The organism is Faecalibacterium sp. OF04-11AC (genome assembly GCF_003460645.1).
Classification (GTDB): Bacteria; Bacillota; Clostridia; order Oscillospirales; family Ruminococcaceae; genus Faecalibacterium; species Faecalibacterium prausnitzii_I.
Genome location: NZ_QTVP01000019.1, coordinates 1 through 44,723, shown reverse-complemented (window position 1 = coordinate 44,723; position 44,723 = coordinate 1). Strand labels below are relative to the sequence as shown.

Here is a 44,723-nt window from a genome sequence, read left to right as displayed (position 1 = left end):
TAAAGGATATAAATTAAATCGTAAATATTTTATTTTAACGATAAGCATTATTTTGGCGGGGATAACTTACAATATTCAATTTGATTGGGTGTTATTTATGGAATTCTTGTTATTCTTGACAATCAAATTTAAGGTCGATTTGTTTGAAGCAGGCAAATAAGGGTGAATAATATAGTATGAAACAATTAACGATGCTTGTTGTAACGCATAAACAAGTTGCGATTCCTACAATTAAAGATTATCAGCCAATTGTTGTTGGCAATGGGCGTGTTTCTTATAATGATATGTATAGAGATAATATCGGAGATAACATATCTGACAAGAATGCAAATTATTGTGAACTTACGGCGCTGTATTGGGCATGGAAGAATTTAAAAGACGTCGAGTATATTGGACTATCCCATTATCGAAGATTTTTTACAACGTCATGGGTGAAATGTACGGAGAATCATATACTTTCAAGTGAAAAGGCAATTTCTTTATTGAATGAATATGACGTTATTTTGCCATATCCAAAGGGATGGTTTGACACAACTGTAAAAGAATGGTTTTTATGCACAGATGGTAAGGAAGAAGCATTAGAGAAATTAAGGTTGTGCATAGCTGACTTATATCCAGATTACTTGTATGACTATGATGAAGTTATGAATGGATATATGGCTTCATATTTTAATATGTTTGTTATGCCCAAAAGCCTCATGGACAAATATTGTGAATGGTTGTTTTCAATACTGTTTCAATTAGAAGAACAAATTGATTTATCGGACTACACTCCATTACAGGCACGCATCTATGGCTTCTTAAGCGAGAGATTGCTAAATGTTTGGGTTCAGCATAATAAATTGAAAATTAAATATATGTTTGTAGACGAAACAGAAAAAAGTGATGGCTTGAAATCAAATGTTAAGGATATTTTGAAATATAATGCGGTGTCAAAGAAGTACTTGAATTGGATGATGACGTTTACATGGGGAGATATGAAAAAGTGATTTATGATGTGAAGGGTCGATAAAGCACTTAAAGAACAGAAAGATATGGAAAATAGAGAGGCTTAAATGCAAATGGAATATGATTATTTAGTAGTAGGTTCTGGCTTATATGGAGCAGTCTTTGCCCACGAAGCCAAAGACAGAGGAAAGTCTGTGTTGGTTGTGGACAAACGCCCCTATATAGCGGGCAATATCTACACTGAGAACATCGAGGGCATCAACGTCCACAAGTACGGTGCCCATATTTTTCATACTAATAATAAAAATGTTTGGAACTATATTACACGGTTTGCGGAGTTCAACCGTTTTACGAACTCACCTGTGGCTAACTACAAGGGTGAGTTGTATTCTCTTCCGTTCAATATGTACACCTTTAACAAGATGTGGGGTGTTGTGACGCCGGAGGAGGCTGCTGTCAAGATCGAGGAGCAACGCAAGGAAATCACCCATGAGCCACAGAATCTGGAAGAACAGGCTATCTCCCTCGTTGGCCATGACATCTACGAGAAACTCATCAAGGGTTATACCGAGAAACAGTGGGGGCGCGACTGCAAGGATTTGCCCTCCTTCATCATCAAGCGTCTGCCCGTGCGCCTGACCTTTGACAACAACTACTTCAACGCCCTATACCAGGGCATTCCCGTCGGCGGCTATACAAAGATGATTGCAAACCTGCTGGACGGCATCGAGGTTCGACTGAACACCGACTACTTGGAAAACAAGGCGGAACTGGACGCTCTGGCGAACAAGATTGTCTACACCGGCCCCATTGATGCCTACTTTGACTACAAGCTGGGGACGCTAGAGTACCGTTCTGTTCGCTTTGAAAACGAGTTGTTGGACAAGCCCAATTTTCAGGGGAACGCTGCTGTCAACTACACTGACCGGGAGACACCATGGACTCGCATCATTGAGCATAAGTGGTTCGAGTTCGGCAAAGATGAGAACGGTAATGACCTCCCCAGGACCATCATCAGCCGTGAGTATTCTTCTGAGTGGAAGCCCGGAGACGAGCCGTATTATCCTGTAAACGATGCCAAGAATAGTGCACTCTATGCCGAGTACAAGAAGCTTGCCGATGCCGAACCGAAGGTTATTTTCGGTGGACGTTTGGGCGAGTATAAGTACTATGATATGGATACGACTATTGAAGCAGCATTAAGGATGAGCAGAAATGAATTATACGATGGAAAAGAATTTTAATACTTCTGGCAGAACAGTGCGACTGCCTTACATGGATGTCGCAAAAGGAATGGGAATTCTATGTGTCATAATTGGGCATATGGGAAATGAAACCATGGAATGTTTTTCAGTGGCTGGGGAAAAAATCCCTGACGATTTTGTGCTTGCATTTAATAGAGCTAAATACGATGCCCTGGGAAAGGATACTTTGGCAATTTAATGTTACGAAACATCTCTTTATCCCAGTTGTACTGCTGAAAATTATGTGGTCAGTTGGAGGAACATTCCTGATTGAAAAATATAAAGTAATCTATAAGGAAATTGCAAATGAAAGAACCAAGCATAAAGAAAAATTTCGTATATAGTACAGCGTACCAAATACTGAATGTTATTACGCCCTTTATTACAGCACCTTATGTCTCAAGAGTTCTTGGTGCTGAGGGAATTGGCATCCAAAGTTATACAGCATCCGTGCAGTACATTTTTTTGCTAATTGCATCATTAGGAACACTTTCTTATGGCTCACGAGAAATCTCAATGCATCGTGATGATGTAAATGAGCGCAGTAAGCTGTTTTGGGAAATTGAATTGATGGTGATTTGCACTACAGGAATTGCGCTATTTGGCTGGGTATTTTTGTGCTTGTTCAGTCCGAGATACAAAATTTTCTACTGTGTGCTATCAATTGGAATTTTTGCAAATATGTTTGATATTACATGGTTCTTTAACGGAATTGAACAATTCAAGCTGACAGTTATTAGAAATTCTGCATTTAAGATTATCGGAATAGTTCTTCTGTTTATATTTATCAAATCTAAGGATGATTTGCTTTTATACATTTTTATCACGGCGTTCACTTCATTGCTATCAAATGTTTCTTTGTGGCCTTATATGAAACGCTACGTTGTTAAAGTTGATTTCAGGAAATTGTCGTTCAAAAGGCATTTTAAGGAAACACTGGTGTACTTCATTCCAACGATTGCTACATCAGTTTATACCGTTTTGGATAAGACTCTTTTGGGATTGATCACCAGTGATGTTGCGCAAAATGGTTATTACCAACAGGCTGAGAAAATTATTAATCTGGCAAAAAGTGTTGTATTTACTGCAATTAATTCTGTTGTTGGTGTTAGAAATGCATATCTTTTTGCTGAAAAAAGATTTGATGAGATTCACAAGAAAATTGCGATTTCATTCAACTACATTTTCTTTATGGGATTTGGTTGTTGCTTCGGAATTATGGGCGTTGCAAAAACGTTCGTTCCGTTCTTCTTTGGACCGGGATACGATCAAGTGGTTGGATTGCTATATCTCTTTTCGCCCATCATTGTTATTATCGGCATTAGTAATTGCTTGGGTTCGCAGTACTACACGCCATGCGGAAAGCGAAAAGAGAGTACAAACTACTTAATTGCAGGATCTGTAGTAAACCTGATTTTGAACTTATTAATGATTCCACGTTTTGGAGCGGAAGGAGCTGCGATTGCATCTGTTATTGCGGAAACGGTTGTGTCTGTTCTGTATGTGAAATTTAGTTGTGGATATGGGAATATTTCTGTATTGCTGAAAACAGGTGGAAAAAAGATGCTGGCAGGCATTTTTATGTTCTGTATAGTGTTTTATCTGAATCGACTGCAGATGAATTCGCTATTGCTTCTTGCAATACAGGTAGCAGTTGGATGCAGCGTATATGTAGCATTTCTCCTTGTGACACGGGATGTGTGGACTCAGAGTATGTTTGAAAAAGTATGGAGGAAAGTTAAACATGGTTGATCTTAAACTTCAACTGCCGGATGGATTTTTGAATGAAGAAGTTCGGTGCGGATACACTGTTACCAAACAAAGGAAAGAAGTATGGGCAGTAGAACTGGATCTGTTGCAAGAATTTATGCGCGTCTGTAATAAATATGGGCTGAAATATTGTGCAGACGGAGGAACGTTACTCGGCGCAATTCGTCATCATGGATTCATCCCTTGGGATGATGACTTGGATATCGCTATGTTAAGGAGTGATTTTGAAAAGTTAAATGAGGTTGCACCAGCTGAATTTAAAAAGCCATATTTTTGGCAGACAGAAGAAACAGACAAGGGCTCTGCTAGAGGTCATGCCCAGTTAAGAAATTCGGATACGACAGGCATTATTAAAACCGAGTATGAGCGTCAAAGAAATAACAACTTTAATCAGGGGATTTTCATTGATATATTTCCGTTTGATACAGTTGTAGATGATGAAGAAAAACTAGCAGAACAAGATTTGAAACGAATGGAGTTGCTTACAAAGTATAGGGAAATATTAGATTCTGGTGATTACTTTTACTATAAGCCATGGGTCGATGAAGTTGGCAAAAGACACTTCAATCTAAAAAAAGCATGTAGGCATTTTAAGCATAAGTTATTAAGAGACTCTTATGTGCCAATCTATAATCAATTTATAAAAGAAATTACGAGGTATAACGATATTGATAATTCTAAATATGTTGCAGATTTGTGTATGCCATTGCCGATAAAACGTATTAGGAGATTCCGGGCGGATTTTGATAATTTGAAAGAGGTTGATTTTGAATTTCTTGAAATTCCTGTTTTTGCAAACTATGACCGGAATTTGAAAATGTTATATGGCAATGATTACATGACACCAATTAATACAAATAGTGAACATGGTGGATTGATTTTGGATACTAATAAGTCATATAAGTGGTATCTTGAGAAACGTAGATAATGGGAGAAAAAAATGAACATTGCAGTTTTAACAGCTGGTGGCATTGGGAGCAGGACGCACCAAGATCTACCGAAACAGTTTTTGACGGTTGAAAATAAACCGATTATTATTTATACGTTAGAAGCATTTCAGCAACATCCAAGCATTGATGAAATATATGTATCTTGCTTAGAGGGATGGAGTGCTGTACTTGAAGCATATGCAAAACAGTTTAATATTACAAAACTCAAGAGAATTATTACTGGCGGTGCGACAGGTCAGGAATCAATTTATAATGGACTGAAAGCGATTAAAGAAGATAATGAAGAAACCAAAGATATTGTAGTAGTAATCCATGACGGTAATAGACCTATGCTGCCGCAGGATGTAATTACAGATAATCTTGTGAAGCAAAAATTGTTTGGATCTGCTGTTACAGTGATTCCGACTACTGAAGTTGTGTTCGTTTCAAAAGATGGCGTAGAATCTAATGCGGCGTTGAATAGAGAAGAACTTTGGAGAACACAGACACCACATTCGTATAGATTTGACGAATTATGGACAGTTCACAATCAAGCGATTAAAGATGGTGTTACAAATATGGCTGCATCGTGCTCTCTAATGCAGAAATATGGATATACTACTTATTTTTCCAAAGGCTCAGAAAAAAACATCAAGATTACAACGGTAGAGGACATCGAAATTTTTAAAGCCTTGCTAAGTGCGAAGAATGATGAGTGGATAAAAAAATGACGAATTTGAAAAAAGAAGAAATAAAAGTAATAGCCGAGCTTCCATATAATTGGGAAAAAATCAAAGATAAAACAGTTTTAATATCCGGGGGAACGGGTTTTATTGGCACGGCGTTTATTGATATTATAAAGTGTCGAAACCAAAAATATGGCGAGAACACAAAAGTGATTTCACTTTCGAGGAGAGGTGGAAAATCAAGCGAAGATCTTGAGTGTATAAAGGCAAATGTTGAGCAGCCAGTGCAATACGATGGGAAAATAGATTATATTATACATTTGGCTTCTAATACTCATCCAAAGCAATACGCGGAAGATCCTGTTGGAACAATAATGACAAATATATGCGGATGCGATAACTTGTTAAAATTGGCGGTAGAGAAAAAGGCACGGTTCCTTCTAGCATCTAGTGTGGAAATTTATGGACAAGGTACAGAAGTCCCCATGGATGAAAAATATTGTGGATATATTGACTGTAATCTTGCGAGGTCTGGATATAATGAAGCCAAAAGAACTTGTGAGGCGCTAACGCAGTCTTATCGAAATGCCTTTGGGGTTGATGCAGTAATTGCAAGATTTGCGAGAGTCTTTGGGGCAGACAAAAAGCACGATACAAAGGCAATGAGCCAATTTATGGATAAAGCAGTACTTGGAGAAGATATTATTCTGAAAAGTAAAGGTCAACAAAGGTATTCGTACTGCTATATTGCAGATGCTGTTAGCGGCCTTTTCAAATTGCTGCTGGATGGACAAGATGGCGAAGCATATAATATTTCTGATGATGATGAAGGACTAACGTTAGGTGAATATGCAGAGTATATTGCATCACTGGCTAATTTAAAAGTGCGCTATGAAATTGAGAACAATGAAAGTGTATCTAAAGCAACCTATGCACTTTTGGATACTCGAAAAATTAAAAATATCGGATGGGAACCTCAATACAGTGTTAAGGATGGACTGAAACGAACCTATACAATCAAGAAAGAAACATTAGGCTCAATGTAGCCGCAATGATGACAATGATCCGTTATCATTGATATTAATATTCTGCTGAATTTTTCTGGTCAAATATTGAAACGACATTATTAGAGTGCTATACTAAAAATACTATAATTTTCTGGAGGTTTTATTATGCCCAGAACTAAAGGTAGCAAGAATAAGCCCAAAACTGTGACTGCTGATTTCACAACGCAGATTGCAGAAAAGCAGTCCGCAAAGGATGCGCTCACAGCGGAAATCGCATCTATCACCGCTAACATGGATTCTCTGAAAGCTGACCTGAAAGAGAAGAAAGCATCGCTGAAAGCTATCGACAAGGAAATTGTCAAGCTGGAAGCAAAAAAGGCGAAGGCAGATGCCAAAGCTGCAGAAGAAGCAAAAAAGACAGAAGCAGAGTCCGTTCTGAAAAAGCTGCTGGCTGAAGGCATGAGTGCCGATGAAATCCTCGCTAAACTGAAATAACAGGAAAACCCGTGATGGACGGTGCATAACGCACCGTTCATTACGGGTTTTAGGGTTATAAGAACATAAGTTTATCCGACGGCAACATCAAACTGAAAATGTGCCGGAAGATGGAACTGTTTGATAAACGCATGGTGCTGGGCGTGATAGTGTTGTAGATCGTATCCCAGATGATGCAGTTCCAGCAGCTTCACCAGCACCAGATTGAGGTGGATTCCCTTGGCAGCGGCAATCTGAGCAGCGTCCAACCCACGTTTCGTCATTTGATAGACTTCATCACTGTCCAGCATCAGGTGGGATGTGAAAGCGTTATGCTCGTAAAGAAGGATGTGCTTGTCCTTAATGGTCAGAAACTTGTCCAGGGTATGCAAGTCCATAAGCAACTGATGCTCCAGATAATGCCCCAGCGCATAGCCGCACACCATCTGCTTCGTCTGTTTGTCCAGCTGGCGATTGATAAGGATCGAAGGCTTATCAAAATAGAGTGAAAGCAACCCTAACATATCTTTAATGCGGGATGTTTCACTGATGTCCAGACTGCAACTGCGCGCGATCTGTTTGATGTTGCGAGTTCCGGCATTTTGGACAAGTTCGTTGGCAGCTCGGTAGATAAATGCAGAATCCATAATGTGATCTCCTTCCGGGGATGGCATAGTGAATGGAACAGTGATTTACAGGTTCATGATTCGTTCCTTTTCTCGCTTTTGTTCTCGGTACTTAAAATAGGCTTTGTGCATTTCATACATGATGCCGTCCATATCCTGCGGGGTCAAATCTCCGCTTGCAAATAGCTCAGTAAGCTCAAATGCGAGATGCTGGGCTTCTATTTTGCCCTTTTTTCCGTAGGCTTCGGCGGCACGTTCGATAAATAAAGACTGATCCGGCTGTAAATAGGTCAGAGGTACATGGAATATATCAGCCATCTTTTCAAGCATTTCAATGCTGCGAGGGTAGCGGCCATCCCGCTCCCATCCGATGATCGTTCTTTTGTTGATACCCAGACATTGTGCCAATTCGTCCTGTGTTAAAGAATGCTTCTTTCGTAGATCGCGAACTTTCTCTCCAAATTTCATGTTTGCAACCTTTCTATGACGTAGTTATCGTGCTGTAACAATGTACAAAGGAATTTGTAAATATTCAATCTGAAAGATGCAACGAATTTTCACATTTTCCTCTTGACACGGCGACATGACTTGCTTATAATATATGCTATATTCTATCATCTTTTGGATTGTTATACCGTAAAAAACGTAAATATGCAAGCTAAAAAGGTGAAAAAAGAGCGGAAGTTCAAAAGGTGAAATTGAATAGAAGAAAAAAGAAACTTAAACCAACACAAAGGAGGCCGTGAGAAGATGAGCAACGGAGAACATGAAATCCGCACCCCAAAGGGGCTGCGGATCGGGAATCGCAGCGTCGTTGATGGAAAGAATATGCTTCAGATCAAGCGTGGTGGCTGTGAAGATTATATTTCTGCTGAATCCCTGGTGGAGTGTATTCACGGCCTTCCCGTGAAGAGTATCGAATTTTTCACAGCAGAGAACCAACGGAAAGAAGCCTGAAGCAGAGTGCTTCATCGGACACTGAAAGCGCAGAGGTGGAATCTTAGGCGGCACCTGGTTAGCCGACCAGCTCCACCAGACGTTCTTTTGGGTCTACAATATAATATCTGTTTGTTAGAGCGATACCGTAGCAATATGTGATATAGGCCGGAACAGAATGAGCGAATGCAGCGCAGTAGTGCGCCTGCAAGTAGTTCATCCTGTTCCGGCTTTTTCTTTTTGTATTTTCTTGAAAATCTGTATTCCCAGGTGGCTCTACGGATTCATGTTAGTATAGGGACTTCAAAAAAATAGGAAGCAGCAAGAGGAATCTTAGATTCCCGTTCAAAAAAACGGGTGAATCTGAGACGATTTTTGCTGCTTTTTTCAGTTCACCCGAAGCCGGAAGGCAGAAAGGTGGATAAAATGCTTACATTGAAAAAGGTCAAGGAAATGGTAAAAGCACCTGTACATACCAAGCGCGTACCCTCTCCAAAGGTGCTTTTGGAAGATGGGCGGATTCTTCTGCGTAAAGAATTTGAGCATGACAGTCACCTGACGCTTTATCACAGCGGCTATGTTTGGTTTTCTGCTGGAAAGCGCAATACTGTGTTCCATATCCATGACTGCCGTGGGGACTATGCCTACGGTGCATCAAAGGGAAAGGGCGAAGTGATCAAGGAAGAATACTTTGAAAACTGCGAGTGGCATATTCGTGCACTGTTTGAGGGCGAACAGAGAGTGGAGGAATCACAGCTGAAGTGCGAGGGCGTAGGTCAGACCAAAGTGAGTGTGTCATATCATGCCGTGGCGGAAGATTGGGGAGAGATGGCAGACTCTGAAATGGAGTTATGAGCAATGTACGCTTTGATGAACTGGAATTGATGCTGATGGCGATGTTTGAGCAGCCGACACTCAAAGATACGATTCAGGTGTTGACGGAGGTTCAGCCGCTTGTGGCAGAGGATGCAGAGATGTCTGCGCTTGTCCAGCAGACTATCCCAAAGATGCAGCGGTTGAATGAGCAGCAGTTCAAGGGGCTGGAACTGGAATGGTATAAGCCAGATGAACCAAATAAGAAAACAGAGGTGGCGGAGAAGTAATGACAACAGATATGTTTGTGATTTACCAAATCAATGATGCTGAGAAAAATCGGGAATACCGCTGCCGCAGTTATGCGTATCAGATCGAACACGGCTTTATGATAACAACGGACAATTATGAAATCAGCTATTGCGCTAAAGCATCGCAAGGTCTGTTCCCGGCGAAAATTCGTGAAAACATGGAAAGCCTGAATCCAGACAAATTCAAAATCAGAAAATTTGGTGTCAGTGACGTTATTGCAATCACGGCGGCAGGAAAGACCGCATTTTACTATGTGGACAAAGAAGCACTGGTAAAGTTCAATGGCTTTCTGGCACCAAAAGCTGAGGGCAGCTACCTGATTTTGAATGAGGGTGGCTATCAGATAGAAGGCCAAACAGATACATGGAAAGTCATTGACGAAAAGAATGTTCAGGAGCAGAGATTTGTGCAGCTTGTCTGTGAACAGACAAAAAAGCAAAGGCCGGATATTATTCTTCATGACAACGGAGTTTTGGTGGCGCAGACGATTTACGGATTTGATAGTTCGGTTATGAAGAAAATCGAGAAGTTTCTTCGAGAACAAAAGCCGGAACTGCTGCATTACCAGAAATTTTTGGAGAATGGCACCGCAGAACGTGCCAAGGAATCTGGCACAGAGCAGAATTACAACATGATTGATGGCTGTGTCAACAATAATCCGAAGAAACCGCGTATCATCGGAAATCGGATTTCGGTCCTTGACCGCCTGCACATCAAGTTGGAAGAGCGAAAACAGAAAAGTCAGCCCCAACAGCAACAGCAGCAGGAAAGAAGCCGGAAAAATTAAAAATCCGATGCAGTGCAGAGTGGTGGTTCCATAAAAAGAGCCACCACTCTTATTTGTAACCGAAACGGAAACAAAATGTTGTGAAACCAAAAAATAGTTTCCAAATGATTGATATTCTTGGCGAGAGAGCGTATAATATAAGTACAAGAATAGGAGGCGATTATATGCTGGATGTAAATATGATAATTGCAAACAACATTCAGGATGAACTGAAAAAAGAAAACAAAAAGCAAGTTGATCTGGCAGAAGGAATTGGAGTCTCCAGGCAGACAATGAGCAAAATCATGAATGGTGCAAGAGCAATCAACGCGATTGAACTTCATAAGATTTCTGAATATCTTCATGTGTCGATGGATTCTCTGATGAAGATGCCGGAAAAGCCGATGGACACGAATGTGATCCATGCGTTTATGGGGCGTGTTAAAACTGAGGAAGCAAGAAAGGGAATCCGGCTTGCGGATGAACTGTCCGATATGATTCTGTTCCATACTAGGGTGTGCGAGAATGGCAAAAGGATGGAGCAGCCATGGGAGGATAAGTGATGAGCAATGTTCTGGAAGATAGCCTCTTTGTAAGCCAAAACAAGAAATTTGATGAAATCCAATCCATCGTCAGACAGTTCTCGGCAGAGTATGTCGGCAATTCTATTATCAAGGACAATATCTTTGCTGTCATACAGAACTATGCCAGGAAGAAAGAAATCGCGCTGGAAATGCTTCGTTACCCGATCCATGATGATGAATTATGGGCATTGACCTTTTTGAAGCAGGATACGATTTTTGTGTGCGTAAATACAGCACTTCCGCTTTGTAAGCAGTTTTTTGCTGCGGCGCATGAGCTGTATCATATCTACTGCTATGTGGAAAATGCAGACCAGAGCTATATAAAAAATGGTTCTATGCTGGATTCGGCAACAGGTGATGAAACAGGAAGAACGCAGGAGGACTTGGAAGCGAACGCCTTTGCAGGGCTTCTTCTGATGCCGGATCAACTGCTCCATGAGCAGATTCTGCTGTATGGGCTTGATAAAGATTTGGTTACGGTAGATTCTGCCCTGATGCTTATGGATATGTTTGCAATGCCCTATAAGGCAGTTGTACTGCGTTTGTTTGAAAGCGGAAACATATCTCATCAGCAGGCTGAAAAGCTGCTGGAGGTAGGCTCTGCGGACGTAATGAAAAGAGTATCGCTGACAGGTAAAGCAAAACGCTGGCAGCTCGATGGAAAAGGAACAGAATCTTTTGGCACACTCCTTGAGAAAGTTGAGTACAACAGACAGCATGAGTATCTGACGGAATCCAGAGAAAAAGAAGATGTGGCCTATCTTGCTCAATTGAAAAAAGAGTACGGCTTGGATTGAGGGAGGTCAGATCGAAGTGAAAAGATACGCACTGCTGGATACTGACTTCATTTCCAAAACGTACTCTGTTCAAGATGATGGCGGCAATCATTTGATTGATCGGGTCATGGAATTGCCGGAGTATGAGTTCTTTTGTCATGCGCAAATTGTAACGGAACTCAATCGGTATAATGCTGATACGCCAATCTGGTTGAGCGAGAAGATTGGAGCGCAAAAGATAAAAAGCTACACGGATCAGGAAATCCTTGAAAGCCTGTCACTTGTGCGAGGGCCACTGGCGTGTGCGACTTATACGCAGATGTTAAAATTGGCCTGCGATGCCTTTTCTAAGGATTACTTTTCGGAACATTATCGGGCATTGGAAGAGGCTGATTACACGGTAATATCGAGAGAGGACTATTTGAAAAAGCTTGAACGACTCGATATAGAAGTTGGTAAGAAAAACAATCTTGGAGAAATCAAGTCGTTTGTGCTATTACAGGTTTTGTCTGTGATGCTTGGCGAGCAGATCTATGTGTTCTGCTCCGATGACAAAAATGCTCGGAATGGAGCCACAAATTTTGAAGATGTTCGGTGCATCAGTCTGGTATCAGTATTCTCACGCTTAAAAGAAGAATCAAACTGGACACTTGCCGATGCCGAGCCGTACATTGAATCACTCATTGCGTTTTATCAGGATCATCACCAGACTACTTTCCGCGTAATGGAAGCGTCTGAGGTCAGAAGATTACAACGGATACCATGCAGGCAGGTGTTGCAGGAAATCTTTGACGGAAAATTTATTGAACTAAAAAATGGTATGCTGCGGTACAAGCAGTAAGTGAAACGAATAGCCAGCGTATTGTGTGGAATGAACCACATGATACGCTGGCTGTTTTTGCTTTTGGGTGACTTTGAAAACTGGTTAGAGGGACGGTTCGTATTTTCGCGTGTGCTGCTGTTCGTGCTGCTGCACTTCTTGTTCTGCGCCGAGGATGCTGTCCACATTGGCACACACGGTCTGGAGTTCTTTGTGATAATCCTTGAAATAACGGTAAGTATCGTATTGAGCGTCCTTCTGAATCGTAAGCTGCTCTTTTTCTGCTCGAAGGTCTTTCATGGTAGGAAACTTCCCATCAAGCGAGTGCTGCTTCAGAATTTGAAGCGCTTCCTCATATTGGGCAAGTTCGTCCGAGTGAGCTTGACGGAAAATCTTCTTATTCGGGGCTTTTAGAAATTCTCCGTAAATGGATTTTGTGGAGAGATATTGACCAAGATAATGAATCTGCTCGTTTGTTTTTCGCAGCTTGCTTTCAGTGAGCTTTGCATCGCCGCGCGCTTTTGCCATTTTGGTATAGATGGCATCCGCAGTTTCGGAAAGATTCTCACGAGAATCATATCCGTGCTCCTGCACATAGGCAACGGTCCGGGCCATCTGCTGCAGATTGGAAATTTTTACTTTCTGCGCATAAGCGCGGCTCTGCTGGGCTTTTACACAGGTCTGCAAGTCAACCACAAGGCGCAGATCGGACTTGATGAACAGTATGGCCATAGGATCATCTGCCGTCCAATGAGGGGTGTTCTGCGTTGCTGTCCGTGCGTTTTCTGCAAAAATGCGGAGAAGCCTGTCGCGGTCATAATTGGAACCAAGCGCACGGGCAGAGATATACTTCTGTCGGTCAGCAGGCAGATAGCTGAATCGTCCGCGGTGGTCTTTTACTGAAATTCCGTATTCCGCTTTCAGCAGTCTTTGAAATTCTTCAAAAGACGTAGCACGTTCCGCAATGTCCGAAATGGCGTTGCGGATTTTTTCTTTGCCCGTTTCAAAAGTGGTGTGCATGGGAGTGATGCCCTCGATCATAAGCTCTATGTTGGCAATGTCCAGATTCTGCTGACCGCGCTGTTTGGCGTAATACTCCTGTGGTGAGATTCTGTCCGCTGCAGGGGAGAGCAGATCGACCTGATGCAGTCCCTCCCGTTGGCAAATATCCATCAAGGATTTCTGAAGGTGCTTCAAATAGTCTTTGGTAAGGTGGTGCTTGTAGCCAGTCTTGCAGTCGATAGGCCGTTCGGTGAATGGCTGCGGGTCAACATCAAATTTGCGCAGGCTGTTGATTATGATGTGGGTGTGAATGTTGCCTGTGCCGTTTTTACCATCGGTGTGGGTACAGACCAAAGCCTGATGCCCCGGAAAATTGGCCTTTGCATATTCCATGCCGATGGCCTGCGCCCACTCACCAGTCAGGTTGTGGTCAGTGTTGTCTTTCGGATCGTGGCTGATGATGTAGTGGTGGCTTTTTATTTCATCGTAAGTGTTGTTCTTGTTATACTCCTGGTTCAACAGCTCGCATTCAAGGTCATAGGTTTCGGGATCACAGTTCAATCCCTCAAGGTAAAATTCATCCCGGAGCATCATATTCCCGTTTTCATCAAGGACAGGAACCAAATGAAATTCATCATGCTGGTATTTCAGATAGTCGATGGCACTCCCATAATTGGCATTTTTACTTGCGATGTGTTTTAGAATTGCCACGATATACACCTCCAAGCTGAACGATTTCCTGCCGCAGTTCACGGATTTCCGCAATACACTTTTTCAGTTCTTCCAACATTCCGCGCGATGCCAGACCACCGCCGTGGAAATAGCGGGCAATCTGGTTAAGATTATTTCCGATGCCTGCGGCCTGAGCAGTCAAATTCTGAATTTCGCCAATATCGGCAACAATGTTGTAGTTGACAGTCACTTTTTCAGATAGAGCCTGCTTGCGCACAAAAGTGGAGATGGGATAACCGGAATCTTTTGCATATCCGGCCACCAGTTCATATTCAATGCTGCTGAAACGAACCATTACATTGCTTGTGCGTCTGATGCTTTCTGACTTTTTTGGTCGTGCCATAGTGTGATCCTCCTGCGTTTTTATAGTTGCAAAGCAACTCCCGATAAGCCGTAGGCGTTCGGCTGCGAACACATTCATGTGGAGCCAGATAGCCAAAATCCAAGATTTTGTGCGTACCGTGGGGATGGGGAACGGAATCCCCATCAAGATTGCCGGGAATGAAAAATCACGAAAGTGAGTTTTGAGTTACCATAGGCGAATCTTGCTCTAAGACAGAAAAAGACCTGTCTTTTATCGTATGCCGTAGACCTATCAAAAGAAGTCCTTCTATAAATAGGAATCCGCAGCCCCTATTTGGAATACACTTTTCAATTTTTTTTGAAATTTTTTCAAAAACTGTATTCCAAAATGCCCTTCTGGATTCCTATTAGTAAAGGGGGATTGATTTCTATGAAGCAGAAAGAACGATTTGATGAAAAGCCTAAACAGGAACATACGGAGCCTGTGCATCACAGAAAAGCCATCATCAAGGGCATCACCGTATATGAATCGTTCCGGCCGGAGGGCAGCGAACTGTGGGATTGCCTGCTGCAGAGTATGGGGAAGCACTGAAAAATAAATTTTGAAAAATGTGCGCAGCAGCTTGATTTTTGTGTCACAGCTTGGTAGAATACAGACGGGTTAAGTGAATAGTGCAATCAAAAGCCATTAACTTTCTGGATTTTACCATGCAATTTGCGTGGAGACAGGAGGTTTAATGGCTTTGTTTTTTTACAAGGAAAAGAATAAAGACATACGGGCAGCGGCCTATCTGAGATTGTCCATCGAGGATGGCGACAAGGCTGAGAGCAACAGCATCGGCAATCAGAGAGAACTGATTCGGGATTTTGCTGCAGAACGGTCAGGACTGTATTTGGTCGAAGAGTACGCTGACGATGGCTACACAGGAACCAACTTTGAACGTCCGGGCTTTAAGCGGATGATGGAGGATATTAAATCCGGCAAAATCAACTGCATCATCGTCAAGGACTTATCCCGCCTTGGTCGTAATTACATCGAAATGGGAAAATATCTGGAACAGATTTTTCCCATGATGGGGATTCGCTTCATCGCCATCAATGACAACTATGATAATGCGAACACTGAGAGCAGCGATTCGGACAACATTGTGGTTCCATTTAAGAATTTGCTGAACGATTCTTACTGCCGGGATATTTCCATCAAGGTGCGCAGCCAGCTGGACACGAAACGGCGCAAGGGTGAGTTCATCGGTGGCTACGCAATCTATGGTTACTGTAAAGACAAACGGAACAAAAACCGTCTGGTGGTAGACGAGTATGCAGCAGATATTGTCCGCTCTATCTACCGCAGAAAACTGGAAGGCATGAGCGCACAGGTGATTGCCGAACAGCTGAACAGTGAGAATGTGCTAGCCCCCAGCGAGTACAAACGGCTGTGCGGTTTGAATTACCATAGTGGGTTCAAAGCTGGCACTCATGCGAAGTGGCAGGCAATTCAGGTGCTTCGGATTCTGAAAAATGAAGTTTACACTGGAACGATGGTGCAGGGCAGGCGGCAGAAGATCAATTACAAAATCAAAAAAATTCGGGATGTGGAAGAATCCGGCTGGATCAGAGTTCCCAATATGCACGAAGCAATCATTCCGCAAAAGCTGTTCGATACCGTGCAGGAAGTCTTGAAACTGGACACTTGTGCATCGAAAGGACAGCAGACCGTAAATCTGTTTTCGGGCATCGTTCGCTGCGGTAGCTGTGGGCAGAACATGGTGCGGCGTACCGTATCAAAAAACGGAAAGAAATATATTTATCTGCACTGCGTCACAAACCACAATGGTTTAGGCTGCTCCTCACATCTTATCAGCGAAAGTAAGCTGGCCGAAGTGGTGCTGGCCGCATTGCAGGGAAAAGTTCAGCAGATCAGTGGACTGGAACATCGACTGGATGAAATCAATGAGATCCCCAAGAATGAGCGCAGACTGAAATCTGTGGAAGAACATCTGAAAATGCTGGAGCAGGAAGAACAGAAATACCAGACCTTGCGCCGACAGCTTTATGAAGATATGAGCAGCGGTATTGTCAGCAAGGAAGAGTATAAGGAATTCAGCCATTCCTTTAATGAAAAGGTTGAAACCATCCGCAAGGCCAAAGCAGAAATGAACCGCCAGAGGGATTGCCTGAACAATCTGGATGTGGAACATCTGCCATGGATCGAAGATTTCAAGTCCTACCAAAACCTGACAAGTCTGAACCGCCGCGTTCTGGTGGAACTGGTAGAGAGCATCACCGTCTATGATAAGGAACATATTCATATTCAGTATCGGTTCGATCAGGAAATTCGCAATGTGCTGGAATATTGCAGTAGTGTTCCGGCAGCAGAAACGGAGGAAAGTGCAGTATGAAGTGTGTAAGCTATACCCGGACACTTCCTTGGAAGAACCATCAAGGTGAACTGGCGATTGCCGAGCAGAATCAGCGTATTGCGGCATATCTGGCGGAACATAAAGAACTAGATTTGCTGAAAAAGTATTCTGACCGCAAGAACGATGAAAAGGCGCGTACCGCGTTTGACCAAATGACCGATAATGGCGTAGAGCGAAAATTTGATTGCATTATTGTGGCATCCATGTACTACTGCGGGCCGGATTTCCCGGCGGCACGACAGGCAATCAAGGAAACGCTCTATGCGACGGGCATCGACCTGATCGTGCTGGATGAGGGCTTGGACACCAGAACAGCCAGCCGAAAAGAAGTCGAGGACTATTTTGAAGCAAAACGCTGTGAGATGCACGCAGAAATCATGTTTGCATGGAGAAGGAAACAAGGCGCAGGATTCCGGTTGACAAGTTCTGTTCCATTTGGCTATATCCGCAGGATGGCGAAAGCAACATGATAAAGGATGAAGAAGTTGCTCCTTATTTAAGCGAGGCTTTTTCCAGATATGCGTCCGGTCAGAAAATGCGTGACATTGCAAAGTGGTTAAATGAGCAGGGTGTTGAACCCCCAATGAGACACAAAAAGAGAATTTTGGGAAAGCCTTATGATGCAGAATCCGACCAGTGGACAACTGATATGCTGCGCTGCTTGTTCCGAAATCCTACTTATACAGGTGCGGCGACAAATGGAAGCCGCCAGATCATTGCGGAAAACTGTCATGAACTGTACATCACAAAAGAACAGTTTCATGCGTTCCCGTGCAATATGCGCGAGGGCGAAAACAAAATCTCCATTCGGAAAAGCTACAAAAAGCCGAATCCGCTGGCAAAGCACATTGTCTGTATCTGTGGACGCGCACTTTGCTGGCACAAGGATAAGAAAACAGGGGAGGAACTTTTCTATTGCCGCCATTGCCGCGCACATAAGGAAAACGGAAAGAATTTGAAAGTTCCGGCAGCTACCATTTATAAAAAGGTGATGGATGCTCTGGAATTGGAACATCTGGAAGAAGAAAAGCTGGCTGCAGCGATTCAGCAGGGAGCAGGCAGGAAAGTGATTGAAGCAGTCCGAGCTGAAAAGTCGGTGCAGATGAAGTCCGTTCTGGCCGAACTGAATATGGAACAGTTTCGCCGTGTGCCGCTGTATGAGAGTTATATGGCCGATGAAATCACCAAAGAACAATATCGTGCCGAACTGCTGGACTACGAAGAAGCACATCGGAAATTGAATGAACAGCTTACAACAATTATGGAAGATACGCTGGTATGGGAACGAGCGTTGAGCCTGCGCAATCCATGGATTCAGCAGATGGCACAGTATAAGACCCCGGAGGAACTTGACCGCAATTTTGTGAAGAAATACATCGAACAGGTCACAGTTACATTACTGGGCGATGGTCAGGCAGAAATCAGCCTGACCATGAAACGGATGAATGGAAACAGATGCTTAGTCGGATAGAAGTGGAGGGTACAGACAGTGGCACGAAAGAGTAGAAAAAATCTCCCGCAGCCGGAACAGGCGGCAGTTTCTGTGCTGCTCCCGGAACTGGAAGAAGCGAAGATACCGGCGGCAATCTATGGGCGGCTCTCTGTTGAGGATGAAGAAAAAGAAGAAAGTATGGAAACGCAGATCGCGCTGGTGCAGGACTATATCAGCCGCAGCAGGGAACTGAGTTATGTGGACACCTACTTCGACAATGGATTTACGGGAACAAATTTTAAGCGGCCTGCATTTACCCGCCTGATGAACGATGTGCGGCAGAAGAAAATCAAGTGCATTGTGGTGAAAGACCTTTCACGCTTTGGTCGTAACTATTTGGAAGCGGGGTATTATATCGAAACAGTGTTCCCGTTTCTGGGGGTCCGGCTGATTGCTGTTACAGATAATTTTGACAGTACGCGCAAAGAGGACATGGAAAGTCTGGCTCTCCCGATTCGGAATATGGTCAACGCAATGTACGCGAAAGACATATCCAAAAAGATATGGACTTCTTTGCAGCGTAAGAAAGAAGCAGGCTATGCAGTCGGAAACGATGCTCCGTATGGCTATATTCGGAACCCCATGACAAAGCGTAATGAAATTGACCCGGAAGCTGCATTTTATGTGCAGTTGATTTTCCAGTGGGAACTGATGGGTGTACCAATTTTTGAAATCGCCCGACGAATGACGTTGCTGCAGGTTCCGACTCCACGAGAGTGGCATAGAAAAATGGTTGAGGGGAAAGAAGTGCTTACCTGTAAAAAGTGGGGCGTAACCACGATCCGGCACATCTTGGAAAATCAAACCTATGTGGGCGATACCATCAACAATAAAAGTACACAGAAGTTATTCGCAGGACAGAACAAGCACGACCTTCCCAAAGAACAGTGGTATGTGGCAAAGAACACACATCCGGCCATCATCGCAAGGGATGATTTTGAAAAGGTGCAAAAAGTCTTGAACAAGAATCGAGAAGTATTCCAGACAGTAAGAGCAAAGTCGGAGCAGATTCGGGCAGAATATCAGAATGACCTTGCAGGAATGGTGTTTTGCGCAGACTGCGGCAGACAGATGGAGTTTGAACGACTGCCGCATGGAGCGGAGGAAAGTAAAAAGGTCTGCTATTACATCTGCAAGGCAAGGCAGGCCGACGATAAGTGCATCGGCCACCAGATTCCAGAAAAACTGCTGAAAGCCTTGATAATGGATCAGCTGCATTTGTTCATTGTCCAGCTGAGCGATAAACGGAAGGTTCTGGAAGAATTGCAGAAAATCGAGGATGTGCAGAATCCCGTCTACCGTGCAAAGGGCGAAATTATGAGCCTGACCGATAAAGTTAGCCAGATGGCCAAGAAGCGGGAACAGCTTTATGCGGACTATGTGGCTGGTGTGGTGGATTCCGAAGATTACCAACTGATTCGGGAGGATTATTCCAGACAATACAATAGCCTGCGAGCTGCGCTGCAGGAAGCAGAGAACAAAAAAGTGCAGGTGGAACAGCAAATCAAAGAATATCTGAATATGGCTTCTAATTTAGAAGAACATCTGGACAACTTTGAATTTGATATTCAGTTAGTAAAATCCATTGTGCAGAGAATCGAAGTGAGCGCGGACAAGCGGATTCGGATCATTTTCGGATTTCGGGATATATTTGCAGAGGTAGAAAAGGAGAGTGCAGAAAAATGATTGCAGCGTATCAGCGCATTTCAAGGGCTGATGGCGACCTGGGTAAAGATGGCAAAGATAAGAGCAACAGCATTGAAAACCAGAAAGAACTGATCCGGCGGTATATTGCCTGCAAAGAAAGTCTGCAAAATGTGCCTGTGATGGATTTTGTAGATGATGGCTACACAGGCAGCAATTTTGACAGACCGGGATTCCAGCAGATGATGGATGGTGTTCGCAATGGCAAGATTGATACCATCATTGTAAAAGACCTCTCTCGCTTTGGCCGTGATTATATCGGTGTGGGTGAGTACATGGAGCAGATTTTTCCTTTGCTGGGGGTAAGGCTCATTGCCATCAATGACAACTATGACAGCAATAATTATAAAGGCACAACGCTGGGCATGGATGTGGTGGTCAGCAATCTGGTGAACACGATGTACTGCCGGGACGCAGGGAAGAAGCTGCGGACTGCCAATCAGGTCAAGTGGCGAAAAGGCATTACAACGGCATCCGCTGCGCCGTTCGGCTATCAGTTTGACCCAGACAAAAAGGGCGCATTTATCATCGACCCGTCAGCGGCAAAAATCGTGCGGCGTATTTTCGATCTTGCGATTCTGGGGTTAGGTACAAGAGAGATAGCAATGATGCTCAATGACGAAAATGTTCCTGTGCCGAGCGTATATAACAAAGAAAATAAGGCGTATGGCAAGGAAACGACCTATACCATCGCCCCAGTGATTCTTTGGGATAGTACTCGCGTTTGGAAAATCCTCACGGCGTATGTGTACACCGGGGCAATGGTTCTGGGCAAAACCAAAACGCTGATTTCCGGCAAAAGCATTGTCAGAACGGTTCCCAAAGGACAGCAGTTTATTACGGAGGGAACCCATGAAGCAATCGTAAGTCGTGAAGAATTTGAAAAAGCGCAGCTTGTCATAAAGAGCAACAGCCATAAAGTGCTGATGGGCAGCGTGGACTTTCCATTGAAAGGCAAAGTTCGCTGCGGAAATTGCAGGCGAGTGATGGCGCACAATTTCAAACAGGTTGTGCCGACATTCTGGTGCAGAGAGGGCTTGGAACTGGTTGGGCAGACCCAATGCACATCTGAGATATTTCAGGTCAGTGATATTGAAAATGCTGTCTTTCAGGCACTGAAAAAGGAACTTTTTTTGCTGGATTCCCTCTACGGCGATATTCAAAAAGAAGAACAGGATTTGAAAGAAGCCACAAAAAGGCAAACCGCCGAAAAACTCTGATGGAACAGGAATTAAAAATCTAAAGGGAGAGAAGATGCGGATGTATGAAGAATATGCAGCAGGAACACTCCCATTGGATACCTACAAGCAGAAAAAGCAGGAGTGTGACAGACGAATTTCAGAGGTGCAAGAGCAAATTGAACAATCCCAAGCGGAAGAATCCGCTGAGAGCGTTGTGCCGGGAACGGTACGCGCAGCAGCGGAGCAGGCAGAAAATTTCCTGCACGGGACGAGGCTCACAGCGGGTATGGTGTCGGCCTTTATCGAAAATGTCTTTGTGCATGATGGAGGGCGCATCGTGGTACGGTTCAAATATGAGCGGAGCATACAGGATACTGTAAAAGCACTGCACACAAACTAAATTTGAGAGAGGACTGGGTTGCCCATGTTGGAACATCAGAGAGTGTGCTATAACATGGGCAACAGACCAGCCAGAAAGAGGACATTATGAAAGCAATTCGATGGCTGTTAAAATTGATGCTGGTGATGATAACCCTCCCGCTGATCCTTGCGGTGTGGCTGGCGAAGTGGTTTGTGGTATTTCTGCATCATTGTTCGGCATGGATTTTCTATCTGCTGGGCAGTGTGCTACTGGCAACGACGGCCCTTTCGTTCTTGATGCAACAGTCGCAAGGAGTGGAAGCACTTCAAATGCTGATCGGTGGATTTGTGATTTTTATGGTCCCGCAGGTGGTCGGCAGCGTAGTTGTACTTCTGGAACTGGCGGTAGTAATGCTTCGGCAGGTATGGTACATATAAGATGTCCGCCCCGGATAGCCTGCCTTTGGAACTGCACGAAAAAACAACGCCCGTCTGGGTGAGGGGATTTGTGAATCTTCTCGACCAGGCGGGTGTTTCATTCCGCAGGAATGTGATAGTTATAGAATGAGCGTTTCTACCTATATATAATGGAATGCCGCCACAGCCACCGACTATACGGTACTATGACGGCATTATTTTTTATCGTCTGGAATGAACTGCACGACATCATTTGGAGTGCAATCGAGCATCTGACAGAGTTTTTCCAATGTGGATAGTGTAATATTCCGATTCTTTTTCAGAGTGTCCAGCGTTTTGTTGTCCAAGCCGTTTTTGAGAAGCTGGTACTGTGTTACCTGCTTGCGGCGCATAGTTTCCCACAGAGGAGTAAAATCAATCAAAGCTGTCACCACTTTTGCTTGTAAAAAATTGTTCTTTACGTTTCATTATACGGGGTGGGTATGCAAATGGATATTGTGGAGATACCCACAATGCGGTATAATAAGTAAGATAGAGAGTCTGCAAATAGTGTTTGCCCATGTTATGACATTAATGATAATGCTATAACATGGGCAACTTTGTAATAGGAAGAAAAAGTGGAAGGAGGGAGAAATGTGGCAAGCGATAGTCATGCTAAAAGGCCAATTGTGGTAGAACGACGTAAGGAAAAGGGAAGAAAAAAGACCCCTCGCCTGACAAAGACCTATGATGTGAAAATAATTCCTGCAACAGTGGGTGTCGTGGCGGAAACAGAAGAACCACCTAAAAAGCGTGTCGCTGCATACTGTCGTGTCAGCACGGATCAGGAGGCGCAGGAAACCAGTCTGGAAGAGCAAATGGCACATTTCAACACTGTTATAGCGGAGCATCCAGACTGGGAGCTGGCAGGAATTTATGCGGATGAGGGAATCTCTGGTACACAAGTTAAGCATCGAGTGCAGTTTCAGCAGATGATAGAGGATGCAAAGGCTAAGAAAATTGATCTGATTCTTACGAAGTCTATCAGTCGTTTTGCTCGTAATGTGGTGGACTGCCTGACTAATATTCGATTGCTGCGGAACCTCCGGCCACCTGTCAGTGTGTATTTTGATAAGGAACGCTTGGATAGTCTGGATGAAAAGGCAGAAGTATTTCTGACGATGCTGGCTTCCTTCGCACAGGAGGAATCCCGAAGCATCTCCACTAATATCAAGTGGACAACTCGAAGCCGGATGAAAGCCGGAACGCAAAAAATCAGTACGACGAGTCTGCTGGGCTATGATACGGACGATGATGGCGAAATGGTGATTGTGACCAACGAAGCTGAAATTGTTCGTACCATCTATATGAGCTTTGATAAGGGAATGCACCCGGCAGAAATTGCAGAAAAGCTCAATGCGTTGGAAATCAGAACAATCAAAAATAACCCATGGACAGGTGAATCGGTCAAGAATATCCTGCGGAATGAAAAATACTGCGGCGACGTTCTGATGCAGAAAACCTATACGGTAGATTGTTTGACCCACAAGACCAAGAAAAATGAGGCGAGGTGGAGCAGTATTTTATACCAGACCATCACCCTGCAATCGTAGAGCGAGAGGTCTGGGATAAGGCACAGGTAAGGCTGGAACAGATTGCAGGCAAGCGGAGGCGTATTCGCCCAAAGCAGCAAAGGCTGATTCCTTTACGAAAAGGCGTGCTGTTAGGATTCGTTCCCATTAGACCTACATGGAAGGCTGTTTCCTTCAAGAGGTTGGAAACGGCAACAGAAAAGGTGATGGCACTGGTTGATGCAAAGCCAGAGCAGGAACACATAGAATATGAAAGCGAGGAATGTGAAATGGAAATTTTGAAGGGATTTGAGGTAATCAATCTAAAGCAACCGAAAGGCGAGTCTGTTATGACGGTGACTTCAAACAGCCTGAAATTTAATAAGGCAACGGCTGTAGAGTTGAACTATGCACCGTACATCAGGGTGCTGCTCAACGCAAAGACTAGGCAGATTGCGATTCAGCCTTGTTCAGAAAAAGATCCGAATGCGATTAAGTTCAGTAACGAGGAAAGCAAGCAGACGTATGCGATCAGCATTAAGGTGCCGGCTATCCAGGTAGAGTTTCGGAGAATGCTGCCTTTCGAGGATGAAAACGGTGGTAAACTTAGTTATACCTTGAATGGAACTTTGTACCCGGATGAGCAAGTTGTCATTTATGATATTGGAGATGTGAAACCGGAAGCAGAAAAGAAACGCCGGGGTAGAAGAAAAAAATCTGAAATTGAAGCAGAACAAAAAGAAAACTAAGAATAATATTTGAAGATTTGGTAGTGGCTCCCACTTGTGATTCAAAGGAAACTTTGAGTTGCAGGTGGGAGCTTTTTTATTGTGAAAAAGGCTATCTTCCTGACAAACCAGATGAATCTTTGCCGGACTTTTAACGAATGTCTATTTTTTAACAAAGAACATGATGGAGAGGGAAAAGTGTATCACTTGCTCGAAAATTAAAAATCTTAGTCTTTTTTAACAAAAATCTCAGGGCATTTTTGACACCTATCTTTCCGGGCTGTTGATGGCATGTTGGATCGAATTTCTGCTTTTGATGGAAAAACCAGAGATAAGCAGGATTTTTGGAAAAGATTGATATGGAATCCTGTAAAGATATGGCGCAGCACAGAAAAAGATTAAACGAGGATTCTTTTATGATTGAAAAATGTGAAGAATCTAGATCATCAGCGGTAAAAATGAAGATTAGGGCAAAAAAATAGACCGCCAAAGAGAAAAATGGCGGAATATCAAGGAAAATCAAGGATTTGCGGCGGGGTGTGGAAGCACTTCTAAAATAGAAATTTGTGAAAAATGTTGTCCAAGACTTGACATCGGGCGGTGGAAATTGCTTTTGAAATAATACTAAGCAATTGTTGGCAAAGTTTAGGAATCATAGTTAAATTCAAAAGATCGCCTACGATGAAACGTATCGAAAAATCAGAGAAAATCCACGAGAAGACTGGCGGATGGTGCCGGACAGCCATCCGGCGATTATCAGCTGGGAACTGTTTGATGAAGTTTCCGCAGTGCGAGAAACTGAGCAAGCGATTAGGGATGAGCGGAAAAAGTGGTGCAGACAGCGCAGAGAGAATAATCCGAACATCTTCAAAGGCCGGATATTTTGCAAAGAGTGCGGAGAAAAGCTGGTTTGCCATTGGCAAAGGGATGGCTCGCTGTATTTTTACTGTAAATTCTGCCATGTTTCCATCTCAGAGAAAGACCTCTGGAACGGCATCCATAAGGAACTGTACCAGCGGATGGAAGAACATAAGAATTTGAAAAAGCTGATACAGAAGAATTCGGAAAATAGCAACCTTGAAACAAAGAAAATTGCATTGAGCCGTGAAATGGAACAGGTGTCGGGCAATATCGTTCGGCTGGAATCGCAGAAGCGCAGCGGCTATGAGCAGTATGTCCTCGGAAAACTTTCAAAAGAGAAATTCTTGGAATTAAAGCAGAACTTGGAAAATGAAATCGTAGAACAAAAACAGGAAAAAACCAAAAAAGAGAAAGAGCTTGCGTTGATTCAAGAAGAATTGCGGCAGAAAAAGCAGGTCGCAGGAAACACCGAAGTCCTTTTGACGGTAGATAATCTGCTGCAGTATGTAAAGAAAATTGAAGTGGACCGCAGGAAAATAACTTATACGGAATTTGTGTTTTAACGAAAAAGGAGAACAGACAATGAAAGAGAAAATCTATGATGCCCGGACAGGAATGGAATATGTTTTGGTGGGTGATTATTACCTGCCAGCCTTGAAGCTGCTACAGACTCGTCCGGTTGACCGCTGGGGGATGCTGCACAAGGCATACCTGAAACTGCGAAAACCAGCCTATTACCAAAGCTTGCTGCTGAGCGGAAAACTGGATACTGTTTTAGCAAATGTGGAAGAGCAGGCTGCAGAGCGGTATAAGGTCTTGATCGAGCAGATGAGCCAGCGGGAGGACGTATCGGAAAAACTGAAAGAAAAAAATCAGATGGAGTGGGTACGCCGCATGAACAATCTGGAAAATCGTGCAGCAGAAATCGTAAAGGCAGAATTGATCTACACGTTTGAAAGGCGGTGAGCAGCAGATGATCGGAACCTATTACCGGCTTTCTCTTGCGGACGAGGATGTGGGTGCTGATAAGGCTGAGAGCAACAGCATTCAGGGCCAGCGCGGACTGGTAGAGGGGTACATCATGGCCCGCCCCGAACTGGCTGCAGAGCCGCGTCAGGAGTACGTTGACGATGGCTATTCCGGCACCTCCACAAGCCGCCCAGCGTTCCAGCGGCTGATTAAGGACGCGCAGGACGGAAAGGTGAAAACGATTATCGTAAAGGACTTTTCCCGGTTCGCCCGTGACTATATTGAAGCAGGCGATTATATGGAACGAATCTTCCCGTTGCTGGGCGTTCGCTTCATCTCCGTCAACGATGGTTACGACAGTGGAATACAGATCAGAAACGATGTATGTGGACTGGAAGTAGCCATTAAGAACATCATCAACGCATCCTACAGCCGGGACCTCTCCGCTAAAATCGCAGCAGCAGACCATGTGATGCAGAAAAAAGGAATGTATCTCGGAGGATACCGCCCGTTTGGATTCCTACCGGACCCGAACGACTGCCATAAGCTGATCCTCGACCCGGTAGCCAGTCGATATGTGTGCCTGATTTTTGAACTGGCATTGCAGGGCAACAGAACAGGCACCATCGCAAAAATCCTGAATGAAAAGCAGATTCCAACTCCGGCAGCGTATCATGTGGCGGAAAACCATGTGTACAGTGATCAGAAAGCATGGGATTTGCAGCGCAGTCATTGGACGAGCGGAACGGTTTACCATATTTTGAAAAATGAGAAGTATAAGGGAACCTATGTGGGCGCGAAATTCATTATGCCTGTTCCCTGTAAGCATCGGGTCCTGCGCGCTCCCTTGGAACAGCAGGTACGAATTGAGGACAGCCATGCCGCCATTGTGAACCCGGAGGAATTTGAACAGGCGCAAAAGGTCATTATGCTGCAAAACGGGAACTACCAGTCCGGGAACTACACAAAACACCAGTATCCGCTGAAAGGCAAGGTCTACTGCGGTTACTGCCAGAAGCTGATGAAATATCGTGTTCTCAAGAAACTCGGACCATCTTTTAACTGCAGATTTTCGGCCACAGCGGTGGACAGTCCCTGCAAGCGAATCCCAATCTCTGAGGAGATTCTGGAACATATCGTCCGAAATGCGCTGACAGAACAGATAAAGCAGGCGGAGCATATATTGGGGATCCTGCACGAGCGGGAACGCAAAGCCTTGGTTTGCTTCTCCGCACTAGAACGGCAGGAAGAAAAGCTCAGTGTAGAAAAGGCAGAGATTGTAAAACAGCGCGTCGCATTGTATGAGCAGTATGCGGATGAAAACATGAGCAAGGAAGAATTTATCAGGCAGAGAGATGCCTACAGAGTGCAGGAAGATGATAAGATGGAGCAGATTCAAAGGCTGCGTACCGAGAAAGACCAAATTTTCCTGCCAGTAAGGAAAGATGCTGATAATTTGCAGACTGTCGTAAGTGCAGCAGAAAAAGCAGGCGATGTGATGCGCTTATCACAGAATGTGGTGGAAACCTTTATTGACCGCATTGAGGTTTTCAACGATGAACGCGTGAAAATTCGTTTTACATTTGAAGATGTGCTGGCAGGCTATGCAGAATGAGCCGTAGCCAGAATCAATGTGGTAAGCGGAAATTTTCTTGTAAGAACACGAGATTCATGGTATCATAGAAGCAATGAAAAGTCTGTGCGTGGCTATGTGAAAGGAGCAGCAGAGATGAGAAAATTGAACATCCCAGTTGGCATTTCGGACTTTGAGAAGATTCGGAACGGTGGGTTTTATTATATTGACAAATCTGGCCTGATTACGGAAATTTTGAACGAAAAAGCAGAAGCGACACTTATCACTCGACCACGGCGTTTCGGTAAGACGCTTGGCATGAGTATGCTGGAAAGCTTCTTCGACATCCGTAAAGACAGCAAAGAATTGTTTGAGGGACTGGAAATTGCAGAGCATCAGGCATTATGTGATGAGTGGATGAACCAGTATCCGACAGTCTTTGTTTCATTCCGACAGGTAGACGGTCTGGATTTTACTGGGGCATACGATATGCTCACAATGGTGATAGCGGATTTGTACAACAAACATCTTTATTTGCTTGATAGTAAAAGTGCTACAGAATTCCAAAAAACAGCGTTTGAGCATCTTGCACATGGCAATGGTTCTATAAAAGAAGTTAAGAGCAGCCTTATGCTTTTGACAACGATGATGCAGAGCTATTATGCAAAGCCTGTAATTCTTCTTATAGACGAGTATGATGTCCCTGTAGCAAAAGCGAATAACAACGGTTATTATAATGAAATGCTCGATGTTATGAAAGGCTTGATGCAGGCCCTAAAAGACAATCAAGCACTTCAGTTTGCAGTTGTTACAGGCTGCTTAAAGATTGCGAAAGAAAGCATTTTTACGGGAACAAATAATTTTGTATCGGATACTATCACAAATTCTCGTCTGAACGAGTATTTCGGATTTGTACAGAGTGAGGTTGACCTGCTGCTAAAGGATGCTGACTTGACAATGCAGGCTGAGAACATCAAGAAATGGTATGATGGATACCATTTCGGAGCCTTTGATGTTTACTGCCCGTGGGATGTAATGAATTATTTGTTGGAACTGCAGCGCAATCCGAAAGCTAAGCCTATCAGCTACTGGAAGAACACCAGCGACAATGCAATCATCCGTTCCTTTATTGACTATGCGGGGAGTACAATCACAAATAAACTTGAAACCCTGATGGCTGGTGGCTGCATCATTCAGCGTGTGGATGAAAACCTGACCTATGATTATCTGCATTCCTCAGAAGATAATCTTTGGAGTACGCTGTACCTGACAGGATACTTGACCAAAGCCCGTGAAGAAGATTATAAGGGCGAATTGCCGGATGGCATGGTTGCCTTATGATTCCTAATGCAGAAATCAAAGAGATTTTTGAAACGACTGTCATCAAATGGTTCGATGACAGTACGAAGAAGTGGAATCGAAATGCTTTGTTCGATGCAGTCTGGAACGGTGACAGCGAAGGCATTACCAAGGAAATGAATGCTCTGCTTCGGCGTACCATCAGCTACCATGACTATCGGGAAGACTTCTATCATGCTTTCCTTGCGGGCATCTTCACAGGTGCCGGATATATGGTGGATTCCAATAAGGAGCATGGAGAAGGCCGAAGTGATGTGGTCGTTTACGATTCCATCAATGCCCGCGTTGCAATCTTTGAAGCAAAGTACACGAAGGTTTTGGAAAATCTGGAAAGTGAATGCGATATAGCCTTACAGCAAATTGATGATCGGATGTATGCAAAGGAGTATGAGGACGATTACGATCAGATTCTTTGCTACGGTATTTCGTTCTTTAAGAAACGCTGCATGGTAAAGAAAAAGTGATTCACAGTAAATCTTAACTTGAATTCTGTATTATAACTTAAAATGAGTTAAAATACAGAAAAAGGATTATAAAGAGAAGCTCGCATAAACCACAGACAGCACCCAAGATGATTCGAGGGTGCGTCTGTGGCTTATGCGGGCCTTTTTATTTTGTGATTTTAATACGGATGGATGTTAAATTCCAAGGCTGACAAGAGTGGCCTTTAACTCTTTCGCCGTGCGGATAATGATTTCCTGTTCAGTTTCGTTGCAGTCCAATAACAGACGATGCAATTCGGTGTTGGAAGTTGAAACGGAATAGTGAAGACTGTCTATCAACAAATCATCAACGGAAATGCAGAGGGCGTCGGCAATATCGACCAGAGTGGCAACGCTGGGGTGTTCTGTGCCTTTTTCAATTTTGGCCAGAAATTCACGACTGCGATTGATTTTAGAGGCTAAGGCTTCCTGGGTGATATTACCACACTGCATTCTGAAATAACCAATACGTTTTCCCAAAGCAACATAATTGACGGGCATAAGTAAATCTTCCTTTCGAATGCCCGCATAAGAGTACTTTTATTATCTGGTCTATGGAAAAACGAATCAAGAAGAACGAAAAGAGCAGCCAACATATGGTACGAAAGGCGCTGGAGATGCAAATCGGGCTGGCCGAGCAGGCTTTGCACGAATTGCAGGAAAATGGGCGCAAGGCAATGGCACGCTTTTCCGTACTGGAACGGCAGGGAGAGAAGCTGAGCACAGAAAAGAATGAAATCGTAAAGCAGCGGATAAACCTCTATGAGCAGTATGCGGACGGCGAGATGAGCAAGGCGGAGTTTGTCCACAGGCGGGATGCTTACCGAGAACAGGAAGAAAATTTGATGCAGCAGATCCAATGCCTGCGAGCAGAGAAAGAACAGCTGTTTCAGCCTATGCAGAAAGAAGCAGGCCAATTGCAGGAGGTCGTTGATGCCGTCCACGATGCGGGTGATGTAATGCAGCTGTCCCAAACAGTGGTGGAAACTTTTATTGAGCAGATTGAGGTTTTCAACGATGAGCGGGTTGCGATTTACTTTACCTTTGAGGATGTGTTGCAAGGCCAAACTGAGAGCGGAACTATTGCACCGTAAGGGAGATTTTTCTTGTATCGGTGTTGATTTCATGGTATCATAAAGACAATGAAAAGTCTGTGTAACGCTATGCGAAAGGAGCGGCAGAGATGAGAAATTTAAGTATCCCAGTGGGGGTTTCTGATTTTGCTGAAATCCGCAGAAATGGTTATTATTATATTGATAAATCGGGGTTGGTTGGAGAACTCCTCGGTGCAACGGGAACAAAAGTGACCCTGATTACCCGTCCCCGGCGATTTGGCAAAACGCTTGGCATGAGTATGTGATTCGTTGCTTGACTTTGTATTGCTGCTATTTTACTCGTAAGATACTAACTCATGAGTCAACAATTTAAAATTGAACGAAATCGGTCAGTGGTGTGGTCTTATGGAAAGTATTTTACAGTATTGCTCCAGAATACTATACGAAATTGAATACGATCTCTCGGAGAATGAGTGGTTTGAACTGAGCACTGGAAACATTTGCCATGAACGTTGGGGACGGTACTGTGTGACGATGCTCTTGAAGCCTTTGTCAGAGAAGATTCCGTATATCGTTTTCAAGGGCGGTACATCGCTTAGCAAATGCCACAAAGTCATTAAGCAATTTTCGGAAGAGATTGATATAACTATCGAACAACGCTTTCGCAGGGACAGAAGAAAAAGGTAAAACAGGCAATCATGGATTCGGCAGATGAACTGGTTCAAAGAGTAAACGAATAGGGAGGTAAAATGCCTACATCAAGTATCTTTATAAATAAAGAGGTAGTGTGTCAGGATGCCCTTTTTGAAACGAGAAAATTAGTTGGTGAAAAATTGAAAGCCTGTATTCGGAGTAAAAGGGTTACAAAAGTGAACATCTGCAAAAAGGCAAAAATATCTCGTCCCATATTAGAGGAACTTTTGAATGGTGAGATAGATAACAAGAGTGTATTTGATGAACACTTGTATAAAATTCTTGACTCCTTAAAAATTACGCCAGATTTCTTGATGAAGGCCTTGCCGGAAACACAGCAGCTTGATGAAATGTGCTTACAAGCTGTATTTGAAAATTATCAAATGAGTGAAAAAGCAATGAGAGAGTATGAATTGCTTCAAGATATTTTGAATCTTTGTAGTATCTATTATTAGATGAAATGGCGAAAAAATCGGCCTTAGTCTGGAAAATGAGGCGCATTCAGTCAAGTGGACAATGAAAAAGAGTTCTGCAAAACTTAAAGCAACTTATTTTTGGTGTAAAAATGAAATGGGCGCAAAAAGATTAAAGCAAAATGACCTTTTATGACCTATTGCGCTTTTTGATGTGCAGTCAATTTGAGCATCATAGAGATGAAAGTTATACCCATATAGGCGATAAAGTCCGATTTCGTTTAGAGTATCCTCTGGCAGAAAAGTCTCACCCAATACAGTCAGTGACTACGTAGAGGCGTTGATGGAGTCGTTCATTTTTTATCCGGCGGAGAGATTTGATATCGTTGGAAAACAGCTGTTAAAAGTAAACAAAAAAATGTATATGGTCGATTTGGGACTGAGAAACCATATTCTTCCAAGAAAACGGTACGATTTAGGGTTCTCTGTTGAAAACATTGTTTTCTTTGAGTTGCTGCGAAGAGGATATCAAGTTAACATTGGAAAGCATGGATCTACAGAAGTTGATTTTGTTGCACAAAAGCAGGGAATTCTCACCTACTATCAGGTTACAGCGGATATGACCGCCGAGGAAACATTTGAACGGGAAATGCGACCGCTGAGAGGGATTCAGGACAATTATGAGAAGGTTGTTTTGACACTGGATCGCTTCTCACTCGGCAACTATGATGGTATAAAAGTTGTAAATGTGATGGACTGGCTTTTGGAATAAAGTGTTTTGTACGGGATGCTTCCGAAATTGTGATGTGAATCACTATATAAGCCTTTCTGAATTTGAAATTATAATGTTTCAGATTCGGAAAAGGCTTATTTTTTTTTTGTAAATTTTTGTTTCTTACTTGACAACCGCATAGATTTTAATGATGAACACGGTAAAGAAAACTATAAGCAATATCAATGCTGCTGAGAAATAAAATACGAAAGGTTGTTGAATTTGCTTGACATTGACGAATTACGTACTTACAATATAAGCACGGAAGATTGGTTCGAATTCAAAAGGAAATACGAAAATGCTTCAAGTTTATGCTTACAATGCGGGGAAAGGCGACTGTATTCGGCTGCACTTTGCAGATACGCATAATATTTTCATCGATACAGGCGTAAGCAGGTTTGCACCTATGTTCGAGCACTTATGCAATCAAATAAAGCAATCGGGTGAAACACTGGATGCGCTGATTTTGACTCACATGGATGATGATCATATCGGGGGTATTCTTGCGTGCCTGAGAAAAAAGGTATACCAATGTCCGTTTCGCGAAGTGTGGATGAATCATTCTGGCAATTCTTTTTTTGAAGACCGTCAACTTTCCGTGCGGCAGAATGATGAGGTGTATGGTCGGCTGAAGAATCAGGGGGTTCGGATCTGTACGGCCCATAAAGGAGATTGCCGATATTGTGCAGGAGCAAAAATAGAAGTGATTTGGCCGGAAACAGACCCATCGGATGCGAAATGTCTTCGTTATCAGGAAGTGCAACTGGCGCGTCATAGCGATTATCATATTTCTCTGTCAGAACTGGCAGAAATGCCACTGCTCAAACATGATACCAGCCAAAGCAATAAAAATAGCCTTGTATTTACGTTTGAATTTGAGAATCATAGACTTCTCTTCACAGGCGATGCATGGGCAGAGGATGTGGTCAAAGCCCAAGGAACATATGATTTGGTAAAGATTCCACATCATGGATCTGCAAAGAATATCTCGAAGGCATATCCGGAAAGCATTCAATGCACGAATTTTCTGATATGCACAGATGGTGTGAATCATCCAGACAAACAAACGATTGCAAAATTGGAGCGTTGGTACGGAAAAATCAACATCTATAGCCCGTCGGCATGGTGGAAAAATGGATATTTTATAGGGAATGATAAACAGCACGAGATCAGCTATTGCCAGAAAGAAGGACTTGTGATCACATGGTAAATGATAGTACAAGAGCTTACAGCGTATATATCTCGGATGAAAATAACTCCGTTCAGGGGAGTGGTGTTCTGTTCTATGCTGGCGGAAAGTCGGCTTTCGTTTTTACGTGCGCGCATGTGGTTGACGGCCTCGAAAAAATCAGACTATTTATTTTGAAGGAAATCAACGCAGCGTGTGATCGCTACGATGTATTCTGCACAGAGATCTCTTCATCTCAGGTTGTATATTCCCCACTGGATGAGGTCAGGACAGATGACGCAGGAACGAAAACTCACACGGAAGATCTTGCGATTATCCAGCTTGGAAAACCTGAAAGTCTGGAGATTCCTGTAACAAATTTCTTGATAACTGAAACCTATAGAAATCGACCTGTTTATGTGCAGGGCTATCCAAATGGTGTACCTGATGGGAGAAGCCCTATCGAGTATCTCGATTGCCTTCACGGTTGTGTGGTTGTAAATCCAGCGGATAGCAATCGTTTTACGATTCGTATGGACAATACATTTATAGATGCAGGTTCAAGAGTATACGAATTGGAAGGGTTATCAGGTGCACCGGTATGGGAAGATAGCGAAGAAGTCAATGGGTTGCTGGGCGTGTTTACCAGCGCATATGGGGCAACGGCTTTATTGTCCAAAACATTTGTGACAAAAGCACAACAACTCCGTTCCATTATGAAGGAACGATTTGGAATCGTAATGAAACGAAAGCTGGAAGGTATCCCGGAGCAAGATGTAGCAGGTAGCAGCGGTGATCCAATCGTGTTTAATGGAGAAATTCAAACGGAAGAAAAATCCGAAAATGAAAAATGGATTGAGAATCAGTTGGTTGGTTTGCGCTGTATCATTGAAGACCTGAAGTTGCAAGATGCAATCGACCGGGCAAAAGAATTGATTGCGGATTCCAAATTTGCAAGCCTTAGCAAGGAATCACAGAAAAAAGGAAAACAGTATCTTTTGTATTGCTATGAAATCGCAGATATGGATGCGGAATTCGATGCACTGGAATCAGATATGAGGGAAAGTGGCCTCATTAAGGAACATGATGTGCTCCGGCAGCTTACACGTTCTTTTATGCAAAAGAAATTCCAGGAAACAGTGGTGGCAGCACAGCATTACATCGATACAGAAGATTCCACTAAATCAAAGACGTTATTGTCATTTGCAAAAGCGTTCCTTTTACTAGCAAAAGCATATACGGAGCAGCTCCCTATTGAGGAAACGATTGGTGTGCTTCTGAATGAACAGGAAAAATTCATATACCCGACGGATGAAGTAGAAGATGAAGCACTTGTATATCAAATGATAGGATATGTGTACGGAGAACATTATCACGATAATGTGAATGCGGTACGCTTTCTTAATCGATCCTATCAGATAGGGTATGATAATATCGTATTGGAATCACTTGGAGTGGCTTATTATAATTTGGCGGTTTATGATGCAACAGATGAGAATGGCAAGATTCCGGATTTCCGGAAAATTGACCAGAAAGCACTGTATAAGGCTAGAGAATGCTTTTTGATCATCAAGGAAAAAGCAGATGCACTGTTCTGGGCAGGTACGATGCGTAGAATTGGACTTTGTGTTTATAATACTTTTGTTTTTCTACACGACAACTACCGTATTCTCACAATCTACCCGGATGTGAAAAAGTATCTGACCAAACTTCCTGCCGATGCATGGCGGGATGTGGAGATGAAATATGCCAAGGTCAGTGCACAGAAGGGTGAAATCGATGCAGAAGAGTTCCCGCATATTACAGAAAAAGATAAGAGCCTGCTTGAGGCAATCGCTAGGTCGAGCAAATGCATGAGCTTGATAGAAGATGTTACTGCCAATGTTCCGACAAAGCAAATTAGGGGGCTTTTGGAAATCGCTAACGAAATCACAGATACACTCAACTTCCTTGAAATTGCAGTTGAGAAGATTGAAAAAAGCGAGCGAGTTCCCGTATATGTACAGATGATAAATCTGTATGGACGCGGAATATTGATGTTCGGATGGAATAAAAAGCATAAAATGGAAAGCATCTATAATTGTATTTCTGACTGCGATGATACAAATCTGTTGGAATATATGAGAAATTTCATTTTTGAAATGGATGCGCCGATAGAAGAAGCAATCAATCGCTTCAAGAAAATGTATGAAAGCCATAAGAATATTATCACATGGCAGGAATTGAATCATTTGTATATCCGGCATGGCATGTTTGACAAAGCAGATGCGATGTATAGGGAGCTTTTTTCGGAACATAAGGAGCTGATAGCAGAAGGGCCGGAGTATGCCTACAGAGCTTTTATTGATTATGTGATGCTTTATAGGCGAGATTTAAAATATGCACTGCAATGTTATCTTGATGCCAAGGAATCTTTTAAGGATACAGACATTGAGGGATTCTGGGAGTTAGAATTGATGTTTTATGTCAATTCTTTCAATGATCCGGAACGCTTTGAAACGGAAAGAAAGCACTTTGTTGAGAAGGGTCTTGTGACGGAAGAAGCGTATCATAGGACAGCCTTTATTGCGTATCTGACAAACTTGAACAATGCGAAAGCGTTGGAACACTATAACTATATCCGGCAATATCCGCATTGGCAAGATTCAGGAACAGGTATGGTAGTTGCGAAGAAAGAAGAAATATACTTTCTGAACTGGATGGGTGTGCTTAAGCCAGGCTGCCGTCCGTCGCTGGATAGTATGGGGGAAGAGAAAGCAGGGGAGGTGAGAGAAAAATATAAAACAGAAACTTGGCACTCTGTGATTGGCAGACAGTTAAAAAACCAATTTAGAGTAAAAAAGAGCATAGCGATGGATGCATGGAGCCTTTACCAGCTTGCTGAAATGGATGCGCTCGATGATATACAATCGCTCGACTATGTTTATGTGAGCCATATAACCGTTACCCGTTTGCTTGAAGAATTATCGAAAACAAATAATCTGAAAATCAGAATTATTTTGGAGTATATACAACTGTCGGATAACATTCACATCTATACTGCTGGGTTCAAAGCGCAACTGGAGGTTCGGAATGTGGCACGATATCACGAGTTTGCATCAACTGTTGCAGTGGCAATTGAAAAAGATTGTGTAGCTGTTTACGGGGATCCAATCGTGGATGACTCGATAATAGAACATTTCAGAAATAGGATCGTCCGTGTGAACGACTTGGAAAGTTTGCTGGCAGAAAGATGACGCAGTGCTACGGCAAAGGAGAATATGCAAAACGCACAGTACAGCAAAAGATCTTTCGTCAAATGTTTCTGATGCGAATCCGGGTCTTCTGAAACGGCAGAATGAGTGGGATGTAGTTGTATTCTGAATTGGTCCGTAGAAAGTAGACAATAGGCAAAAGCCTTTCTGAATCTGAAGCAATGATAGCTTCAGATCCAGAAAGGCTCATTTTTTTGCAAAAATTTTGTTCCTTACTTGACAACCGCATAGGGTCAACCAAGAAAAACTACGATAACTAAAGGGTTTTGACGGCTTGAGTTGTCCTTCAAAAGTTTTATTTGTTGAAAAGACTGCAAGAAGCGGGAAATCCTGGGGTTATATGTAGGAGGCTTTTGGAAGCTCTGTTTTGACCCACAAAAGGAGCAGCAAATAAAAACAGGAGGATTCATAAAACTCAAAAAATAACTACAACCAAAAGCCCCCGGAAAACCAAATCAATCGCTGGTTTTCCGGGGGCTTACTATTAACACGAACCCAACCTTACATTATTCCGGTTTGACCTGCAGCTCCTGCTCGCAGTAAATGCAGCGATACTTGCCATTGGAGCTCAGCTCAAAGATCTGGTCGCACTCTTCCTCAATGGAAGAGATGCAGCGCGGATTTTTGCACCGCACGATGTTTACCAGGCGCTTGGGGGGCTGGGGCTTCTCTTTCTTGATGGCCTTGCCGTCCTGGATGACGGTCACGCTGATGTTGGGGTCAAGGTAGGCCAGCACATCCAGGTTGAGCCAGGAGGAGTCGCCCTCCACCTTGATGATGTCCTTGCGGCCGCACTCTGTTTTGTGGGAGCGGGCGTTCTGGATGAGGGCCACGCTGGCCGTGCGGTTGCCCTTGATGCCCAGCAGATCCATCAGCCGATGGCGGTGCCGGCTTTGATGTGGTCGATGACAATGCCATTCTGGATCTCGTCAATGTTCAGCATTTCAGTGTTCCTCCTTTGCGTCAGGTGCCTTGGGGTCGGGCAGACCCAGCAGGGTCATGATGAGTGCCATGCGGATATAAACAGCATTCTGCACCTGCTCAAAATAGGCAGCGCGGGGGTCATCGTCGACCTCCAGGGTGATCTCGTTCACGCGGGGGAGGGGGTGCAGCACAGCCATATGGGGCTTTGCCAGTGCCATTTTCTCTTTGGTCAGGATGTAACTGTTTTTCAGGCGGATGTAATCTTCCTCGTTGAAGAAGCGCTCTTTCTGCACGCGGGTCATGTACAGGATGTCCAGGTCGGCCATGGAATCCTCCAGGCTGCGGGTCTCCTTGTACTCAATGCCGTTGGCTTCCAGCACGTCCTTGATGATATAATCGGGTACTCGCAGCTCTTCCGGGCTGATGAGCACAAAGCGGATGTTCTTGAAGCGGGCCATGGTCTTGATGAGGGAGTGGACGGGGCGACCAAACTTCAGGTCGCCGCACAGGCCGATGGTCAGGTTGTCCAGCCGGCCCATCCGGCGGCGAATGGTCATCAGGTCGGTCATGGTCTGGGTGGGGTGCTGGTGGCCGCCGTCACCGGCGTTGATGACCGGGATGCGGGAATAATGGCTGGCGCGCAGCGGGGCACCCTCCTTGGGGTGGCGCATGGCGACGATATCGGCGTAGCAGGACACCACACGGATGGTGTCGGCCACACTCTCGCCCTTGGAAGCGCTGGAGACCGTTTCACTGGGGAAGCCCAGCACATGGCCGCCCAGGTTCAGCATGGCGGCCTCAAAGGAGAGGCGGGTGCGAGTGGATGGCTCGTAGAACAGGGTGGCAAGCTTTTTGTGCTCGGCGACGTTCTGGTAGGCGGCCGGATCGGCGCAGATGCGGTCGGCCAGACTCAACAGATTCATGATTTCTTCCTGGCTGAAGTCTAAAGGATCGATCAGATGACGCATGTTGTTCAGTTCCCTCCATCAAAGAAGCTTTCGCAGAATGGAAAAATCGAAGAAGTTGGTGTAGTAGCTCAACGAGCGCATAACCGGATGGCACAGACGGTTGTAGCAGACTTCGTCCAGCAGCAGCATCGCCTCGCCGGGGGCAAGCCGCATGGCTGCCCGGATGGCCTCGTCGCCGCAGCTGGCTTTCAGGTGGGCGACATTGGAGGCGATCTGCTGGTGACACTCCCGCTCCAGGATCTCGAAAATGTCGCCACTGAGGTCGATCCGGGTGTAATCCCGGCTGCCAAACAGCGCGCGCGGCAGGTAATCGATGGAGTAGATGACGGGAGTGGTGTCCGCCAGGATCCTCTTTTTGATGCAGATGACCTCATCCCCCGCCTCGATGCCGAGGTCCCGTGCCAGCTCTTCGCCTGCGCGGGTGGGGTAGATCTGGATGCCGTCTGCATGAGGATAGCTGCCGAAGCTGCGGATCAGAGGATAGTATTCCAGTTTCTGGTCCAGGCGGCTGCGCAGGTTGAGCACGGTGCGGTTGACAACGGTGCCAATGCCGCGCACACGCTCAATGTATCCGGCGCGCTCCATCTCGCTCAGCGCGTCCCGGATCACGGTACGGCTGACACCGAGCTGGGCGGCAAGGTCTACCTCCGCAGGCAGGCGGTCGGCGTCCGCATAGCGGCCGGTGCGCAGCTCCTGCAGCAGGGCAGCGACTACGCGGTCGCTGATGACAGCGCCGCCAAGACGGCTGGAAGGCGAAAGGCTGGAATCTTTCATGGTCGTTTTCCTCCGGTACACATGCAGGGTGAGCCCCGCAGAGACTTCAGGAGGCGGGCAGCAGTGCCCAAGAGCACAGACTGCCAGCATCCTTTCAATCAGTATAACATAAATTGACATTCTTTGAAATGGCATTTATACTGGAATCGCAAAGAAAGTATGATTTTATTTTGGGAGGGATTGCAGAAATGGAACTTTGTCTTCATCAGGTCCGCGGCAGGGCGGCGCCGCTGACGGTCACAATCCGGCAGTGTACGCGCGAAGAGGCCGAGACCGTCTACCGGCTCCAGAACGAGGTGCGGGCCATGATGCCGAACCCGGAGCTGTTCATGCCCGATACGCTGGAAAATATCCAGAGCTATCTCGAACACGACCTCTGCCTGGGCGCATGGGACGGCGAGCGGCTGGGGGCCTACTTTATCCTGCGGTACTGCGGGCACAGTGAGCACAACTACGCTGCGTTCATGGGCATTCCGGAGGCCGAGTGGGAGTGCTGGGCCAATGCCGACAGCGTCATCGTCCACCCGGACTGGCGGGGCAATGGCCTGCAGCGCATCCTGCTGGAAGACGCGCTGCCGCTGCTTCGGCCCGGCATCGTGGGCATTGGGGCCACCGTCAGCCCCGGCAACCCCTACAGCCTGAACAACGCCAAAGCCAGCGGCTTTGAGATCGTTTCCCGGCGGGAAATGTACGGTGGGCATGACCGCTATCTGCTGGCAAAACATCTGTAAAGAAATGGAGGGAAATTGTATGAAAATGCACGTCATCGCCTATGACCGCTACCCCTCCCAGGCCGCGAAGGACCTGGGCGTGGAGTTCGTGGAGCTGGACGACCTGTTTGCCCGCTCCGATGTGCTGGGCCTCCAGATGCCTCTGATGGACTTCAACACCGGCATCATCAACAAAGAGAACATCGCCAAGATGAAAGACGGCGTCATCATCATCAACAACAGCCGCGGCCAAATGGTGGTGGAGCAGGACCTGGCCGACGCCCTCAACTCCGGCAAGGTGGCCTGTGCAGGTCTGGATGTCGTGTCCACGGAGCCCATCCGGGCCGACAACCCGCTGCTGAAAGCCAAGAACTGCATCATCACCCCGCACATGTCCTGGGGTTCCCGGAGCAGCCGCCAGCGCATTATGGACTGCACCGTGGAGAACGTCAGGGCGTTCCTGGCGGGCCAGCCCCAGAACGTGGTGAACAAGTGATCAGACTTCCTCAAGAAAAACAGGTGGTGGAGAAATGAAAAAGTGCATCGTTGTGTCGGATTCGTTCAAAGGCACCCTTTCCAGCCAGGAGATCTGCACCCTTGCGGCGCAGAGGCTGGAGGCGTATTTCCCCGGGTGCGAGGTGGTCAGGATTCCCGTGGCCGACGGTGGCGAGGGAACGGTGGCCTGCTTCCATGAGGCCTGCGGCGGCACGCTGGTCTCCGTGCCCGTCTCGGGCCCCTATGGGGAGGCCATCACGGCAGAATACTTACAGCTGCCCGGCGGGCAGGCCGTGATTGAGATGGCCTCGGCCGCCGGTCTGCCTCAGGTAGAAGATCGCAAAGACCCCTGTAAGACCACCACTTACGGCGTGGGTCAGCTCATCCGCCACGCCGTGGAGGCGGGTAACCGGAACATCCTGCTGGGGCTGGGCGGAAGCTGCACCAACGATGGCGGCTGCGGCTGTGCGGCGGCGCTGGGGGTCCAATTCCTCCGGGCCGATGGCAGCGATTTTGTGCCCGTGGGCGGTACCCTGAGCGAGGTGGCGGACATCGACACGAAAGAAGCGGAAAAGCTGTTGGTGGGCGTCTCCCTCACCGCCATGTGCGATATCGATAACCCGCTCTACGGCCCAACCGGTGCGGCCTACGTCTTTGCGCCCCAAAAGGGTGCCGATGAGGCCACGGTAGTCTTTCTGGACGGGCAGCTCCGGGCGCTGGCCGGTGTCATCGAGGCAAAGTTGGGTTGTTCGGTAGCCGCTCTGCCCGGTGCAGGCGCGGCAGGCGGCCTGGGTGCTGGCATGGTGGCGTTCCTGGGGGCACAGCTGCGGCCCGGCATTGAGGCCGTGCTGGATCTGGTCCGGTTTGACGCCCGGCTGGACGGCTGTGACCTTGTCCTCACCGGCGAGGGGCAGCTGGACACCCAGAGCGTCCGGGGCAAGGTCATCAGCGGCGTGGCAAAGCACGCAAAAGAGAAGAGCGTGCCGGTGGTGGCCATCGTGGGCGGCGTCCTGCCGGAGGTGGAAGACCTCTGCGATGACCCGGCCTTGGGCCTGACCGCTGTGTTTTCCATCAACCGGCAGGCCATGGATTTTGCGCAGTCCCGTTACGCCAGCCGGGAAAACTACACCTACACCCTCAACAGCATCCTCCGCCTGCTGCGGGCAGCGGAAACAAAATAAATGCCCCCGCGCCATTTCGGCGCGGAGGCGTTGCGAATCAGAACTCAGGCAGCCATGGCGGCGGACTCCGCGTGGAGCTTTTTGCGCACTACCATCAGGCAGATGAAGTGCACCAGCGCCGTTAAGATCCAGCTGATGGGGTAGCTGATGTACAGGGTGGTGGTGGAGCGGAACAGCTGGAACACCGTGGCGATCCAGACCAGACGGAGCAGGCAGCTGCCCACCAGACTGACGATCATGGGCATGACCGAGTAGCCCCGGCCGCGCAGGCAGCTGGCCAGCGTGTCCATGACACCGCAGAGGAAGTAAGTGGTGCAGATGATCCGCATCCGGGCCAGGCCCGCGGCCACCACGGCTTCATCGGTGGAGTAAAAGTGGAGCAGCAGGTTGCCGCCCAGGAACGCGCCGCCGCCCAGCAGCACGCCAATGCCCACGGCGCAGAGCAGGCAGTTGCGCATGACGCGGTCCAGGTTATCATACCGGCGGGCACCCATGTTCTGGCTGGTAAAGGTCACAGCGGCCTGTGCAAAGGCGTTCATGGCGGTGTAGACAAAGCCCTCGATGTTGGAGGCTGCCGAGTTGCCCGCCACGACCGTGGAGCCAAACGAGTTGACCGCCGACTGGATGACCACGTTGGAGAGGCTGAACACTGTGCTTTGCAGGCCGGCCGGCAGGCCGATGAGCAAAATCTGGGTCAGGGCCCCTTTGTGGAAGCCCAGCTTGTGCAGGTCGAGGTGGAGGGGGCCCTCCTCTTTCAGGAGCAGGGCCGTGACCATGCAGGCGGAAACGGTCTGGCTGATGATGGTCGCCAGCGCGACGCCGGCCACGCTCATCTGGAAACCAATGACGAAGACCAGATTCAGGATGACATTGATGACGCCTGCCGTCGCCAGACAGAACAGCGGCCGCTTGGTGTCGCCCACGGCCCGCAGCAGTGCCGAGCTGAAGTTGTACAGCATGGTCATGGGCATTCCGAGAAAGTAAATTTTCAGGTAGAGGGTGGCCAGGTCAATGACATCCTCCGGGCTGGACATCAGCTCCAACAGGCCCCGGGCCGCAAAAAAGCCCACGCCCGCCAGCAGCACACCGCTGACAAGGCCCAGCGTCACCGCCGTGTGGACAGTATTCTGCACGCCCTGATCGTCCCGCGCGCCAAAGCAGCGGGCAGCCACAACGTTGGCACCCAGCGAGAGGCCCACAAACAGGTTGACCAGCAGGTTGATGAGGGCACCGTTGGAGCCCACCGCCGCCAGAGCGGTGCTGCCCGCAAAGCGGCCCACCACCACAACGTCTGCTGCGTTGAACAGCAGCTGCAAAATGCTGGACGCCGCCAGCGGGAGCGAAAACAGGATGATCTTTTGCAGCATCGGGCCGCTGGTCAGATCGCCAGAACGGGAAATCTGCGCCATGGAAAATCCGCCTCCTTTGAACAAGCTTTTTCTTGCATTTCTTACACTTTGTATCGTTAAAATCATTCCAAAATCAGTCCTGCCCGGAGGCAGAACGCAACTTCATATTATAGCACCCGGAGCGTAAAAAGCAAGTAAAAACGTAAAATGCTGAAAAGGAAGCGGAACGCGGCAGAACGGAAAGTCGCGGAGCAGTTTCATGGGTCCCGGCAGGTAGACGGCGCGGCAAGGGAGAAAACCAGCCAGATGATACAACAAAACAGGCGTTTTTCAAAAACCGATGCAGCCCATACTCGGAACAGGGCGTGCGGAAATCCGCCTCGCCGAATTGAAAATTGTCGAGCCTCTTGTTATAATAGGAGCGCAACCAAAACCAAAGGGAGGAACCTCCATGTATCGGAATGGAATCAAGCGGCTGCTGGCCGTTATTTTATCACTGGGCGGCATGATCTGCCTTTCGCCCCTGCTGCTGGTGCTCTGCATCGCCATCAAGCTGGATTCGCCCGGCCCGGTGTTTTTCAAGCAGAAACGGGTGGGCATCCACAAACAGCATTTCAACATCCTGAAATTCCGCACCATGCGGATCGACACCCCCCACGATATGCCCACCCATCTCCTCCACGACCCGGACCAGTATATCACCCGGGTGGGGCGGTTCCTGCGCAAGACCAGCCTGGACGAGCTGCCCCAGCTGTGGAACATCTTTGTGGGCGACATGGCGGTCATCGGCCCCCGGCCGGCCCTCTGGAACCAGTACGACCTGCTGGCCGAGCGGGACAAATACGGTGCCAACGATGTCCGCCCCGGCCTGACGGGCTGGGCCCAGATCCATGGCCGCGATGAGCTGGAGATCGCCGATAAGGCCCGGCTGGACGGCTACTATGTGGAGCACCTGAGCTTTGGGCTGGACGTGAAGTGCTTCTTTGGCACCATCAGGGCGGTGCTGGACCACGATGGTGTCGTGGAGGGCGGCACGGGGACGCTGCATAAAAAAGAGTAAACCTTTTTGCTCTCCTTCGCAGGAGAGGTGGCATCGCGAAGCGATGACGGAGAGGTTATTCCCGATGAAACCTCTCACCGCTC

Annotated in this window: 48 protein-coding genes and 2 pseudogenes; 40 read left to right on the top strand and 10 right to left on the bottom strand. The window is 45.9% G+C overall.

Going from position 1 to position 44,723, the window contains the following annotated elements; genetic code table 11:
- Positions 1 to 176: 176 nt before the first annotated feature.
- The 8 genes from DXA70_RS09720 to DXA70_RS09685 all read left to right on the top strand — a co-directional run bounded on the left by DXA70_RS09720 (position 177) and on the right by DXA70_RS09685 (position 7,079).
- Positions 177 to 989, top strand: a complete 813-nt coding sequence (locus tag DXA70_RS09720; protein WP_128118348.1) for a DUF4422 domain-containing protein — start codon at positions 177 to 179, stop codon at positions 987 to 989.
- Positions 990 to 1,061: 72 nt separating this feature from the next.
- Positions 1,062 to 2,192 (top strand): UDP-galactopyranose mutase, encoded by a 1,131-nt coding sequence (glf, locus tag DXA70_RS09715; protein WP_128118347.1) that lies wholly within the window; start codon positions 1,062 to 1,064, stop codon positions 2,190 to 2,192.
- Positions 2,164 to 2,391 (top strand): hypothetical protein, encoded by a 228-nt coding sequence (locus DXA70_RS09710; protein WP_128118346.1) that lies wholly within the window; start codon positions 2,164 to 2,166, stop codon positions 2,389 to 2,391. The genes glf and DXA70_RS09710 overlap by 29 nt, the downstream gene beginning before the upstream one ends.
- Positions 2,392 to 2,498: 107 nt before the next feature.
- Positions 2,499 to 3,944, top strand: coding sequence for a flippase (locus tag DXA70_RS09705; protein WP_128118345.1), 1,446 nt, complete (start codon positions 2,499 to 2,501; stop codon positions 3,942 to 3,944).
- Positions 3,937 to 4,890 carry a LicD family protein gene (locus DXA70_RS09700; RefSeq protein ID WP_158565158.1) on the top strand — a complete coding sequence of 318 codons (954 nt, stop codon included), beginning with the start codon at positions 3,937 to 3,939 and terminating at the stop codon, positions 4,888 to 4,890. The genes DXA70_RS09705 and DXA70_RS09700 overlap by 8 nt, the downstream gene beginning before the upstream one ends.
- Positions 4,891 to 4,902: 12 nt before the next feature.
- Positions 4,903 to 5,622 carry an IspD/TarI family cytidylyltransferase gene (locus tag DXA70_RS09695; protein WP_128118343.1) on the top strand — a complete coding sequence of 240 codons (720 nt, stop codon included), beginning with the start codon at positions 4,903 to 4,905 and terminating at the stop codon, positions 5,620 to 5,622.
- A complete protein-coding gene (locus tag DXA70_RS09690) occupies positions 5,607 to 6,623 on the top strand; it encodes an NAD-dependent epimerase/dehydratase family protein (RefSeq protein ID WP_243001281.1) in 1,017 nt (338 codons plus the stop codon). The genes DXA70_RS09695 and DXA70_RS09690 overlap by 16 nt, the downstream gene beginning before the upstream one ends.
- 126 nt (positions 6,624 to 6,749) lie before the next feature.
- Positions 6,750 to 7,079 carry a hypothetical protein gene (locus DXA70_RS09685; protein WP_128118342.1) on the top strand — a complete coding sequence of 110 codons (330 nt, stop codon included), beginning with the start codon at positions 6,750 to 6,752 and terminating at the stop codon, positions 7,077 to 7,079.
- Between the two features lie 71 nt (positions 7,080 to 7,150).
- On the opposite strand, the gene DXA70_RS09680 is transcribed toward DXA70_RS09685, so the two are convergent.
- Positions 7,151 to 7,705 (bottom strand): ImmA/IrrE family metallo-endopeptidase, encoded by a 555-nt coding sequence (locus DXA70_RS09680; protein ID WP_128118341.1) that lies wholly within the window; start codon positions 7,703 to 7,705, stop codon positions 7,151 to 7,153.
- A gap of 45 nt (positions 7,706 to 7,750) precedes the next feature.
- Positions 7,751 to 8,152: a helix-turn-helix transcriptional regulator gene (locus DXA70_RS09675; RefSeq protein ID WP_097776604.1), complete on the bottom strand. Its 402-nt coding sequence runs from the start codon at positions 8,150 to 8,152 to the stop codon at positions 7,751 to 7,753.
- A 282-nt stretch (positions 8,153 to 8,434) separates the two neighbouring features.
- Here DXA70_RS09675 and DXA70_RS09670 point away from each other — a divergent pair, with 282 nt between their 5' ends.
- From DXA70_RS09670 to DXA70_RS09640, 7 genes are all read left to right on the top strand, one after another.
- The gene (locus DXA70_RS09670) at positions 8,435 to 8,641 is read left to right on the top strand and encodes a hypothetical protein (protein WP_097776605.1); all 207 of its coding nucleotides are present in this window, start codon (positions 8,435 to 8,437) and stop codon (positions 8,639 to 8,641) included.
- A gap of 396 nt (positions 8,642 to 9,037) precedes the next feature.
- Entirely contained in the window at positions 9,038 to 9,475 is a 438-nt protein-coding gene (locus tag DXA70_RS09665) for a hypothetical protein (protein ID WP_128118340.1), read from the top strand.
- On the top strand, positions 9,472 to 9,723 hold the full coding sequence (locus DXA70_RS09660; RefSeq protein ID WP_128118339.1) for a transposon-transfer assisting family protein: 252 nt from the start codon (positions 9,472 to 9,474) through the stop codon (positions 9,721 to 9,723). The genes DXA70_RS09665 and DXA70_RS09660 overlap by 4 nt, the downstream gene beginning before the upstream one ends.
- Complete coding sequence (locus DXA70_RS09655; RefSeq protein WP_128118338.1) at positions 9,723 to 10,532, top strand: YodL domain-containing protein; 810 nt, start codon at positions 9,723 to 9,725, stop codon at positions 10,530 to 10,532. Before DXA70_RS09660 ends, DXA70_RS09655 begins: the two co-directional genes overlap by 1 nt.
- 164 nt (positions 10,533 to 10,696) lie before the next feature.
- Complete coding sequence (locus DXA70_RS09650; RefSeq protein ID WP_128118337.1) at positions 10,697 to 11,074, top strand: helix-turn-helix transcriptional regulator; 378 nt, start codon at positions 10,697 to 10,699, stop codon at positions 11,072 to 11,074.
- Positions 11,074 to 11,892: an ImmA/IrrE family metallo-endopeptidase gene (locus DXA70_RS09645; protein ID WP_128118336.1), complete on the top strand. Its 819-nt coding sequence runs from the start codon at positions 11,074 to 11,076 to the stop codon at positions 11,890 to 11,892. The genes DXA70_RS09650 and DXA70_RS09645 overlap by 1 nt, the downstream gene beginning before the upstream one ends.
- A gap of 16 nt (positions 11,893 to 11,908) precedes the next feature.
- The gene (locus DXA70_RS09640) at positions 11,909 to 12,712 is read left to right on the top strand and encodes a hypothetical protein (protein ID WP_128118335.1); all 804 of its coding nucleotides are present in this window, start codon (positions 11,909 to 11,911) and stop codon (positions 12,710 to 12,712) included.
- A gap of 84 nt (positions 12,713 to 12,796) precedes the next feature.
- Here DXA70_RS09640 and DXA70_RS09635 read toward each other — a convergent pair whose 3' ends face one another.
- Both DXA70_RS09635 and mobC read right to left on the bottom strand, forming a co-directional pair.
- Complete coding sequence (locus tag DXA70_RS09635; RefSeq protein WP_128118334.1) at positions 12,797 to 14,404, bottom strand: relaxase/mobilization nuclease domain-containing protein; 1,608 nt, start codon at positions 14,402 to 14,404, stop codon at positions 12,797 to 12,799.
- Positions 14,376 to 14,768 (bottom strand): plasmid mobilization relaxosome protein MobC, encoded by a 393-nt coding sequence (gene mobC / locus DXA70_RS09630; protein WP_158565157.1) that lies wholly within the window; start codon positions 14,766 to 14,768, stop codon positions 14,376 to 14,378. The genes DXA70_RS09635 and mobC overlap by 29 nt, the downstream gene beginning before the upstream one ends.
- Before the next feature lie 390 nt (positions 14,769 to 15,158).
- Here mobC and DXA70_RS13645 point away from each other — a divergent pair, with 390 nt between their 5' ends.
- The 8 genes from DXA70_RS13645 to DXA70_RS09595 all read left to right on the top strand — a co-directional run bounded on the left by DXA70_RS13645 (position 15,159) and on the right by DXA70_RS09595 (position 22,323).
- Complete coding sequence (locus DXA70_RS13645; protein ID WP_158565156.1) at positions 15,159 to 15,320, top strand: hypothetical protein; 162 nt, start codon at positions 15,159 to 15,161, stop codon at positions 15,318 to 15,320.
- Positions 15,321 to 15,465: 145 nt separating this feature from the next.
- A complete protein-coding gene (locus DXA70_RS09625; protein WP_128118332.1) occupies positions 15,466 to 17,127 on the top strand; it encodes a recombinase family protein in 1,662 nt (553 codons plus the stop codon).
- On the top strand, positions 17,124 to 17,618 hold the full coding sequence (locus DXA70_RS09620) for a recombinase family protein (RefSeq protein WP_128118331.1): 495 nt from the start codon (positions 17,124 to 17,126) through the stop codon (positions 17,616 to 17,618). Before DXA70_RS09625 ends, DXA70_RS09620 begins: the two co-directional genes overlap by 4 nt.
- Positions 17,615 to 18,619, top strand: coding sequence for a recombinase family protein (locus DXA70_RS09615; protein ID WP_158565154.1), 1,005 nt, complete (start codon positions 17,615 to 17,617; stop codon positions 18,617 to 18,619). The genes DXA70_RS09620 and DXA70_RS09615 overlap by 4 nt, the downstream gene beginning before the upstream one ends.
- A gap of 18 nt (positions 18,620 to 18,637) precedes the next feature.
- Positions 18,638 to 20,326, top strand: a complete 1,689-nt coding sequence (locus DXA70_RS09610; RefSeq protein WP_128118329.1) for a recombinase family protein — start codon at positions 18,638 to 18,640, stop codon at positions 20,324 to 20,326.
- Positions 20,323 to 21,564: a recombinase family protein gene (locus DXA70_RS09605; protein ID WP_128118328.1), complete on the top strand. Its 1,242-nt coding sequence runs from the start codon at positions 20,323 to 20,325 to the stop codon at positions 21,562 to 21,564. Before DXA70_RS09610 ends, DXA70_RS09605 begins: the two co-directional genes overlap by 4 nt.
- A gap of 40 nt (positions 21,565 to 21,604) precedes the next feature.
- A complete protein-coding gene (locus DXA70_RS09600) occupies positions 21,605 to 21,925 on the top strand; it encodes a hypothetical protein (RefSeq protein ID WP_128118327.1) in 321 nt (106 codons plus the stop codon).
- Positions 21,926 to 22,011: 86 nt separating this feature from the next.
- Positions 22,012 to 22,323, top strand: a complete 312-nt coding sequence (locus DXA70_RS09595; RefSeq protein ID WP_128118326.1) for a hypothetical protein — start codon at positions 22,012 to 22,014, stop codon at positions 22,321 to 22,323.
- A 194-nt stretch (positions 22,324 to 22,517) separates the two neighbouring features.
- Here DXA70_RS09595 and DXA70_RS09590 read toward each other — a convergent pair whose 3' ends face one another.
- Positions 22,518 to 22,694 carry a helix-turn-helix domain-containing protein gene (locus tag DXA70_RS09590; RefSeq protein WP_243001282.1) on the bottom strand — a complete coding sequence of 59 codons (177 nt, stop codon included), beginning with the start codon at positions 22,692 to 22,694 and terminating at the stop codon, positions 22,518 to 22,520.
- 243 nt (positions 22,695 to 22,937) lie between these two features.
- On the opposite strand from DXA70_RS09590, the gene DXA70_RS09585 reads away from it, so the two are divergent.
- The 7 genes from DXA70_RS09585 to DXA70_RS15485 all read left to right on the top strand — a co-directional run bounded on the left by DXA70_RS09585 (position 22,938) and on the right by DXA70_RS15485 (position 29,806).
- Positions 22,938 to 23,894 (top strand): recombinase family protein, encoded by a 957-nt coding sequence (locus DXA70_RS09585; protein WP_158565153.1) that lies wholly within the window; start codon positions 22,938 to 22,940, stop codon positions 23,892 to 23,894.
- A complete protein-coding gene (locus DXA70_RS09580) occupies positions 23,852 to 24,601 on the top strand; it encodes a hypothetical protein (protein WP_128118324.1) in 750 nt (249 codons plus the stop codon). Before DXA70_RS09585 ends, DXA70_RS09580 begins: the two co-directional genes overlap by 43 nt.
- A 641-nt stretch (positions 24,602 to 25,242) precedes the next feature.
- On the top strand, positions 25,243 to 26,004 hold the full coding sequence (locus tag DXA70_RS09575) for a recombinase family protein (RefSeq protein WP_128118323.1): 762 nt from the start codon (positions 25,243 to 25,245) through the stop codon (positions 26,002 to 26,004).
- Positions 26,005 to 26,023: 19 nt separating this feature from the next.
- The gene (locus DXA70_RS09570) at positions 26,024 to 26,407 is read left to right on the top strand and encodes a TnpV protein (RefSeq protein ID WP_128118322.1); all 384 of its coding nucleotides are present in this window, start codon (positions 26,024 to 26,026) and stop codon (positions 26,405 to 26,407) included.
- A 7-nt stretch (positions 26,408 to 26,414) separates the two neighbouring features.
- On the top strand, positions 26,415 to 28,025 hold the full coding sequence (locus DXA70_RS09565) for a recombinase family protein (RefSeq protein ID WP_128118321.1): 1,611 nt from the start codon (positions 26,415 to 26,417) through the stop codon (positions 28,023 to 28,025).
- Positions 28,026 to 28,139: 114 nt separating this feature from the next.
- On the top strand, positions 28,140 to 29,324 hold the full coding sequence (locus DXA70_RS09560) for an AAA family ATPase (protein WP_347553542.1): 1,185 nt from the start codon (positions 28,140 to 28,142) through the stop codon (positions 29,322 to 29,324).
- Positions 29,321 to 29,806 carry a PD-(D/E)XK nuclease domain-containing protein gene (locus DXA70_RS15485; RefSeq protein ID WP_347553541.1) on the top strand — a complete coding sequence of 162 codons (486 nt, stop codon included), beginning with the start codon at positions 29,321 to 29,323 and terminating at the stop codon, positions 29,804 to 29,806. Before DXA70_RS09560 ends, DXA70_RS15485 begins: the two co-directional genes overlap by 4 nt.
- 174 nt (positions 29,807 to 29,980) lie before the next feature.
- Here the strand turns inward: DXA70_RS15485 and DXA70_RS09555 are convergent, their stop codons facing one another.
- Positions 29,981 to 30,325 (bottom strand): helix-turn-helix transcriptional regulator, encoded by a 345-nt coding sequence (locus DXA70_RS09555; protein WP_128118320.1) that lies wholly within the window; start codon positions 30,323 to 30,325, stop codon positions 29,981 to 29,983.
- Positions 30,326 to 30,420: 95 nt separating this feature from the next.
- Here DXA70_RS09555 and DXA70_RS09550 point away from each other — a divergent pair, with 95 nt between their 5' ends.
- The 6 genes from DXA70_RS09550 (at position 30,421) to DXA70_RS09520 (ending at position 37,161) form a co-directional block, all read left to right on the top strand.
- Entirely contained in the window at positions 30,421 to 30,918 is a 498-nt protein-coding gene (locus DXA70_RS09550; RefSeq protein WP_128118319.1) for a hypothetical protein, read from the top strand.
- A gap of 89 nt (positions 30,919 to 31,007) precedes the next feature.
- Positions 31,008 to 31,184 carry an AAA family ATPase gene (locus DXA70_RS09545; protein WP_128118318.1) on the top strand — a complete coding sequence of 59 codons (177 nt, stop codon included), beginning with the start codon at positions 31,008 to 31,010 and terminating at the stop codon, positions 31,182 to 31,184.
- 444 nt (positions 31,185 to 31,628) lie between these two features.
- Positions 31,629 to 32,027 (top strand): helix-turn-helix transcriptional regulator, encoded by a 399-nt coding sequence (locus tag DXA70_RS09535; RefSeq protein WP_128118317.1) that lies wholly within the window; start codon positions 31,629 to 31,631, stop codon positions 32,025 to 32,027.
- Positions 32,028 to 32,328: 301 nt separating this feature from the next.
- Positions 32,329 to 32,757: a DUF4143 domain-containing protein gene (locus DXA70_RS09530; RefSeq protein WP_243001279.1), complete on the top strand. Its 429-nt coding sequence runs from the start codon at positions 32,329 to 32,331 to the stop codon at positions 32,755 to 32,757.
- Positions 32,758 to 33,055: 298 nt separating this feature from the next.
- Entirely contained in the window at positions 33,056 to 33,967 is a 912-nt protein-coding gene (locus tag DXA70_RS09525) for an MBL fold metallo-hydrolase (protein WP_128118316.1), read from the top strand.
- Positions 33,961 to 37,161, top strand: coding sequence for a serine protease (locus DXA70_RS09520; protein ID WP_128118315.1), 3,201 nt, complete (start codon positions 33,961 to 33,963; stop codon positions 37,159 to 37,161). Before DXA70_RS09525 ends, DXA70_RS09520 begins: the two co-directional genes overlap by 7 nt.
- A 524-nt stretch (positions 37,162 to 37,685) precedes the next feature.
- On the opposite strand, the pseudogene DXA70_RS09515 reads toward DXA70_RS09520, so the two are convergent.
- The 3 genes and pseudogenes from DXA70_RS09515 to DXA70_RS09505 form a co-directional block, all read right to left on the bottom strand.
- Positions 37,686 to 38,122 (bottom strand): annotated as a pseudogene (locus tag DXA70_RS09515) (aspartate carbamoyltransferase regulatory subunit).
- 1 nt (position 38,123) lies between these two features.
- Positions 38,124 to 39,071 (bottom strand): aspartate carbamoyltransferase, encoded by a 948-nt coding sequence (gene pyrB / locus DXA70_RS09510; RefSeq protein WP_128118314.1) that lies wholly within the window; start codon positions 39,069 to 39,071, stop codon positions 38,124 to 38,126.
- An 18-nt stretch (positions 39,072 to 39,089) separates the two neighbouring features.
- Complete coding sequence (locus DXA70_RS09505; RefSeq protein WP_112114684.1) at positions 39,090 to 39,845, bottom strand: GntR family transcriptional regulator; 756 nt, start codon at positions 39,843 to 39,845, stop codon at positions 39,090 to 39,092.
- Between the two features lie 188 nt (positions 39,846 to 40,033).
- Here DXA70_RS09505 and DXA70_RS09500 point away from each other — a divergent pair, with 188 nt between their 5' ends.
- The 3 genes and pseudogenes from DXA70_RS09500 (at position 40,034) to DXA70_RS09490 (ending at position 42,231) form a co-directional block, all read left to right on the top strand.
- The gene (locus DXA70_RS09500) at positions 40,034 to 40,576 is read left to right on the top strand and encodes a GNAT family N-acetyltransferase (RefSeq protein WP_128118313.1); all 543 of its coding nucleotides are present in this window, start codon (positions 40,034 to 40,036) and stop codon (positions 40,574 to 40,576) included.
- Between the two features lie 19 nt (positions 40,577 to 40,595).
- Positions 40,596 to 41,051, top strand: a pseudogene (locus DXA70_RS09495) (NAD(P)-dependent oxidoreductase); the annotation flags it as partial.
- Positions 41,052 to 41,085: 34 nt separating this feature from the next.
- Positions 41,086 to 42,231, top strand: coding sequence for a glycerate kinase (locus DXA70_RS09490; protein WP_128118312.1), 1,146 nt, complete (start codon positions 41,086 to 41,088; stop codon positions 42,229 to 42,231).
- 44 nt (positions 42,232 to 42,275) lie between these two features.
- Here DXA70_RS09490 and DXA70_RS09485 read toward each other — a convergent pair whose 3' ends face one another.
- On the bottom strand, positions 42,276 to 43,640 hold the full coding sequence (locus DXA70_RS09485) for an MATE family efflux transporter (RefSeq protein WP_112114688.1): 1,365 nt from the start codon (positions 43,638 to 43,640) through the stop codon (positions 42,276 to 42,278).
- A gap of 391 nt (positions 43,641 to 44,031) precedes the next feature.
- Between DXA70_RS09485 and DXA70_RS09480 the strand changes: the two genes are divergently transcribed.
- Positions 44,032 to 44,640, top strand: a complete 609-nt coding sequence (locus DXA70_RS09480) for a sugar transferase (protein WP_128118311.1) — start codon at positions 44,032 to 44,034, stop codon at positions 44,638 to 44,640.
- Positions 44,641 to 44,723 lie beyond the last annotated feature (83 nt).

Coding starts and splice junctions, on each gene's coding strand:
- DXA70_RS09720 (WP_128118348.1), top strand. CDS start 177: ATGAAACAATTAACGATGCTTGTTGTAACGCATAAACAAGTTGCGATT.
- glf (WP_128118347.1), top strand. CDS start 1,062: ATGGAATATGATTATTTAGTAGTAGGTTCTGGCTTATATGGAGCAGTC.
- DXA70_RS09710 (WP_128118346.1), top strand. CDS start 2,164: ATGAATTATACGATGGAAAAGAATTTTAATACTTCTGGCAGAACAGTG.
- DXA70_RS09705 (WP_128118345.1), top strand. CDS start 2,499: ATGAAAGAACCAAGCATAAAGAAAAATTTCGTATATAGTACAGCGTAC.
- DXA70_RS09700 (WP_158565158.1), top strand. CDS start 3,937: ATGGTTGATCTTAAACTTCAACTGCCGGATGGATTTTTGAATGAAGAA.
- DXA70_RS09695 (WP_128118343.1), top strand. CDS start 4,903: ATGAACATTGCAGTTTTAACAGCTGGTGGCATTGGGAGCAGGACGCAC.
- DXA70_RS09685 (WP_128118342.1), top strand. CDS start 6,750: ATGCCCAGAACTAAAGGTAGCAAGAATAAGCCCAAAACTGTGACTGCT.
- DXA70_RS09680 (WP_128118341.1), bottom strand. CDS start 7,705: ATGGATTCTGCATTTATCTACCGAGCTGCCAACGAACTTGTCCAAAAT.
- DXA70_RS09675 (WP_097776604.1), bottom strand. CDS start 8,152: ATGAAATTTGGAGAGAAAGTTCGCGATCTACGAAAGAAGCATTCTTTA.
- DXA70_RS09670 (WP_097776605.1), top strand. CDS start 8,435: ATGAGCAACGGAGAACATGAAATCCGCACCCCAAAGGGGCTGCGGATC.
- DXA70_RS09660 (WP_128118339.1), top strand. CDS start 9,472: ATGAGCAATGTACGCTTTGATGAACTGGAATTGATGCTGATGGCGATG.
- DXA70_RS09655 (WP_128118338.1), top strand. CDS start 9,723: ATGACAACAGATATGTTTGTGATTTACCAAATCAATGATGCTGAGAAA.
- DXA70_RS09650 (WP_128118337.1), top strand. CDS start 10,697: ATGCTGGATGTAAATATGATAATTGCAAACAACATTCAGGATGAACTG.
- DXA70_RS09645 (WP_128118336.1), top strand. CDS start 11,074: ATGAGCAATGTTCTGGAAGATAGCCTCTTTGTAAGCCAAAACAAGAAA.
- mobC (WP_158565157.1), bottom strand. CDS start 14,768: ATGGCACGACCAAAAAAGTCAGAAAGCATCAGACGCACAAGCAATGTA.
- DXA70_RS13645 (WP_158565156.1), top strand. CDS start 15,159: ATGAAGCAGAAAGAACGATTTGATGAAAAGCCTAAACAGGAACATACG.
- DXA70_RS09625 (WP_128118332.1), top strand. CDS start 15,466: ATGGCTTTGTTTTTTTACAAGGAAAAGAATAAAGACATACGGGCAGCG.
- DXA70_RS09620 (WP_128118331.1), top strand. CDS start 17,124: ATGAAGTGTGTAAGCTATACCCGGACACTTCCTTGGAAGAACCATCAA.
- DXA70_RS09615 (WP_158565154.1), top strand. CDS start 17,615: ATGATAAAGGATGAAGAAGTTGCTCCTTATTTAAGCGAGGCTTTTTCC.
- DXA70_RS09605 (WP_128118328.1), top strand. CDS start 20,323: ATGATTGCAGCGTATCAGCGCATTTCAAGGGCTGATGGCGACCTGGGT.
- DXA70_RS09600 (WP_128118327.1), top strand. CDS start 21,605: ATGTATGAAGAATATGCAGCAGGAACACTCCCATTGGATACCTACAAG.
- DXA70_RS09595 (WP_128118326.1), top strand. CDS start 22,012: ATGAAAGCAATTCGATGGCTGTTAAAATTGATGCTGGTGATGATAACC.
- DXA70_RS09590 (WP_243001282.1), bottom strand. CDS start 22,694: ATGCGCCGCAAGCAGGTAACACAGTACCAGCTTCTCAAAAACGGCTTG.
- DXA70_RS09570 (WP_128118322.1), top strand. CDS start 26,024: ATGAAAGAGAAAATCTATGATGCCCGGACAGGAATGGAATATGTTTTG.
- DXA70_RS09565 (WP_128118321.1), top strand. CDS start 26,415: ATGATCGGAACCTATTACCGGCTTTCTCTTGCGGACGAGGATGTGGGT.
- DXA70_RS09560 (WP_347553542.1), top strand. CDS start 28,140: ATGAGAAAATTGAACATCCCAGTTGGCATTTCGGACTTTGAGAAGATT.
- DXA70_RS15485 (WP_347553541.1), top strand. CDS start 29,321: ATGATTCCTAATGCAGAAATCAAAGAGATTTTTGAAACGACTGTCATC.
- DXA70_RS09555 (WP_128118320.1), bottom strand. CDS start 30,325: ATGCCCGTCAATTATGTTGCTTTGGGAAAACGTATTGGTTATTTCAGA.
- DXA70_RS09550 (WP_128118319.1), top strand. CDS start 30,421: ATGGTACGAAAGGCGCTGGAGATGCAAATCGGGCTGGCCGAGCAGGCT.
- DXA70_RS09545 (WP_128118318.1), top strand. CDS start 31,008: ATGAGAAATTTAAGTATCCCAGTGGGGGTTTCTGATTTTGCTGAAATC.
- DXA70_RS09535 (WP_128118317.1), top strand. CDS start 31,629: ATGCCTACATCAAGTATCTTTATAAATAAAGAGGTAGTGTGTCAGGAT.
- DXA70_RS09530 (WP_243001279.1), top strand. CDS start 32,329: ATGGAGTCGTTCATTTTTTATCCGGCGGAGAGATTTGATATCGTTGGA.
- DXA70_RS09525 (WP_128118316.1), top strand. CDS start 33,056: ATGCTTCAAGTTTATGCTTACAATGCGGGGAAAGGCGACTGTATTCGG.
- DXA70_RS09520 (WP_128118315.1), top strand. CDS start 33,961: ATGGTAAATGATAGTACAAGAGCTTACAGCGTATATATCTCGGATGAA.
- pyrB (WP_128118314.1), bottom strand. CDS start 39,071: ATGCGTCATCTGATCGATCCTTTAGACTTCAGCCAGGAAGAAATCATG.
- DXA70_RS09505 (WP_112114684.1), bottom strand. CDS start 39,845: ATGAAAGATTCCAGCCTTTCGCCTTCCAGCCGTCTTGGCGGCGCTGTC.
- DXA70_RS09500 (WP_128118313.1), top strand. CDS start 40,034: ATGGAACTTTGTCTTCATCAGGTCCGCGGCAGGGCGGCGCCGCTGACG.
- DXA70_RS09490 (WP_128118312.1), top strand. CDS start 41,086: ATGAAAAAGTGCATCGTTGTGTCGGATTCGTTCAAAGGCACCCTTTCC.
- DXA70_RS09485 (WP_112114688.1), bottom strand. CDS start 43,640: ATGGCGCAGATTTCCCGTTCTGGCGATCTGACCAGCGGCCCGATGCTG.
- DXA70_RS09480 (WP_128118311.1), top strand. CDS start 44,032: ATGTATCGGAATGGAATCAAGCGGCTGCTGGCCGTTATTTTATCACTG.